The sequence below is a fragment of the Streptosporangium sp. NPDC006930 genome, assembly GCF_040635605.1.
Taxonomy (GTDB): Bacteria; Actinomycetota; Actinomycetes; order Streptosporangiales; family Streptosporangiaceae; genus Streptosporangium.
In genome coordinates, this window is the sequence record NZ_JBEYID010000030.1 from 1 (window position 1) to 56,818 (window position 56,818).

A 56,818-nucleotide genomic window follows, 5' to 3' on the forward strand; every position below is an offset into this window, starting at 1 on the left:
GAAAGTTACCTCGCCGGCCTTCATCTACGCGGAGCCATCTTGTGGATTCGAAGCCTTCAACCCGCCTGAAGATCCGAAGTCCGTACAGGCCCTAGCGCACAGTAAATCCAGGTCTTATGTTAGGCGAGCACAGGAGTCTGCCAATCCACAACTCTTCTCTCTTTGCACTGCAGTTGATTGACCGAAATCAAACGCCTCAAAGGATGTGCATGCGAGCGCCGAGGCGGCGGATCCGTTCCCGGTAGCCGAAGCGCTCCAGGTCCAGCAGGGTTCGTACGGCCTGCCAAGCCATCGGGTGGTTGCGGATGAGTAGGGGAGCCGCCTTCTCGGCGTGTTCCAGTTCGGCCATGGCCGCCTCGCGTCGGCCGCACCAGAGCAGCCCACGGGCGTAGTCGAGATGGTGGCGTCCGACGCGGTTGGCCTGCAGGCCCTTCGGCAACCGGACCGTCTCTCCCCTGCGTACGGCTTGCGCTCCGTCTCCAAGTTCGGCGGCGACCGCGACCCCGTAGATATCGGCGTTGGTCTGGCTGGTACACAGGTCGTAGTAATTGGTGCGCTGGCGAGCCCCCAGCCGGGTGACCGCCTCGGAAGCGAGGCGGTATCGCGACCACGCCTCGTCTGCCTTGTTCTTACGAGCCGCGGCGATCGCGGCCCTCAGTTGGAGCCCACCCCAGACCGCCAGCGCCTCCGGCCGGCCCGCGACGTACTCGTCCTCGATGCCCGCGCAGGCCGAGTCGGTCATGGCGAGTGTGTCGTGCCACGTAGTTCCAACCCATGCGTTCCGGATGCGTCGAGACCTGGCTATCGCCACGTGATACGGGTCTCCCGAGTGCTCGGCGGCCCAGCAGATCCGATCGACGGCAACCATGGAAAGGTCGGCGTACCCCACTCCGCAGACGACCGAGTCCACGGCCCGGTAAACGCCTGGGCCTCGGCTGGGTCGCCGCTTTCTCCGATCCAGCGAACGAGGTGGACGCGGGCGTTCAAGGTGATGGAGTGCTCGGAGCCCAGAGTTCGCTCCAGCACCGGTATCAGCGCCGCGAACCGGTCCCGAGTCTCGGCGGCCGGGGTCCCTGTTTCCCCTGTCCAGAAGGCGAGGTTGGCGTGGGTGTTGAGGGTGACGGAGTGCTCAGGGCCCAGGGACCGCTCCAGTACCGGTATCAGCGCCGCGAACCGGTCCCGGGCCTCGGCGGCGTCCCCCGCTGATCCGACCAGGGAGGCGAGGTTGGTGCGGACGTCCAGCGTGGTGGGATGGTCCGGTCCCAGCAGCCGTTCGGTTATCGGTTCCAGCGCCACCAACTGGTCCCGGGCCTCGGCGATGTTCCCTATCGCTCCGACCAGGGAGGCGAGGTCGGCGCGAGCGGTCAAGGTGTCGGCGTGTTCGGGACCCAGAGTGTCGTGCATGACGGCGTGGCGCCGATGTTGCAGGGGAAGGGCGGTGCGGTACTCCCCTCTGTAGTACAGGTATTCGATGACGGAGCCCATGGCGGGGGAGTCGAGGGCCAGGACGGCGTTGGCGTGCGCCAGCAGGCTCGCGTAGGCCGGCCACGAGGAGGGATGCTCGGGGTCGGAGGGAAGCGCCGCCCGTAGCAGGGCTGCCGCGGTAGCTTCGCAGGCGGCGCGCTCGTCTTCGGCTGGTCCGGCCACGATGACGGCCTGGACCTGGCGGTGCACCCTCACCAGCAGGCCATCCGGCGACCGGTCGATCACACCGTAGGAGACCAGCAGGTCCAGCGCGTCGTCCAGGGTGCTCTCCTCGGCGCCCTCCAGCCCGCCCAGCACCGCGCGCGGCAGGTCCTCGGACGCGTAGCAGGCCAGCACTCGCAGCGCGCGGATCGCCAGAGGGTCGGCGTGCTCGATCCGTGGACACGTCAGCGCCCACACCCGGGCCACCGCCCCGCCAACGTCCGGGACGCTCCCAGGAGTGGTGCGCAGCAGGCACAGGTAGTCGGCCAGGCTCACACCGGGAGTGTGGGCGATATAAGCACCAGCCTGCCGAAGCGTCGGCTGTGATCCTTCCAGCTCCGCAGCCAGCCGTCCGGCCTGTTCTTCGGCCTGAGCGCGGTCGGGACCGGCTGCGGCACCGATTATGGACAGCACCAGTTTCACCGCGTCCGCGGGGGACAAAGAAGTCAGCACCATCCAACCCTGTCGCCCGAAGGCGATAGCCCACAACGATGTCGCATATCCGTTATCTCACTCGCCCCAGTCACAGAGGGTGGCGGCGCGAGGTTGGATGGGCATTGCCGCCTCGTCGAGGATGTCCTTGAGTAACAAGTTGCTCCCCTGACTCCAGTGGGTTCGGCGTGAATGAAGGTCTTCACGATGGAACCCACTGGGTTTCGATAGCTCACGATCAAAATCAGGTTGAGTTCAGCTCAACACGCCCTCGACAGGACGCTCCAGTGGTTCTGTAGGCGAATTGCGACAGCGTTTGTAGGTCAGCCGTGACAGCGGGGGCTCTGAGCGCTGAGGTGCGGTGTCCACAAATCGGCGAGCCGGAGATGCGAGACCGGCCCATCGATCAGCGCGTAGCCGGAGGGCTCGTGTTGCAGGATGTCAGCTTCTCGGCCCTGAAGGGACCGAGCTTGCAGCTCCTCACCGTCGATGGATTCGACGGTTCAGGCCGCATCGTCGGCAGCGTGACACACTGCCCGGCGACCGATGTTGATCGCCGCGAAGTAATCCGCCGGGCCAGCGAGCCCGCACGAAACACAACAGAACTCATCCCGGGTGGGACGGTTCCGTTTGTCGAGGTGGCCGCACCTGGGGCAGGTGCGGGAGGTGTTATGCGGATCCACCAACCGCACCGCCACCCCGGCCAGGGCGGCCTTGTACGTCACGAACGTGCGGAGCTGATGGAAACCCCAGGAGTGCAGGTCGGCACGCTGAGCCTTGTGAACCCTGACCCGCTCCCGGATGCCTTCGAGGTCTTCGAGCGCGATCCCGGAGCGGGTGTCTTTGGCCTTGCCGACCAGCTGTTTGGCGATGACATGATTGACGTTCCGGGCGAACCGCGACTCCTTGCGACGACGCCTCTTCAGCAACCGCTTGGCGGATTTGGTGCCCTTGGCCTGGAGCCTGGCCCGCAGGCGGGCGTTACGCCGCCGCACCGCCCGCACCCCCTTACCGCTGTAGGACTCACCGGTGGAGTCGGTGGCGAGGTTGACGATGCCCAGATCCACCCCCAGCCACTCCTCCGGCTCCTCCTGCCGCGCGGGTTCGGGGACCTCGACGACCACGGCGAGGAAGAACACCCCGTCGCGGTAGACGAGATCGGCCTGCCCCCGCAGCGCCGCTCCCTCACTCTGGAGCCACCGCCCCCGGTAGAGAACGGGCACGACGACCCGCCCGCCCAAGGTGAGGACACTGACCGCCTCCCGCCCCTTCCAGGTCAGGATGCGCTGGTCATAGGCGACCGCACCCAACTCCCGGAAGACCGGCTTGATGTTCTTGTCGCGCTTGTAGGCCTCGCAGTCCTTGGCGATGGAGCGAACAGCCATCTGCGCCGACAGCCCGAACCCCCGGCGCAGCTCGGCGTAGACGAGCCTCTGCAGGGCGATCTTGTTCGCGGCGCGGTGGGCGAAAGCGACCTCGGCGGCCCTGGTCGCGGCGGCGTTGCACGCGCGCATCGCCGCCAGCAGAGCCCGCCCCTGTTCAGGGGAGGGGGCGAGTTTCAGCATTTCCGTCACCAGCACGCACAGAGTCTGTCACTCACCGCTACCGGGCGGCACCGTTTTCCCGCGTTTCCTCCCCGTCGTGAACGACGGGGCCTCCACGCTGCAATTCCGGTGAAGCGTGACAGTAATCCCTCCTGGCCGCCCCTCGCGGCCGCCCGTGCCAGCCATTGTGTGGAAGACATATCTGACAGCTGCGGCGACCTCTTTCGCGGTGGCGATCTACGCGGCGATCATGAAAGAATCCGAGGCCATGACGGCCATGGCCACTGCCTCCGCCGGATGCGCCGTCTTGTTCATCCGGGCCTACGTCCGCCGGAGACTCTGATCTTTTTGAAGAGCCGGAACGTATGCCCCAGGTCGAATCTGCGGAGGAACGCCTGCCACAGCAGGTCGATCCGGGCGGCCGACAGGCCCAGGGCTGAGGACCATAGCCAGACCGGCCGGGGATGGGCGTCGCCTGGCAGCCGTTCCACGGCCAGCCGGATGAGCGTGCCCTCGATGATCGGCAACTCGCCGTCGTGGTCGATCCAGGCGGCCCGGCGGGTGAGCTGATGATGCAGCCGATCCCATGCGGTCGCGATCGCTGTGCCGTAGCACGTCGTCTGGGTCGAGGTGGCCTGGTCAAGGCTGTGCCAGGTCGCCGGATCGGCGTCCAGGCGAGGATGCAGGGTGTCGAGCCAGGACCCGTCGACGGTGCGGCGCTCCTGGAGGCGACGCAGTGATACACATAACAGACCGGCGTGGCGGCGCGAGCCCGGAGAAGCAGCGCCGCCGCGCTCTCAACCAACGGAGCCACGGGCACTGTCGGATATCAGGACTGTCCGGGTGCCTGATCTGTCGGCCTGTTCTGGTAGCGAAGGTGGACGACGTCGCGCCTCCGCTGACCGAGATACCAGTCGGCGGCCTCATCTGTGTCGATAGTTGCTCGCAGTATGCCGGTGCTGTTGGCGGGTAGTTCGGCGAGGCCCTCTCCGCGTGGCGAGATGATCATGCTGGGGCAGTGCTGGTGGGGATCGGCGACGTTGGCGGCGAGGACGAACCGCTGGTTTTCCGCTGCCCGGCTGATCAGGTGGCTTCGCCAGACTCCGGCCGGCTCGGTGAGGTTGGCGGCGTGGGTGAGGTAGATGAAGGCCTGTGCTCCTGCGTCGGCCAGGTACTGCCATTGTTCGGGAAAGCGGATCTCGCGGCAGATCTGGACGCCGACGGTGAGGGGGCCATCGGCCAGGTGGAGTTGGAGCGTGGGGAGCTCGGATCCGGCTTCCAGCAGGCCGCGCTCGTTCATCGCCAAGTTGATCTTCCGATAGGTCCATCTGGTGCCGTGCGGTGAGCTGTACCGGCGCCGTGCCCTTGCCAAGGACGTCGGCGTCTCTCCCGACGGCACCGGATCGCACCGACTCATGATCGGTGGTGACGCCGGGTCCTTCACCGACCCGGACGGGTTCGCCTGGGAGACCACCTCGCCGGCACTCACGCCCTGATGTGTCACTGCTTCCCGCCCTGCCTGGCCGCCGACCATGAGACAGCCGCCGGGCTCGGGACGGTGGCCGTGCTCCCGGTGAACCGACCGATGACCGACAGAGCGAGCCCTCACGAAGTGACTGGAGGAAGCATGACAGGCGCGCCGCCGCGTGGACTCGAGGAGAGGCTGCGGGACACTCGCACGAGACTGGAGAACGACGTCGATCTCTGGGTCGCGACGTCGGGCTCCCCGGGCGGTGTCTACCTCATCCCGCTCTCGTACCTCTGGGACGGGACCGCGTTCCTCGTCTCGACACCGCGCGCCTCGGTCACCGGCCGCAACCTGCTGGCGGACGGCCGGGTGCGGCTCAGCCTCGGGCCGACCCGCGACGTCGTCGTCGTCGACGGCACCGCCGAGCCGGTGGACCTCGCCGACCTCGCCCCCGAGACGGGTGACGCGTTCGCGACCAAGACCGGTTTCGACCCGCGCGAGCTCGACGACCCCTACCAGTACTTCCTGATCCGGCCGCGGCGCATCCAGGCCTGGCGTGAGGCGAACGAGCTGCGCGGACGCGACCTCATGCGCGACGGCCGCTGGCTCGGCTGACCGCCGCACGGGAACACACCCGCCCCACCCGGCGAGCGGTGCGGCTGCGGAGTTCCCGCCGAAGAGGACGGCGCGAGCGACGACTCCGGCAGGGACAGGGCTCACTCTTGCCATGATCGGACGGAGTCATCCACCTCGCGAGTCGGCGCTACCCGTGGTGGGCGGTGATCGTGCGGGACACCTGGTTCTCGGTGCCAGGCTGCACGATCACGAATTGCCCCATCATGCCGGAGTCCTCGTGCCGGAGGATGTGGCAGTGGTACATGTACGGCGTGACCGGGTCGGTGAAGCGGCCGAACTGGACGGCGAGCCGTACCGTGCTCTTCGGCGGCACGTAGACGGTGTCCTTGTGGCCGCTCGCGTACGCGGGCGGTTTCTCCCCGTCCACGTCGAGCACCTGGAAGGCCACCTCATGGATGTGGAAGTTGTGCGCGTAGACGGTGTTCTCGACCTCCCAGATCTCGGTGGCACCGGCGGGAACCACCTCGTCGATGCGTGCCATATCCATTTCCTTGCCGTTGATGGCGTCGTGGCCGTTGAGCCGGAACCGGCGGACCTTGGCGTTCGGCGGGATCACGATCGGAGCGGGGTCGGCCAGGCGGGACGGCAGGCGGGGGGAGGTGGCGAGCCGCGGCTCGGCGACGATCTTCAAAAGGTCGAAGTCGCCCTCGTCGATGTCGTCGGATCCCGAGATCGTGCGCAGCAGGACCTGCTCGCCGGCCGTGAAGGTCACGACGACCTCCACGCGCTCGCCCGGCGTGAGGGAGACCTGGTCCACCTGGACCGGGGCGGGCAGCAGGCCGGCGTCGTTGCCGACGACGTGGAACGTGCGGCGGTCGGCGAACGTGAGGTGGTACATGCGGGCGTTGGATCCGTTGAGGATCCGGAAGCGCACCCGCTCGGTGCGCACGTTCAGGAACGGGGCGTGCGTGCCGTTGACCAGCATGTGGTCGCCCAGGATGCCGAAGGTGCCCTTCAAGGGGTCGCCGGTCGGTGAGCCGTCCTCGGCGAGCCTCTTGTCCTGCAGGATGAGGGGGATGTCGTCGATCCCGTACCTCGCGGGGAGCTCCGTCGTGGTCCCATCGTCGATGATGAACATGCCCGCGAGGCCGCGGTAGACGTGCTTGGCGGTCTGGCCGTGCGTGTGCGGGTGGTACCAGGATGTGGCGGCGGGCTGGTCGATGGTCCAGTGCGGATTCCACGTCGCGCCCGGTTCGATCGTCTGGTGGGGCCCGCCGTCCATCTTCGCGGGCAGCCGCATGCCATGCCAGTGCACGGTGCTCACCTCGTCCAGCCGGTTGGTAACCGCCATCCGGACCCTGTCGCCGCGTGCCGCCCGGATCGTCGGCCCGAGGTGCGGGCCGTTGAACCCCCAGGTCTCGACCGGCTTGCCGGCCAGGATCTGGCTCCGGCCCCGCTGCATCGTCAGCGCGAACCTCCGTGTCCCGTCCTTGTCCACCTTGGGTTCGAGCAGTGGTGGCACCCGCAGCTTGGTGCGGAAGGCGGCCGGATCGCTCTCGGCGCCGGCGCCGCAGGCCGAGGCCAGGCCCGAGAGCGCGGCGAGCGCGAGAAACTGTCGACGATTCATGGTCCCCGTTGGTCTTCGTATCGATGTGGAGGTTCGGATGTGGAGGTTCAACTGTGCGGCACCGGGCGCTCACCTGCACAGTCGCCGGGCTCACCTCGTGGGTGTGAGATCCTCATGATCGACCGGGATACAGGCGAGGAGCTCGAAGCGATCGCCGGTCCGGGTGGTGGTGAGTTCGCCGCCGATGGCGGCCAGGCGGGCGCGCATGCTCCGCAGCCCCGTGCCGGGCTCGTCGGAAGCGGGGGCGGCCCCGTCGTTGGCCACGAGCAGACGTACGCGGCCGTCCTCGACGGCGATCTCGACCACGCACTCCCCCGACGTGCTGTGCCTGAGCACGTTGGTGACCGCCTCGCGCAGCACCACCGCGAGCACGGGTTCGGCCGGCCCCCGCACGGACGCGGCGTCGACCCGTACGGCTGCTCCCGCCGACTCCAGCACGGCCCTGGCGGAGTCGACCTCGGCGGCCAGCGACAGGCGCCGATCCGGTGCGCTCAACCCGTCGACGTCCGCGAGCGCGGCCCGCGCCGCGTCCGTCATCCGCTCGAGTTGCTCCATCGCCCGGCCCGGATCCGTCTCCAGCAGCCGCAGCGTGAGCTCTCCGTGCAGGACGACCGCGGTGAGACCGCGACCGAGCAGGTCGTGCACGTCCCTGCCCACCCTCAGCCGCTCGCGCAGGGCCGCCACCTCGACGAGCTCGGCCCGGGTACGCCTGAGCTCGGTGACGAGAGTGACCAGCCGGGTCAGGCCGTAGACCGCCAGCGCGGTGGCCAGGGCACTGCAGAACTGGTAGCCGGCCAGGAGCGGGCCACCGGTGAACCAGCCCTCCACCGCCGAGATGCCGCAGATCGCCGTGCACAGCGGCCATGACACCCGCGCCCGCGCGTAGAGCAGGAGGACGCCGGCGAAGAACCCCGACACCACGAGCCCGGATGTCTCCCCGTCCACCAGCGGCGCGTAGATGGTCATGCCCTGAGCCACCAGTGTCCAGACCAGGCCCTTGGGCCGCCTGCCCGCACGCAGGGCGGCCAGGTGCCAGAACTGCAGGGCGAAGGTCAGGGGCAGCAGGACCAGATAGCCGACGTCTCCGGAGCCGGAATCGAACGTCTCGTCGGCGGCGAAGTTGAACAGCGACTGCCCGATGAACAACACGTGCGTGACGACGAGAATCGGCGTGGCCTGCCGTACGATCCACCCGTCGCGATCGCGAGGCGGGACCGGGATCGGGCCGTCGGCGGGCGGCAGGGACCGTACGCGGTCCAGCGCCTTCCGTGCGATGGCGACGGCTCGGGAGACCTGTTTCCGCACCACCTCCGCCTCGCCCTGGCACCGTGCCCGCCGCGCCAGCCGCTCGACGGCGGACACGCTGCTCACCACGAGGTGCTGTATGTGCCGCCACAGCCGTAGCCGCTCGACCTCCTCGGCCCTGGCCGCCAGCTCGGATCGCTCCCGGCCGACCCGGTCCAGCAGGTCGGCGAGGCGGCTGAGGCCGTACAGCATCAGACCGACATTGAGGGGGGCGACGACCGCGTAATAGATCTCCATGGGCGTGCGGTCCAGCGCGGACGCCACGGCGCCCTCGACGACCACGATCAACCCCAGGAGCAGCCACGCGGCGGGACCGCTCACCACGAGAAGGGCCGAGGCGGCCACGAACGCCGAGCCGCCCGCCCGCCAGCTGCCGGCCTCGGCCAGCAGGGGCAGGTAGTTCAATACAACCTGCACCGGGAAGAGCGCGGCCGACAGGCGCCGCCGGCCCGGGAGCGAGATCGGCAGCTGGAGCGCGGCGACCCCCATGACGCTCGCCACGGTCAACGGCCCGGCCGATGCCCCGCCGAGGTAGAAGCTCACCCGCAGGACGCACACCACGCAGATGAAGGCGGCGAGCAGGCGGGCCGGGCTCAGAGCCAACCGGCGTCCTGGGCTATCCGGACGGCATGCAGCCGGTTGCGGGCGTGCAGCGTGGCGACGATCCCGGTGAGGTAGTTGCGTACGGTGCCCGCGGACAGGAACAGCGCCTCGGCGATCTGCTCCACATCCTCGCCGCAGGAGAACCTCCGCAGTACCTCCAGCTCGCGCGGCTTGAGCGGGCTCTCGACCACCTCCAGCGCCGCCACGGCGAGCTTGGGATCGATCACCCGCTCACCCGCCGCGACCCTCCTGATCCCATCGGCGAGCTGGTCCGGCGGAGCGTCCTTGACCATGAATCCGGACGCCTGGGCGGCGAAGGCCTTGCGGACGCTCCCCGGGCGGCCGTAGCTCGTCACGATCAGCACCCGGCACTGCGGCACCCGCCTGCGCAGCTCGGCTGCGGCGGTGAGCCCGTCGACGCCGGGCAACTCGACGTCGATCACCGCCACGTCCGGCTTGGACTCCAGCGCCAAGGGCACGATCTCGTCACCGGTCGCCGCCTCCGCGACCACCCTGATGTCGGGTTCGAGGTCGAGCAACGCGACCAGCGCCCCTCGGACCATGTGCATGTCCTCGGCGAGCAGAACCCGGATCATCCATCGCTCCTACCCTCAGGACCCACTTTCGCCCTATTCCTACCATCTCGGGAGATCTTCATTTTGGATCATGAAGAATTCACGTCCTGAGCGACTCGGGCTGGAGTCCAGGATCGACGAGCACTCGCCCGGCTGCGATCTGCCCGGCGGGCCACGCATCCTGTGGTGCTTCGAGTCCGATACCCCGGCGCCCTGCGGTCGGATCGGGGACGGCGGCACCACCAGCTGGAACAGCTCATCGGGAACCAGCCGCCGCATGAACGTCACGCCAACGAGCAATCATCGTCAGGGCACGCTCAACCGGCCGCTAAAGACCCGAGCGGTGGTCGTGCGCGGGACGCGCTACCTGCCGGTCGTGGTCCGGCCCGGCCAGGCGCCGTACCGGATCTCGCCGAGAATCGCGTCGCCGGCCGGCACCAGGGACCCCTCGTCCAGCTCGGTTCCGAAGTAGCGCGCGTGCGGGTCGGTGACCACCTCACGCGGATCGTCCCAGGCGGCCAGGGCCTCGGTGAAGAACTCGTCCATCCGGACCCGCTCGGGACCGGCGGCCTCGACCCTCCCGTTCAGCGGCGACCCCACCGAGACCCTGCCGACCACCTGGCGACCTCGTCGCCCGCGATGGGCTGGAAGAGCACGGGCGCCATCCGGACCGTGCCGCCGTCGGTGGCGTCGTCGGTGGCGTCGTCGGCGATGCTCCGGACGAACTCGAAGAACTGGGTGGCACGCACGATCGAGTACGGGATCGACGAGTTCTCGATCAGCTCCTCCTGAGCGACCTTCGCCCGGAAGAAGCCGTTCCCGGGCAGCCGGTCGATTCCCACCACCGACAGCGCGACGTGGTGGCCGACGCCCGCCGCCACCTCCGCGGCGAGCAGGTTGCGGGTGGAGGTCTCGAAGAACTCCATTGCCACGGTGTCCTCCAAGGACCGGGGCTTCGACACGTCGATCACCACCCGCGCGCCGGCCAGCGCGTCGGCCAGCCCTTCGCCGGTGAGGGTGTTGACGCCGGTGTGCGGTGATGCCGCCACCGCCTCGTGGCCGTGCCCGCCGAGTTCCGTCACGAGCTTCGACCCGATCAGGCCGGTTCCGCCGATCACCACGATCTTCATGACAAGCCTTCCTGTCCACCGGGGCATCCGTCGCCACCCGATCGCCGGCTGGGACGGGGGCGGCCCTCCGGCCTGTGACAGCTCCGGCGAGACTCCTCGGATTGCCGATCCCCGGCGCCCAGGTGTCACAAACCGCGACGCTGTCCCGTCTTTCGGTAAGACGGCTCCAGCAGCACTGGGAGGCCTCCGAACGCGGGGACGTCGACGCTGAGCACGCGATCTACGCTGCGGACGCAATCCTGGACTACGCGCAGTCGGGCGAGCGCTTCAGAGGCCGGTCAAGGATCCAAGCGCAACGCGGCAGGCACCCGGCCGAACGCCACTTCACCATCCGCCGGATCCGGCTGTAGTGGATCGCGGTCCCGCAGACGATCCCCACGTAGGAGCCCGCTCGTAGCCGCTGGGCCTCACAGTGAGCGACCTCCGTCACCACGCTGATCCGCCCGGCCACGATGAGCTGGTAGTCACGCTCGGAGACCGCGATCGACAGGCCGGTAGGTCAGCGCTCGCACCCACTCCGCCAGCGCCCAACTCCACGCCTGCTGGGCCCGGTTCAGGTCCCTGGCCGATCCGTTTCCCGCCGCGATCGCGTAACGCGCCTGACGGTAGTGGTTCGCGCTCCAGTCCAGCTCACGACGCGCTTCCCGAAATGCCGACTGGGCGTCCTCGCGCTGGCCCCACTCCTGTGACGGATGCGTCATCGGGTGAGAATACTGCGGCTGACATCAGCGTGTTTCTTGGTCTGCCGCGCGATTAGCACCAAACCCGCCCCAATCACTGTCTAGCGTTCAGATCATGGCGGCAACGGCCCGGCCGGGGGTGGCGTGGCACGCCGCCACAAGCCGCCGGTTGCGCGCGCCGGCGGAGCAAGGGCAGCGGCTCCGTTCAGCCAGGCGGCGAGTTGCTCGCGGTCGATCAGCAGTAGGCCCGTTCCAACCGCGCACTGGCATGATGCTCACTTGCCGTTCCCTACCGCCGAGGAGTTGACGGTGACGCAGCGCGAGCGACGGCCCGGGTTAACCACAGGTCTGCATTTCCCGGTGTCCGAACCGCTCCGGGAGCATGCCCGACGTGCCGTGAGCCGGGCGCGGCGCCAAGGGGCACCGGATCTACGCCTGGGCGTGGGCGCGGATCGACATCGATCAGTCCACCGTCTGCTGACCGTACTCCTGCTCAGTCGGCCCCGCTGGATAGAGGAGATTCTGCGCTGGTCACAGTGGCGACGCCGCCATCAGGCCATCGCTCGCCGATGCCACTACCAGCGTAGATCCCAACCATGATCTCAAAATGTCACTGGAGTACTAGCCCCAGCGTTCGGGAGGGACGTGGTCCACGGAGCCCATCGGGGGAAGATAACCGTGGGTCCCGTCTATCTCGGCGGTCAGGCCGAAGTCGGCGAGGCGTATCGAACCGTCGGCCATCATGAGCACGTTGTTGGGCTTGAGATCTCCATGCACCTATTTCTCGGCGTGCATGTACGCTATTCCCTCGCAGATCTCGGCGATCAGCCTCGGCGCGTCGGGAACAGGTGCCCCCGCTCGAATCAGATCGGCGAGTGACCGTTCCGCCAGGTCCATCACCAGAACGCACGCACCGTCCAGCTCGGTATTTTCCGGGTCGTCGACGACAAGTGTTTCGCGTAATCGAATCAGCCGGGAATGCTGGAGCCTGCTGTGCGGGCGTATTTCCCGCTGCGTCATTTCCATGAGATTTTTCAACTGCCGTCGGGTGACCGTTCCCGTGGGCAGGAACTTCAACGCCGAGGGCGTCGACTCCTCCCCGTCCCGAACCCCCACGTAGACGCTCGCCCAACTCCCCGTGGCGACGGGCCCGCCGACCCGCCATTCACCGACGCGATATCCTCGGGGAACACCGACCGCCCATCCCTCGGTGTCCACCGGTCTCCGCACTCCGTGTCATCCCTCGATCGGAATCATCAGCGCACAGTCCCTCGAATCGTTCATCGGCTTCACGTCGCGTAAATCGATGTCCTTTGCGAGCATCCTCCGCCGGACTTTCCGCGGTGATCATAACAGGCGACTCGGGGTCGTTCCCCGTCCCGGATGACAGACGACCCGGGATTCCCCCCGCCCCGAATGTCGGGCGGCTCGGAATCACCTCCCGCATCGAACGGCGGGCGAACGGAAATCCCCCTCGCGTCACCGGCGTCGAAAGCCGATGATGAATGGGTGCCCGCCACCTCTCCCTCCGCCCCGCGCACCCCCGGCACGACCGTACCGGCCGCCCCCTTCGCCGGGCGGCCTGTCGCCGCGGTCGCGCTCGCCACGCTCGCCGTGCTGCTGGTCGTGAGCCCGCGCTACGGCTACCACCGAGACGAGCTGTACTTCCGGATGCTGGGCGAGCAACCCGCCCTCGGATACTTCGACACCCCGCCGCTCACCCCGCTGATCGCGCGGGCCTCGGTCGCCGTGTTCGGCGACACCGTGGTCGCCCTGCGCGTCGTTCCCGCCCTGATCGCGTCGCTCACCGTCGTCCTCGTCGCCCTCCTGGCCCGGGAGCTCGGCGGCGACCGCGGGGCGCAGATCGTCGCCGCGGCGGGAATCGCCACCACGAGCCTTCTCCTGATCGGCGGGCACTCCCTGCTCACCCTGGGTGTCGATCTTCCGTTCTGGGTCGCGGCGGCGCTGTTCGCCGTACGGGCGCTGCGTGGCGACGGCCGCTGGTGGCTCGCTGTGGGTGCCGTCGCGGGGGTGGCGACGTACAACCGGCAGCTGATCGTGTTGTTCCTGGTCAGCCTGGGTGTGGGTGTGCTGGTGGCGGGGCCGCGCGACGTGCTGCGGGAGCGTGGGCTCTGGCTCGGCGCGCTGCTCGCGCTCGTGATCGCCGCGCCCAACCTGGTCTACCAGGCGACCCACGGCTGGCCGCAACTGGTGATGGCCGGGGCTCTGGAGGCGGACGAGGGCGCCGACAACCGTCTCGCCTTCCTACCGCTGCAACTCCTGCTGCTCGGCCCGCCCCAGGCGTTCCTCCAGGTGGTCGGCGCCGTGCGGCTGTGGCGGGAACCTCGCCTGCGCTGCCTCGCCCTCGCCTATCCGCTGGCCTGCGCGCTGACGCTCTACTCCGGCGGGCGCCCCGACTACGTGGCGGGCCTGCTTGTGCTGCTCTTCGCGGCGGGGTGCGGCCCGGTCACCCGGTGGATGTCGTCGGGTGGGGGACGGCGCGCGCTGGTCGTCGGCGCGCTCGCGGTCAACGCGGTCACCTCCGTCGTCATCGCGCTGCCGGTGATCCCTCCCCCGGCCCTGGAGGGCACCCCGGTCGCCGGGATCAACGAGGTGGCGCGCGAGTCGATCGGATGGCCGGAGTTCGCCGCGCGGGTCGCGGCGGTGGTCGACGGGCTCACGCCCGAGGAGCGCGCACGGGCCGTACTTCTCACCGACAACTACGGCGAGGCCGGGGCACTGGACCGCTACGCCGACCAGTACGGCCTTCCCGAGGTCCACAGCGGGCACAACGAGCTCTACTGGCGCGGCCCGCCGCCGGCGTCCGCCCGGATCGCCGTGGTGGTGACCGACTCCCCCGGCGGCTACGCCCGCGCGTTCGCCACCTGCGAGGAGCGCGGCAGGATCGACAACGGCGTCGGCCTGTCCAACGAGGAGCAGAACCTGCCCGTCCTCGTCTGCCGCGACCCGCTGCTGCCCTGGCCGCAGCTCTGGCCCGAGATGCGGCACCACAGCTGACCTGCCCGGCGGCGAACCGGTCGCTCTCCCCGGGGCTCGGGTCCTCCGGGTGGGTCTACCGGTTTCCCGGGGCTCGGGTCCCTCCGGGTGGGTCTACCGGTTTCCCGGGGCTCGGGTCCCTCCGGGTGGGCTTACCGGGCGGGCAGGGTGAGCCCGCGTTCGGCGAGGGCTTCGCGCAGGAGGCGGATCGCTCTGGGGCCCACACCGTGCAGCCGCAGGAGATCCTTCTCGGTCGTGGCGGCCACCTGGGCGAGCGTCGTGTAACCGGCCGCGGCGAGAGCCCGGCCCGCGGGCCGTCCGATGTTGGCGGGGATGTCGGTGGGAACGTCGCCCTGGCCTGGGGTCGTCATGGCGTCTCCTCGGGGAACGGACGTCGGTCACCCGGCGACGCGGGAGAACACCGCGTCATGGGGACCCGACATGCCGGGGACCCCGTGCCGTGGAAACCCGCGGCACGGTGGCGCAAGTTTGGCATGCCCCTACGACAAAACCAGCGAGGCGCGTACCGGGCTTCGAGTGATCACAGACGTTGGATGATCGCGGACACCTGGCGACCTTAAGGAAACCGTTTCCGCGGGAACCCGGTGCGTCGGATCTCCTCGGAATCCCGGCGTCGGCGGCGAGGTCCGCGCCGGGATTCCAGGTCAGGCAGTGATCATGAAAGCGAGTCCGAGCAGCACCACGACGGGGATCACCCAGACCACGGCCTCGATCGCGAACTCCTTGTACACGGTGATCTTCTCCCTCTGGACGCTTGGCCCCTTTTGGGCACTTCCTGACATGGAAACGACGATGCGCAGCATATGCGTATCTGAAGATGTCCTCACACTCGGGCCCGCGGGGATGCCTGACGGAGCTCCCCCGATCCCCTCCTGCCCCTCCCCCCTCCCTGCCCCCTCGGGTCCTCTCGTCCGCGGGCTCCCTATCTGCTCGGGTGGTGGAAGCCCGGCCTCGGGTGCATCAGGAAGTCATGGCACATCACGTACCACCCGCGGTAGACGGTGTACGAACCGGCAGGAACGCGAAACACCGGTCAACGATCAATCCGGGGAATGCCGGACGCGGGTGGTCGTGCTGTCGTGGTCAAGAGATCCGCGATCACCATGGGAGCCGTCATGACCGTTCGAGAGCTGCGCCTGGTCGTCACCGCCGCCGACTACGACGAGGCGTTGCGCTTCTACCGTGACGTGCTCGGCCTGCCCGAGCGGGCCGCGTACTCCTCGCCCGACGGCCGGGTGACGATCCTGGAGGCGGGCCGGGCCACCCTGGAGATCGCCGATCCGCCGCAGGCGGAGTTCATCGACCGGGTCGAGGTGGGGCGGAGGGTCGCCGGGCACATCCGGGTGGCGTTCGAGGTGGACGACTCGCCCGCCGTCACCGCGGAGCTGGCCGAGGCCGGGGCCACGGTGATCGCCGAACCCGTCCGGACCCCGTGGAACTCGCTCAACTCCCGCCTTGAGGGCCCGGCCGGGCTCCAGCTCACGCTCTTCACCGAGCTGGGAGAGGCCGCCGACCCCCAGGACCTCCCTTAGCCTCCCGGACTCTCAGGGCGGACGGCCCGCCGGACGGGGCACCGGAGGACGTGGTCCGGGGTGGTCTCCCGGCCGGGTCACTCGCTCTTGACCGAGGTCTCCTCCGGCGCCGCGTCGCGGAGGGAGGTGCGGAGCCAGCGGGTGCCGTACGGCTCCAGGGTGAACTTCACCCGGCCGTCGGCGGGCAGATCGAGGGTGCCGTCCACCAGCATGTCGACCAGCATGTCGCGGTCGCCGAGGCCTTCGAGCACGAGATCCACCTTCGCCTCGCGGTCGGCGAAGTTGTGGACGGCGACCACGGTGCCGCGCTCGGCGTCGGCCCGGTGGGCCAGCACCGCCGTGTCACCGGCGTCCAGGATCTCGTACTTCCCCCAGGCCAGCTCGGGCGACTCCCGGTAGCGCTCGATCAGCAGCATGATCCACTTGAGGAGCGAGTCCGGGTCGCGGCGCTGGTCCTCGACGTTGACGTTGCGCGGGCCGAACTTGCCGGCGGGCGAGGGGACCTTGGTCTTCGGGTTGGGCGAGAAGCCGCCCTTCGCCGACCACTGCATCGGGATCCGGACCGCCATCCGGCCCTCGGCCTTCAGGTTCTCACCGAGGCCGATCTCCTCGCCGTAGAAGAGCACCGGTGTGCCCGGCAGGGAGAACAGCACGCTGTAGGCCAGTTTGATCCGCCGCATGTCGCCGCCGAGCATCGGAGGAAGGCGACGGCGCAGGCCCCGGTCGTACAGCTGCATGTTCTTGTCGGGGCCGAAGGCGTCGAAGACCTCGTGCTTCTGCGCCTCGGTGAGCTTGTCCAGGGTCAGCTCGTCGTGGTTGCGGACGAACATCGCCCACTGGGAGTCGTCGGGCGGGTCCGGCCGGTCGCGCAGGGCGTCGGCGAGGGCTTCGGGGTTCTGGCGGGCCATCGACAGGTAGAAGCGCTGCATGGCGATGAAGTCGAAGCACATGGTGACCTCGTCGCCGTTACTCGCGTCACCGAAGTACTTCAGCAACTCCGGGTAGGGCAGGTTCACCTCGCCCAGCAGGATCGAGGAGCCGTCGCGGCGGTTCATGAAGGCGCGCAGGTCGGCGAGGAACTCGTGCGGGTCACCGCTGATCTCCTCGATCAGGAACGGCACCGCGTCCACCCGGAAGCCCGACAGGCCGAGCTCCATCCAGAAGCCCACGATGCGCGCGATCTCGTCGCGGACCTGCGGGTTCGCCGTGTTCAGGTCGGGCTGGGTCTTGTAGAAGCTGTGGTAGTAGTACTGGCCGGTCTTCTTGTCCAGCTCCCAGAGGCTGTCCTCCTTGTCGGGGAAGACGATCGCCTTGGGGTCGACGGGGTCGGGCTCGTCCTGCCAGATGTACCAGTCGCGCTTGAGGGAGTCGCGGCTGGAGCGGGCCTCCTTGAACCAGGGGTGCTCGTCGGAGGTGTGGTTGACCACCAGGTCGGCGATCACCCGCATCCCCCGGTCCCTGGCGGTGCGCATGAACTCCACGAAGTCGCCAAGGGTGCCCAGACGGGGATCGATCGAGTAGAAGTCGCTGACGTCGTAACCGTCGTCGCGGCTGGGGGTGGTGTAGAACGGCATCAGCCAGATGCAGGTCACCCCGAGCCGGTCCAGATGGTCGATCTCCTGGGTGAGGCCCCGGAAATCACCGATGCCGTCACCGTTCCCGTCCTTGTAGGTCTCCACGTCCAGGCAGTAGACGACGGCGTTCTTCCACCACAGATCAGCTGTATAGGTGAGGCGCATGCGTCCGCACTACCCTCCCTTGACCTTTTTATGGGACAACGTTGACACTGGGTCGACGTCGATGAGATCCCGGGGCCTCCGACACGTTACGGTGGATGGAATGGCCAGGAGGAGATCATGCGACAGCTGAGGCGCGGCGCGCCCTTCGGCTGGCTGCTCGCTCTCCTGCTGCCGATGCTCGTCTCCGGAGGGCTGAGCGGGGGCGGCGCCGCCGCCGTCCTCCTGCGGCACTCCACCGTCGCCCAGGTCTCCGGCGAGCATCAGCGGCCCTCCCGCCCGGTCTCCGACGTCGGGCACAGGAACGCCCTCGTCTCCGGCCTCTCCGTCGCGGGGATCGGCCTGCTGGGTGGCGGGGGCGGCCATCCGCTCGCGACCCCGCCGTCCGACCTCCGGCACCTCTCCCTGGCCACCGGCCTGGGCACGCGCCCGGCCCGCGACGGCGACACCCGTCCGCTCGCGGCCCTGCTCGTCAGGCCGGGGCGCGCACCACCCGCCTCCACCGTCGGCTGAATCGTCCCGGAGCCCTTCCGGGCCTTTCGCCGTACCCGGAGCACGCCTTTCCTTCCCCCAAGGGGCAGAAGGCCGCCTTTTCGAAGGTCGTCCTTCCGGAGGCCGTCGCGCCTGGAAGGTGTCTCTCCCGTACGCGAGACATGCCGACGTCCAGGAAAAGGCACCTCCGGCATTCCCGAGGACAATTTCCCAGCCTGTGGAGGCTTCCATGTCGCGTGCCCCGCTGGTACGCGCGGTGGCGGCGTTCGCCGTCATCGCCACCTCGCTGTTCATCGCTTTAACCATGTCGCCGCGCCTCGGTCTCGACCTGCGCGGCGGCACCCAGCTCGTACTGGAGACCCAGGACTCACCGACCGTCAAGGCCGACGCGGCGGCCACCGACCGCACCCTTGAGGTGCTCCGCCGCCGGGCCGACGGCCTGGGCGTCGCGGACGCGCCGCTGGCCCGTTCCGGCGAGCGGCGCATCATCGTGGAACTGCCCGGCGTGCAGGACCCGACCAAGGCCGCCGAGGTCATCGGCAAGACCGCGCAGCTCACCTTCCACCCCGTCATCGCCGTCCCCAACCCCGCCGACGAGACCAAGCCCAAGGACGGCGAGCTGATCCTGCCCGACGAGGACGGCAACCCGCTGCACGTGGGACCGGCCGCACTCACCGGTGACGGCGTCAGCGACGCCCAGGCGGGGATCGACGCCCAGCAGGGCAGTGGCTGGTTCGTCACCGTCGACTTCCGCGACGGCGGACGTGCGGAGTGGGCCGAGCTGACCGGCCAGGCCGCCTGTAACCAGCCGGGCGACCCCAAGCGCAGGGTCGCCATCGTGCTCGACTCCAAGGTGATCGTCTCACCCCAGGTGAACGAGAGCGTGGGCTGCAACGTCGGCCTGGCCGGCGGCTCCACCCAGATCACCGGCACCTTCACCGCGGAGGAGGCCTCGGACCTCGCCCTGCTGATCAAGGGCGGCTCGCTGCCGGTGCCCGTCGAGATCGTCGAGCAGCGGACCGTCGGCCCGACGCTCGGCGCCGCCGCGATCACCGCCAGCGCCCAGGCCGCGGTCATCGGCATCGTGCTCACCGCGCTGTTCATCATCGTGATCTACCGGCTGGTTGGCCTCATCGCCGCCTTCGCCCTCGCCTGCTACGCGCTGATCTCGTACGCGGCGCTCGTGGGGCTCGGCGCCACACTCACCCTGCCGGGGCTGGCGGGCTTCGTGCTCGCGATCGGCATGGCGGTCGACGCCAACGTGCTGGTCTTCGAGCGGGCCCGGGAGGAGTACGAGGCGGAGCCGGGGCTGCGGGGCTCGCTGGAGAAGGGCTTCCGCAACGCCTGGAGCGCGGTGGCCGACTCCAACATCACCACGCTGCTCGCCGCCGGGCTGCTGTTCTTCCTGGCGTCCGGACCGGTACGCGGTTTCGGCGTCACACTGAGCATCGGCGTGATCGCCTCGCTGATCACCGCGATGGTCATCACCCGCGTCATAGCCCAGTGGGCGGTGTCCCTCCAGGGCGTGGCCTCACGGCCCAGAATGACCGGCCTGTCCAGCATCGGCCGTGTCCGCACCTGGCTGAACACGCACAAGCCGGACTTGATGGGCCGCCGCGCGCTGTATCTCCTGGTCACGTGCGTGCTGGTGGCCGCCTCCGTGGCGGGAGTGGCGGTGCGAGGGATCAACTTCGGCGTGGAGTTCACCGGGGGCAGGCTCGTGGAGTACTCCTCGAGCACCCCGATGACCGCCGACGCCGCCCGCGCGCTCGTCAGCGAGGCCGGGTTCCCCAACGCGGTGGTGCAGACCTCCGGCGACGACATCTCCGTAAGGACCGGACAGATCAGCCCCGCCGAGGTGGTGCGGATCGAGAACGCGCTGGAGAGCCAGGGTGCGCAGGTCACCAAGGAGCGTGACGAACTCATCGGGCCGAGCCTCGGGGACGAGCTGCGCCGCAACGCGCTGATCGCACTGGGGGTCGCGCTCGCCGCGCAGCTCGCCTATCTCGCCTTCCGGTTCCGCTGGACGTTCGGGCTGGCGGCGGTGCTCGCCCTCGCCGCCGACGCGGCGATCGTGATCGGCGCGTTCGCGTGGATGGGCAAGCCGGTGGACGGGGTGTTCCTCGCCTCGATGCTCACCGTGATCGGCTACTCGGTCAACGACAAGGTGGTGGTCTTCGACCGGGTCCGCGAACTGTGGGGAGCACGGCCGAAGGCCTCGTTCGCCGAGGTGACGAACGCCTCGATCCTGCAGACGATCCCCCGTACGGTCAACACCGGCCTGGGCGCGCTGTTCATCCTGGCCGCGCTCGCGGTGCTCGGCGGTGACTCGCTCACCGACTTCGCGGTGGCGCTGCTGATCGGAATCGTCGTCGGCACGCTCTCCTCCGCGCTGGTCGCGGGGCCGCTCGCCATCGAGCTGGAGAAGCGCAGCCCCGGCACTCCGCCCCCGCCCAAGCAGAAGGGGCCGAAACGGGCTCGTGAGGGTTCGGGCGCGGTGGTCTGACAACGGCGATCCGACCGAGGTGATCTGGCCGAGGCCCGGGACGAACCCGGGAACGGAGGCCAGGCGGCGGTCCGAGCACGGTGCTCGGACCGCCGCCCCCTTTTTCCCGTTAACCCTACAAATTAAGGGTGAATTCATACACAAAACTATTTCCATCTGCGGCTAAAGGCGGAACTCCCCGGCGAGCAGAGGTATCCGGCAGGGGCACAACCCTGTTGCGACACCTTTGGCCGTCAAAGCGATGCCGGTCACGAAAACGGGGAGAAAGTATGAGTCACGCGGTGAAGATGAGCCCTCAGATGCAGAAGTGCATCGATGCCTGCATGGAGAGCCACAGCCGTTGCGAGCAGACCATGTCCTACTGCCTGAGGCAGGGGGGTCAGCATGCCGACACGGCGATGATGGCACCGCTCATGGACTGCTCCGACATAACCCGTATGTGCGCGGACATGATGATGCGCCAGTCGCCGATGGCGATGGAGATGGCCGCGATGTGCGCGAAGGTCGCGAGCAAGTGCGCCGAGGCGTGCATGTCCATGGGCAGCGACACGATGATGAAGGAGTGCGCCAACGCCTGCCGCGCATGCGCCGAGGCGTGCCAGGCGATGGCCGGCGCACGGGCCTGACCGTCCACCCGCCCCCGCCCGGCCCTTACCGGGCCGTCCACATCGACATCCGCATCACCCGCACGGCCGGCGTCCATACCGGCATCCACGCCTAAGGTATGACGCCGGCGGAACGCGGGACGACGTGAGGGGACGCGGGACCGAAGGGGGCGCCGCCGATCGAATCGGCGGCGCCCCCTTCCGGGGTGAATACTCCGCTTTCAATCGGAAGATGTGCCTCGAATCCCGCTAGTGTGCTTGGCGTCTGATTTCCCTGCTGCCGAAGGCGGATGCAATCGTGGCGGACGACTACGCGACAACTTTCAAGATCGTTGATGTTGACGGTGACGGCCTCATCTCGATCCCCGAACTGACGAGACTCATGGAGGTGCTCGGCCAGCCGATCACCCCGGAGGCGGCCGCGGCGGCCGTCGCCAGGATCGACCAGGACGGTGACGGCCTCATCTCCCTGGAGGAGTTCGCCGACTACCTCGCCCAGACCCGGCCGAGCTGACCTTCCAGTCCTGATCCGGACACCTCAGGCCGAACCGACCTGAACGCCCGGGCCCGCCCGCGACATCTCAGATCGAGTCGGTCGGCCCACGGACCCGATCCGAACACCTCAGGCCGAACCGACCTGAGCACTCGGACCCGATCCGAACACCTCAGGCCGAGTCGGCCCCGGCACCCCGGAGCCGATCCGGACACCGGGCCCCGGACCGGTCGGCGAACCGGATCCGATCGGGACAGCCCACCCCACCCCACCCCACCCGGGCAGGGGCACCCCGATCGGATCCGGTCCCGCCGTTCCACCCCACCCTCCCGTCTCGCCCCGCCTCTCTCACCCTCGCCCCCCCACCGGCCTTCCCCCCGCCCTCGCCGCCGTTCCCGTCGCCGACCTGGTGGCATGTTGACGCGCCATTGACCGGGCAATAACTTTGGGTAGTCATATGAGCGCAAGGCGTAGCGAAGGCTCGGATTGACGTGTGAACACCGATGTTCCCGAGCGGTTTTCGCACGCCCGTCCCTTTCCAGAAGGTGATCTCGCGTCTCACGCGTGAGGTCGTCCGGTCGCCACGATCCGCGCTTCCGCTCGCTTCCCGTCACATCCCGACCGGAAGGCGATCCGGCGGCTCTCGCCTGACCGCCTCAAGAGCCGGCCCTCCCGGGAAGCCTCACAGAGGAAGAAGGCAGAAACAGTAGATGAGGAGCGCATCCAGCGGCAGCGCCGGGAGTGCGCCGCATGACTCGCGTGGGGCCAGGCATCCGGTGACCATCATGGCCGAGCAGATAACCGATCTCTTCCTCGACCTCGGTTACCACGTCACCGAGGGGCCCGAGGTCGAGGCCGAGTGGTTCGCCTTCGACGCCCTCAACATGGACGACGGCCACCCCGCCCGCGCCCCAGAACGCGCCTTCCACATCGAGAACCCCGCGGGCTCCGGCCGGAGGTCGGGCCTCCTGCTGCGTACGCACACCTCACCGGTGCAGGTGAGGGCGATGCTCGGCACGCCCCCGCCCCTCCGCGTGATCTGCACGGGCCGCGTCTTCCGTCCCGAGGCGGCCGACGTCACCCACAGCCCGGTGTTCAACCAGGTCGAGGGCCTCGCCGTCGACGTGGGCCTCACCATGGTCGACCTGAAGAAGACCCTCGACCACTTCGCCGTCTCCATGTTCGGCAGGGGCACGGCGACCCGGCTCCGCGCCCGCCGGTTCGCCTACGCCGACCCGTCGGCCGAGGTGGACGTGGAGTGCGCGGTCTGCCGTGACCTCCCGAAGGAGGACCCGGCGAGGGCTCTCCGGGAAGGCACCCCTTCGGATCCGTGCGGGACGTGCGGTGGAGAGGGATGGATCGGGTGGGGCGGGTGCGGCATGGTCCATCCCCGGGTGCTGGCCGCCTGCGGTGTCGATCCGCACAGATACGGCGCCTTCGCCTTCGGCATGGGCATCGAGCGCACGTTGATGCTCCGGCACGGGCTGAAGGACATGCGCGACGTCGTCGACGGCGACGTCCGCTTTCCCCTTCAGATGGACGGGTTCGCCCCCGGCAGGTCGCGGCCCATGCTCCTTCCCCTGGACAGGGTCACGAACACGGCGATGACGCGGGCCGTGCCCGCCGCGCGGGCCGTGCCCGACATGGAGATCATCCCGCTGGCGCGCGGCGGCCACCGCGCCGGGAGCACCCGAAGACGGGAGGCCGGTGGAGGGCTGCCCCCGTCACAGGACCTGCGGCGGCGGATCGGGCACGCGCTGGCGAGAGCGGGATACGTCGAGACACCCGGTTTCCCCTTCGTCTGCGACGCCGCCTGGGACGCCTTCGGCCTGGCACCCGACGATCCGCGCCGCGCCACGCTCACGCTCACGAACCCGATCAGCCCGCGCGAGCCGTCGCTGCGCACCACGCTTCTCCCCGGGCTGCTCACGACGCTCGGCCTGAACCTCAAACGGGGAAACCTCGTCCCCGCGCTCTTCGAGCAGGGAGTGGTCTTCGCACCCCTCACGAGCGACGCCCCTCCGCCCCGCCCCAGCGCGGATCGCCGCCCCACCGGCGCCCAGCTCGACGCGCTGGAGGCCGCGATCCCCGCCCAGCCCAGGCACCTCGCCGCCGCCCTCACCGGCGAGTCGTCGTGGGCCCGCGCGGTCGACGCCGCGCGTACGGCGGCGCACGTCATGGGGGCCGGGCTGGTCACGCGGCCCACCGAGTACGTGCCCTGGCTGCCGGGACGCTGCCTGGAGCTCCTCGTCGGCGAGGCCGTGCTGGGCCATGCGGGCCAGCTGCGCCCCGGTACGGTTCAGGCGCTGGGCCTGCCCCCCGGGACGAGCGCGATGGAGATCGACCTCACCGCCATGGAGCATCTCGCCGATCTCGGGGGAACGTGACGCCGGAAAGGGCCGCGACGCGTCAGGCGGTCTTGAGATAGATCTGGCCGAAGACCTCGGAGAGCTTCTTGAGGTCGGCGGTCATGTCCGTCTCGGGGTTGGCCGGGTTGTAGACGGCGGCGAGGCGGCGCTGGATCGGGGCGAGCTTCTTCAGCTGGTCCCAGGCGGTCAGCCTCTTCACTGCGCCCTGGGCGTCCTGGACACTCGTCCACACGTTCACCTGCTGGGCGGCGTTGTCCTTGACGGGCACCGAGAGCCGGGAGACGACCTTCTCCGCGGTCACCTCGCCGACGATCCCGGTCTCCTCGGCGGCGACCTGGGCGAGGACGTCCCACGACCGGGCGCGGACCTGGATCCACTGGTTGAGGTGGGCCTGCTCGGCGTTGATCTTCCAGGTGTCGTAGCCGCCGTACAGCAGGCCGGTGTCCAGGGAGATCTGGTCGACGCGGCCCGCGATCAGGGGAGACTCGATCTTCTCGGGGGTGAGCAGCGGGTACCGCTTGCGCATCTCGGCCTTGCAGGTGTCGTTCGCGCCGCAGGCGAGCTCGGGTACCACCGTGTGGATGCCCAGCCGCTTGCCGGGCGCGGCCTGGCGGAGGGCGTCGGAGGCCGCGGTGACGAACGCGGCGACCTCCTCGTTCGTCGTGAACGTGGTGTTGTAGCCCAGCTGGGAGGTGAACCGGATGCCCGCGACCTCGGGACGCGCGGCCAGCGCGCCGATGCGCTTGACGGCGGCGGTGAAGGTCTCGGTGCCGGCCTTCCAGTCGTCGGCCAGCTCGGTGTCGATCCAGACCCTCAGCTGCAGGGCCTTCGCCGCGGTGATCGCCTGGCCGGCCGGGGTGAGTGCCGCGGCCGCGATCGCGGGATCCTGGACGTTCTTCGCGGTGGAGGTACCGGTCTGCTCGGCTCTGGAGGGCGTGCCGTCGCCGCCCTCACCGTGCCCGTCGACCGAGCACGGCTGGCCTTCCTCGCACTCGGGCACGCCGCCCTCTCCGGCCCCCTCGGGGAAGGGGGAGTTCTCGTCGCCCTCGGAACCACCACCGGGCGGCTCCGGGCAGACCGAGCCGGCGGCCGAGCAGTCGATGAACTTGCCGTCGCTCGGGGTCGCCTCCTTGAGGTTGGCGTTGTCGTCGGCCCCCCAGAACAGCGCGACCCCGAGGGCCTCGTCGGGCTTGGCCAGCCAGTGGCAGACGACGTAGGCCGGGGTGTCGGGTCCCATCGTGTCGTTACAGCTGCGGGGATCGTCCTGCGAGTACGCGGCCGCGGGGGTCATGACACCGACGAGCGCGAGCGTGGCACCCATGGCGAGGGCCCGGCGCAGTGTAAGTCGCATGGTCTGAACTCCCCGGCAAACTGGACAAAACGATCGACCCGCACTTTACCCAGATCACGGTGGACCCGACAGCCCCGGTCAGGGAATCATCAGCATTCCGATATATCCCGTCGAACCCATACCAGCCATCACACCGGGCACCCCCGTCACACCTGCGTGGACCGTCCCCGCGAGAGGACCTGGGCATTACGGCTAGCGGGAATGTCCGGAGCCCGGTGGCATGGGGTGCCGAACGGAGGCTGCCAGCGCAGACGACGGGCAACGGGCCGGGTAATGATGATGACGTGGGTAACTGTCCAGAGCTGGAGGACTCCCCCGGCCGTCAAGCCGTGGGTGAGAGGCTCCACCGCCGTCGACGAAAGAGCACTCCTCGACGCATACCGAAACGGACTCTCATGTCGCCGCGTGCCAAGAATCCGAGCAACGGATTCCACGGCCTTCCAGGGGCAGACGAGATCATGTATCTCGCGCTGGCGACCGGCAATCTGTTGAACCGGCTGGAAAGCGCCAGAAGCAGAATCGATCATTCACTGACCCAGCAGCGCCGCTTCGTGTCCGACGCCTCGCACGAGCTTTTCACGCCGATCGCCGGGCTTCGGACACTCCTGGAAGAAGCACGGCTACACCCCGACGAGACGGAGCTGGACGAGCTTCTGGACGACGCGCTGGAGGGCGTCGGCCGACTCCAGACGATCGTCACCGACCTGCTGGTGCTGGCCAAGGTGGGGGCGAACACGCCTGACTCGTTCGTCAACGTGGATCTGGGGGAAATGGTCCGCGCCGCGGTCTCCCGGCACGGGAAGGGCGTCCCCATAAGACTGCGGGTCGTCCCCGGTGTGCGGGCGAACGTCGTCGACGTGGAGATCACCCGCCTCCTCGCCAATCTCCTGGACAACGCCCAGCGCCACGCCAGGCACGCGGTGCTGGTCGAGGTGCGCAGGAACGGCCAGTACGGCGAACTCGCCGTCGCCGACGACGGCGAGGGCATCGCCGCCGCCGACCGTGAAAGGATCTTCGAGCGGTTCACCCGCCTGGACACGGCACGCTGCCGCACCCAGGGAGGCACCGGGCTCGGCCTCACGATCGCCCGTGACATCGCCACAGCCCATCGGGGAACCATCGACGTGGAGGACTCCGCCATGGGCGGCGCGCGTTTCGTCCTCCGCCTTCCGCTCGCCGATCACCAGGTGTCCGCACACCTCTGATGCCGGGCCCGATCTCCCTTCGCCCGTCACCGGCGAGCCGTGATCGCCCTTCGGCACCGTCACGAAGGCGTCGTCACCACCGGCACCGTCACCACCGGCACCGTCACCGAGAGCGCTGTCCCTTCCCCGTCCTTGCTCACGACCTTCAGTTTGCCGCCGAGCGTCTCGACACGGTCCTTGAGCCCGATGAGCCCCGACCCCTTGCCGTAGTCGGCTCCCCCGCTTCCGTTGTCGCGGACCGAGAGCCGGATGCCCGATCCGTTCATGCCCAGGGTGACGCACACCACGGAGGCGTGCGCGTGCTTCACCACGTTGGTGAGCGCCTCCGCCGCCGTGTAGTAGACGGCCGCTTCGACGCGCTCCGGCAGGCGCGGGACGGAGTCGAGTTCGAGATCGACGGGAACGGCGGAGCGGCGCGCGAGCGTCTTCAGCGCGGGCACGAGCCCGCCCTTCGAGAGAATCGCCGGGTGGATACCGCGTGAGAGCTCCTGCAGATCGTTCACGACCCCGGTCAGCCCGTGGACCGTGTGGGAGATCTGCTTCCTCAGCTCCGTCATCGACGGGGGAACGCATGACTCCATGGCGCGCAGTTCGAGCCCGAGCGAGACCAGGCGCTGCTGGGCTCCGTCGTGCAGGTCGCGCTCGATGCGGCGGCGGGTCGCGTCGGAGGCGGCGACGATCCGGGCGCGGGAGGCGGCGAGATCGGCGCGGGCCTGGGCTTTCATGATGGCCGTACCGACCAGCTCGGCGAAGTCCAGCAGGCGTTCCTCCATCTCCTCGAACTTCGTTTGCGAGGTGCTGGAGAAGATGAGCAGCCCGCCCCACAGGCTCCCGTCGACGATCACGGGAGCGCCCATCCCCGCGACGATCCCTCCCGCCTTCGACCACCTCGCGATCGCCCCGGCGCCTTTCACGTAATCGGTCCTTCGTGCCGGACGCCTCGTCTTCATCATGATGGCCGCGAGGCTCACCTCGTCGAGTGGCCACTCCGAGCCGATCGGCAGCGTCTTCTCCAAGCAGTCCTGCCGGCTCCACGAGCCCACCACCGTCACGTGGTCGGGGTCGTAGCGAGTGATCGCCGCGTGCTCCGCCTCCATGAGGGCCCCGACCTCGAAGGCGACCGCGCTGAACAGCTCCGACGAGGAGATGCCCTGCGCCGCGAGTGTCGCGACGCGCCGCAGCGCCATCTGCTCCTCCGCGATCCGGCGGAGCTTGTCACGGTTCGCCGCCAGGGCGATCCCGGTGTTCTCGCGATCACGGGCCGCCAGCAGCAGCGCCTCCAGGGAGGGCACCATCCGCTCACGCAGGCGCCATCGTATGGCCTCGGGAAGGCGGGCGGGCAGGAGCAGTGTGCCGGTCCTGACGTCGTTCTCCGTGAGCGGTATCGCCTCTCCTCCCTCATCCGCGGGCACCTCCCCGAGCCGGATCTCCGCGTTCGGCGCCTCCATCGTCTCCGCCAGCAGACGCGAGGCCGGTGGCAGCGCCGCCCGCAGATTCTCCGCGCGCAACAGGATGTGGGCCAGTCGTGTGGAAAGGTCCGCCTCGCGACGACGCTGCTCCGCCCGGATGCCCAGTGAGCGCGCCAGTACAGCGATCGCGCTGGTCGTCAGCGCGACGACGATGAAAATCGGGAGCGGGGCCCAGAGCCAGCGTGTCTCAAGCAAGAGGGTCCCCGGGGGCGGAAGGTTGAAGTAGTCGAAGGCGGCGGCGCTGGCGACCACGCTCACCAGCCCCAGCCCCAGCCCCCACTCCAGCGAGATCAGCAGAATGCCGAGAAGATAGACCCCTCCCAGGGAAATGCCCGGAGCCATGCTCTCCAGGAGAAGAGACAGCAGAACTCCCGCCGCGACACTCAGGACGACACAGATGATCCCCAACGAGAGGGGTGGACGCTTTGTGCGCAGCAACAACGACAGCAGCCGTTCCGGCATAGAGACTAAGATACTCGCATGTCAGAGAGGGGTTGACGGCTCCTGTCCGGCCGAATTCCGGTCTGGCGGCGCATAGACGGCCACCCGGAGCGACAAAGGAATAAATCCTTTGATCCAGCATGACCGTTTCTGTAACAAGAATGCGGCGAAAACCAGTGGGAAAGGAGGCGAGAACGGTGAGCGAGGACCGCATAAGAATAGCGCTGGCGGACGACGACGTGCTTTTCCGCGAGGGGATGGCGAGCCTCATGTCGCGGTCGGGCCTGGAGGTCGTCGGCCAGGCCGGGGACGCGGAGGGGGTTCTCGCCCTCGTCCGGCTGCACCGGCCCGATCTCGTCATTCTCGACATCCGAATGCCCCCGACCCACACCAACGAGGGCCTTGACGCGGCGCGGGTGATCCGCGAGGAGTTTCCCGAGACGGGGATCCTCCTGCTGTCGGCGCACATCGAGGTGGAGGAGGCGATGGAGCTTCTCGCGGCGGGGCATCGGGTCGGCTACCTGCTCAAGAGCCGGGTCACCGGCGTGGAGGACTTCGTGGAGACGCTTGAGCGCATCGCCCAGGGCGGCTCGGTCGTCGATCCGAGCCTCGTGAAGGAGCTCATCAGGTCCCATCGCCGGGACGACCCGCTGGGACTTCTCACGACGCGTGAGATGGAGGTCCTGTCCCTGATGGCCGAGGGGCGCTCCAATTCCGGCATCGCGCACAAACTCTGGATCACCGAGGGGACGGTCGAGAAGCACGTGCACAGCATCCTGTCCAGGATGCAGATCCCGGGGACGGAGGACGACCACCGCCGCGTTCTCGCCGTGCTGACCTTCCTCGACTCCCGCTGAGAGACGATCACGAGGACGTCGGCCACGAAAGCACGATGTCACCGGTGAAAATCCCCCTCCTTACCCGGCCTCCTGGAGGATCTCACGGATCGCCGCCCCGGAAAGGGCGGATTTCGAGAGGAACGCGACAGCGGGACTGCTCGCGATCATCTCCTCGAGGTCCCCTTCCTCGTATGTCGAGATCAGGATGACGTGTGGAGGGCGGCGACGACCGTCCACGAGTAGCTGGGCCACCTCGAAGCCGTTCTCCTCACCGAGATCGATGTCGACGAGCGCGACATCCGGCAGGGCGTCGTCGACCTGCCGGAGGGCCTCGTCGCTCGCTGCGGCCATGCCGACCACGGCGATCCCCTCCCCCTCGAGCAGCGCGCGGGCGGCGCAGCGGAAGTGATCGTTGTCGTCGACGATGAGACAGCGTATGGCCACGCCTCAAGGATTTCAGGGAGGCGGCTTCCTGACATTGCAGCTAGCGGGAAAATCGGATGCGGGAGTGCTTCTACGGTTCACCGGCTCCTGCCCCCTACCGGGACGTTCGGCTCCGCAAGACCCCACCTCCTGCCGGGACGCCCCCGCAAGGCCCCACCTTCTGCAGGGACGTCCGCCCTCGCAGGAGCCTCCGGCCCGCACCCGAGCGGGGTTCCCGGCAGGAGGGCATCCCGGATACCGGGCGATAATCGGGACATGCTTCCAGCCCAGCGGGCCTCCTAGATGCCGGCCGAATCCTCGCAGACCCTGGAGCGCGGCCTGCGCCTGCTGCGCCTGCTCGCCGACGGGCGGCGGGGTCACACCCCCACGGAGCTGGCGGCGGAGCTGGAGCTGAGCCGCCCGGCGGTGTACCGGCTGCTCACCAGCCTCCAGAACGAGGGCTTCGTCCGCAGGGACGGTGGCGGGCGGGTCCACCTGGGCTTCGGGGTCCTCGTCCTGGCCCGTGCGGTGCAGCCGCTGCTGCGGGAGGGCGCCCTCCCCGCCCTGCGCGGGCTGGCCGAGGAGGTGGGGGCGACCGCGCACCTCACGGTGGCCGAGGGCGACGACGGCCTCGCCGTGGCGGTGGTCGAACCCTCCTGGACGAACATGCACGTCGCCTACCGCGAGGGCTCCCGCCACCCGCTGAGCCGGGGTGCGGCGGGACTGGCCATCCTCGCCCTGCGCGAGGGCCGCACCGGCTATCTGCTCTCCGAGGGTCAGCTCCAGGAGGGGGCGAGAGGCATCGCCGCCCCGGTGGCCGGTCTCCCCTGGCTGGAGGCGTCGGTGGGCGTGGTCGCCTTCACCCGGCTCGACCCGGACACCGTGGGGCCCCGGGTCGTCGCCGCCGCCGAGGAGCTGTCCGCCTCGCTGACCTGAGGTTTCCTCACCATCGGCCAGCTAAATAATCAAATAAATAGACAAATGCGGACAAGAGCGGCACGGAACCGGCAAGATGGCAAAATAGGATCTTCCTTCCCCTGCATCAGAGAAAGAGCAGGTCGTGTCCGACGAGACCTCCCCGCACAATGCCTCCACGATCAACTCCAGCGTGGCCCACTCCGCCCGCATCTGGAACTACTGGCTCGGCGGCAAGGACAACTACGCCATCGACCGCGAAATCGGCGACCAGTTCGTCGGGATTTTTCCTGACATCGTCGATATTGCTCGCTCGTCCAGGGCATTCCTCTCCCGCGCCGTCGAGTACATGGCCGGCGAGGGCGGGATCCGTCAGTTTCTCGACATCGGCACCGGGTTGCCCACCGCCGACAACACCCACCAGGTCGCCCAGCGGGTCGCCCCGGACGCGCGCATCGTCTACGTCGACAACGACCCCATGGTGCTCACGCACGCCCGCGCCCTGCTGACGGGCACCTCCGAGGGCGCGACCGAGTACATCGACTCCGACCTGCGCGACCCCGACAGGATCCTGGAGGCCGCCGGGAACACCCTGGACTTCGACAGGCCCGTCGGGCTGATGCTGATGAACATCCTGGGTCACATCACCGACATCGAAGAGGGACGGACGATCACACGCCGCCTGCTCGCCGCCCTGCCCTCCGGCAGCTACCTGGCGGTCGCCGACGGCACCAACGTGATCCGAGGTGTGGAGTTCGAGAAGGCCATCGCCATCTGGAACGAGGCCGGCTCGGTCCCGTACACCCTCCGCAGCCCCGAGCAGATCGAGAGCTACTTCGAAGGGCTGGAACCGGTAGAACCCGGCGTGGTCTCGTGCCCGCTCTGGCGTCCGGGACCGTCGATCGTCGGCGGCCTCCGCGAGGTGGACGAGTTCTGCGCCGTGGGCCGCAAGCCCTGAGCAGGCCCTGCCCCTCAGGCCCGCCGGACCGCGTGCGACCGCGTGCGACCGCGCCACGACGGCCCTGAACCTCGGGATCACCGTGGCGCGGGCCCCCTACCGCGGACGACCTCCGGGCACCCGCGCCACAGGCGGCCCTGACACGGGGCACCCTCCACCCGGTTCCGCCGAGCCCACGGGTATGGTGAACGGCGGTGCGCCGGGAAGTCTGGTCGGCAGTGTCCGACCCGACCCCTGAAGCGGAGCTCACATGGGCAACACCTCTCCCGGCACACCTCGCCTGTTCAGCCGCGGCTCGTGGGACGAGGCCCGCCGCATCGCCGACATCCTGCGCGGGGAGACCGTCGGCGGAGCGCTGCTGCTGGTCGGCGCGGTGGCGGCGATGATCTGGGCGAACTCCCCCTGGTCGGGCGCCTACGAGGCGCTGCGCGCCATCAGGATCGGGCCCGCGGCCCTGCACCTGGATCTGACCCTCGCCACCTGGGCCGCCGACGGGCTGTTGGCGATCTTCTTCTTCGTGGCCGGGCTGGAGCTCAAACGTGAGTTCGTCGCCGGTGACCTGCGCCAAGTGCGGCGGGCGGCGGTGCCGGTCGCGGCGGCGTTCGGCGGTGTGATCGTCCCGGCCGGGCTGTATCTGCTCGTCACCCTCTCCAGCGACGCGGCCGACTACGCGGGCAAGGGCTGGGCGATCCCGACGGCCACCGACATCGCCTTCGCGCTGGCCGTGCTCGCGGTCGTCGGCCGGTTCCTGCCCACGGCGCTGCGCACCTTCCTGCTCACCCTGGCCGTGGTCGACGACCTGCTCGCCATCGCCATCATCGCGCTCTTCTACACCGCGCACCTGTCGTTGCTGCCCCTGCTGGGCATGCTGGTGCCGCTGGCGATCTTCGCCCTGCTGGTGCGGCGCCGGGTGCGTGCCTGGTGGCTGCTGCTACCGCTCGCCACCGCGACCTGGGCGCTGATGCACGCCTCGGGTGTGCACGCCACCGTCGCCGGGGTGCTGCTCGCCTTCACCGTGCCGGTCGTCCGCAGCGAGCGGGCCGGTGGCCCCAGCGCCGGCCCCGGCCTGGCCGAGCACTTCGAGCACCGCATGCGACCGATCTCGGCCGGGGTGGCCGTGCCGATTTTCGCGTTCATGTCGGCGGGGGTGGCCATCGGCGGCCTGAGCGGCCTCGCCTCCGCCCTCACCGACCCGATCGCGGTGGGCATCGTCATCGGGCTCGTGGTCGGCAAGCCCATCGGGATCATGGCCGCGACCTGGCTGGTGGCCCGCTTCACCCACGCCGACCTGGACGAGAGCCTGACCTGGGTGGACGTGGCCGGGCTCGCGATACTCGGCGGCATCGGCTTCACCGTCTCCCTCCTCATCGGGGAGCTGGCGTTCGGGGCCGGCAGCGAGAGCGACGCCCACGTCAAGGTGGCGGTCCTCACGGGCTCCCTCGTCGCGGCCCTGCTGGCGACACTCATCCTCCGCATGCGCAATCGCGTCTACCGGCGCATCCACGAGGCCGAGACCGTCGACCGTGACGGCGACGGCATCCCCGACGCCTACCAGCAGCGCCCCTGAGAGGACGCCTGCCGGCGACACCTCGGGCAGGCCGTACTCAAGATCGAACCGGCAAACGGCTTCGGGGCGCATCCGGTGGGGCCATCGGGGCGAAACCGAGATCGATCAGCGCGGCCGCGCCACGGGCGGCGTGGTCGCCGCCGACGAGCACCAGGGTCCGCGCCGACTGATAACGACAGCCGGCGGCGTCAAACGCGTCTGCCGTGGCGAGCAACCGCTCCCGGTCGTTGTCGAGCAGCGCTTGGGCCCGTTCCACAATGGCAGTGGCGACCGGGTTGCCGGCCACGACGGTCCGAGCCTCGGCCAGACGGTCGCAGGCATCGGAACTCCCGGCGAGTACGGCGGCTTCGGCACGCAGCGCCACATACCAGTGAAGCCAGATCCAGGTGACCCATTGCCATACCTCGCCGGGCTCAGGCCCCAGCCGCTCCAGCGCCTGTGGTGCCTGCCCACGGTGGAGCAGGAGCATCGCGTCGAAGACCGCCCCGTAGCCGTAGGTGTTCCCCGGTGAGGAATCGAGCTGATTCAGGACCGTGCTCCATTCGCGCCAGGCGTCCTGGTCGTCGCGTAGGCCGTGGATCATCGCCACCGCGGCCGCCGGCGGGCCGAGGACGGACCTGGCGGGGCTGCCGGCTTGCTGCCACGCGTCGAGGAACCGGACACTGCCCGTGAGTACCTCCTCGACGTTGCCCACCATCGCGTCGGCCACAAGGAGCCAGCTCGTGGCACGATGGCCGACTTCCGCCAGCAGCGGATGATCCGCGAGTCGCCGTGCCCACCGGCGGGCCCCCGGTAGGTCGCCGGTGCCGAGGCCGGCCTCGGTGACCTCACCAAGCGCCTCGATCAGCTCGTGGGTACCGGCCGGGGTATCCGGTGTGGACGAGAGCAGCATGATCCGGCGCCGGGCCGAGTCGGCGGCGGCGAACGGGTCGCCGGCCCAGCTCTGGGCGCAGGTGAGCGTATCGAGCGCGGCGGACTCGGCGAGCGGGTCACCCGTACGGCGAGCGAGTTCGACCGCTCGTTCGGCGCGTGCGATCGCCACGAGAATCGCGTTGTCGTTCATGCCCGGTGCGACACCGATCTCGGTGAGCGCCCGCCCGGCCTCGGCCAGCGCCACCGCGCCCTGGGCGGCCGGGTCGTCGCCGCCCAGCTCTCGCGCCTGGGCGATGAGCGTGATCGCCTCCTCCTGTGGCAGCTTCCGGACGAACTTTCCGGAGAACCGGTAGGCGTTGGCGGCGGCGGTCGCCAGGTCACGGGCGGCGCCGGCGGTGTCACCGGACCGGCCGGCGGCGTCCGCAGCCGCGCGGTGCAGACGGTGCATGTCATCACCGTGCATCCGGCAGCCGGCCACGGCCGCGGCGTGCCTGAGCATCGACGCCCCGGCGGCGGGGTCGTCGGCGAGCGCGGCGGCCTGCTCATAGCGTCCCTGGGACTCGCCGATCAGGTGACGGACGAAGGTCAACTCCGCCATGAACCGAGCGAGGCGGTACGCGTCCGTGCGTTGTTCCGGCCGGTCGGCCGCCCACGCCAGGGCCGCGCGTAGATCGTCCACCACCGCGTCGAACCGAGCCCGCCAGTCGGCTCGCACCACCGCCAGCTCGGCGGCCTTGGTCAGGCACCAGCGAACGTGCCGGGATCGGGCGTCGACCAGCTCACCGGCCTCGGCCAGCTGCTCCACCCCGTACTGACGGATGGTCTCCAACGCCCGGTACTTGGTCCCGCTCGGGGACCCCGTCACCACCAGCAGGCTGTGTTCGGCCAGCCGGGCCAGTCCCTCGGCGACGATGCCTTCCTCGCATCCGGCTGCCTCCGCCGCCGCGGCGGCGGTGAACGGTGCCACGAACACCGACACCTGGCGCAGCAGCGCCCGGTCGGCCGGTTCCAGCAAAGCATGGCTCCAGTCCAGCGCCCCCCGCACCGAACGGTGCCGCTCATCGGCACGGGAGCCGCCGGTCAGCATCCGCAGCGGATGGGACAGGGCCGCGTTGATGCCGTCCAGCCCGAGCGTGGAACACCGGGCGGCGGCCAGTTCGATCGCCAGCGCCATCCCATCCAGCCGCTCACAGATCGAGGCGATCTGATCGCGCAGTGCGGGATCCGGCGACCGGCCCACCGCCGCCGCCCGCTCCCTGAACAGTGCGACCGCGTCGGACTCACCGTCGACGGACAGCGACAGCGGCGGGACCGGATACACCCGTTCGAACGGCACCATCAGCCGTGCCTGGCTGGTCGCCAGCACCGTCACCCGAGGGCACGTCGCCAGCAGCCGCTCGAGAAACAGCGTCACCCCGTCCACCACGTGCTCGCAGTTGTCCAGCACCAGCAGCGCATGGCGGTCGGCCAGCGCGGCGAGCACGGATTCGGTCATGTCGCGGCCGGGCTGCTCACCGAGGCCGAGCGCCCCGGCGACCGCCGTGGCGATCAGATCCGGATCGGTGACCGGAACCAGGTCGACGAACCACACCCCGTCGGCGTACTCGCCGGCTGCTTCCGCGGCCACCGCCAACGCCAGCCGCGTCTTGCCAACTCCGCCGGAACCGACCGCGGTCACCTGACGGTGTGCCTTGATCAGCTCGGCCAGCTCGGCCCGCTCGCTCACCCGGCCGACGAACGAGGTCAGCGGGGCCGGCAGAACCGGTGCAGGGTGAGAGGGGCCGACGCCGATCGGCTCGGACGCGCGGCGGGCGAGCGCCCGCCGATCCGGCACCTCCAGCTTGCGCAGCAGCGAGGAGACGTGACTCTCCACGGTACGCACCGAGATGTGCAGCCGTGCCCCGATCTCGGCGTTGCTGAGATGGGCCCCGACCAGTTCCAACACTTCGGCTTCCCGGGGCGATATGTCCGTTGCCGCAATCACTGTCACATATTGCCGCATCCCCTCCGTGCTCTCATCCGTAGTGGCCACTGGGCGCGATCCGTGCCGTCGGTCCGTGGACGGTTCCGTGGTCGCCACGGATGCCGGCCCGGCAGGCCGGAAGCAAAGCTGTGAACACGCGAACAGCGGGTCGATGAGGCCCACAACCACAGGAGTGACCATGACCGGCTCTTTCGCCCGGGGAATCAAGACCGTGCTGCACCCGGTGTCCGACCTGGCCAAGGCCAAGGCGGTGTATGCGGCCCTGCTCGGTGTCCCGCCTCAGGTTGACTCGTCCTACTACGTCGGCTTCGAGGTTGAGGGCCAGCACATCGGGCTGGTGCCGGGCGGTGGACCGCAGGGCATGACCTCGCCGGTGGCCTACTGGCACGTGCCGGACATCGAAGCGAAGCTGGCCGAGGTGATCGCCGCGGGGGCCACCGTCCAGGAGGCCGCGCACGAGGTCGGCGGCGGACGCCTGGTGGCCACCGTCATCGACCCCGACGGCAATGTCCTGGGGCTTCTGCAGGACCGTTGATCGCCGCCCACCCCTGACGCGTCCGCCGCTCGGCGGCGCCGACGGGTTCGTGTGGGAGATCGCATCCGTCTGAGGCGGGCGGCGAGACGACCTCGACGGCGTCATCACGACAAAGGACCACAAGGTCCCTTCTCAAGATCCCGAAAATCAAGATCCTCAAGGAGAAGATCCGCCATGAGCAGCACCGAAAGCAGCACGTACGAGGGATTCACGGCCGAGGAGCGGGCCGCGATGAAGGACCATGCCCAAGAGCGGAAGAACGCGGCGCGCCGCAGCTCACGCGCGGACAAGGCGGCGCAGGACCAGCGGGACGTGCTCGCGAAGATCGCCGAAATGCAGGAATCGGACCGGATCCTGGCCCAGCGCGTCCATGCCGTCATCACCGCCGACGCCCCGGCCCTCGCGCCGAAGCTCTGGTACGGGATGCCCGCCTACGCGCTGAACGGCAAAATCGTGTGCCACTTCCAGAGCGCGGCCAAGTTCAGGACACGCTACGCGACGCTCGGGTTCAGCGACCAGGCGAACCTGGACGACGGCACGATGTGGGCTGCCGGTTTCGCCCTGACCGAGGTGACGGCCGAGGTGGAGGCGCGGATCAGCGCGCTGGTGAAGCAGGCGGTGAGCTGAGGCGCGCCTGGGAATGTGCGCACCGAATTACGCCAAGTCGGGTCATACGTCACTTCGCTCGAATGGCGTCGCCTCGCGTACGTCACCGGGGCGGCGCCGACGGAGGTGAGATTCCCTCCACGGGACGAACACCCTCGGACGATGTTTGACATCTACCATCCCCCTGACAGATGGTTGTTCGTATAAAGGACGTATGCGTCCTATAAACGGACAGAGCTGGGAGAAGTGGATGCCGTACTACCGGGTCGTAGGGGAGATCCCCCGCAAGCGGCACGTGCAGTTCCGGCGGCCCGACGGCGGGCTGTACGCCGAGGAGCTGATGGGCGAGGAGGGGTTCTCCAGCGACTCGTCGCTGCTCTACCACCGCCACCTCCCCACGGCGATCGTCAAGGCCGAGGCCGTCGAGCCCGACGAGTCGAGAAACCTCACCCCCAACGTGCCGCTCTCCCCCCGCCACCTGCGTACCCAGGACCTCAAGCCCCAGGGCGACCTCGTCTCCGGACGCGGGTTGATCGCCGGGAACGCCGACGTCCGCATGTCGTACGCCGCGAGCGAGGAACCCAGCGGGCTCTACCGCAACTCCATGGGCGACGAGTGCGTCTACATCGCGAGCGGGCAGGTCAGGTTCGAGTCGACGTACGGGGCGATCGAGGCCGGGGAGGGTGACTACGTCGTCGTCCCCACCGGGACGATCCACCGGTGGGTGCCGAGGGGTCGCGTCACGGCGTTCACCATCGAGGCGGCCGGCCACATCCGGCCGCCCAAGCGCTACCTGTCCAAATACGGCCAGTTTCTGGAGCACGCCCCCTACTCCGAGCGCGACCTGCGCACCCCGCAGGAGCCCCTGATCGCCGAGGGTGAGGAGGTGCCGGTGCTCGTCCGCACGCGCGGCGGGCTCACCCGGCTGGTCTACCGCGACCACCCGTTCGACGTGGTCGGCTGGGACGGCTGCCTCTACCCGTACGCGTTCAACATCAACGACTTCGAGCCGATCGTGAAGCGCACCCACGCCCCGCCGCCGGTGCACCAGACCTTCGAGGGTCCCAACTTCGTGATCTGCTCGTTCTGCCCACGGCCGCTCGACTTCCACCCCGACGCGATCCCGATCCCGTACAACCACCACAACGTCGACTCCGACGAGCTGATGTTCTACGCGGGCGGCGACTACACGGCGCGCAGGGGATCGGGCATCGACGTCGGCTCGGTCTCCCTGCACCCGGCGGGATTCACGCACGGCCCGCAGCCGGGCGCCGTCGAAGCCGTCATCGAGGCGGTCCGGCAGGGCCACACGCAGACGAGCGAACTGGCCGTGATGGTCGACACCTTCCGCCCCCTCGACCTTGGTCCCGCCGGGCTCTCCGTGGAGGACCCCGCCTACGCGTGGACGTGGGCCCGTTGACGAACGCGGACCCGGACCCGCCTCCGGACGCGGCCCGAGGCCGGGACACGAACGCGGGCGCGCCCCCGGACGTGACCACGAACACGGATACGGTCTCCGGCCCGAGCGCGACCTCCGACCCGCCACGGGGTAGGGGCAGAACCATGAGCGTAGACGCGAGCACGGGTACGGGAACGGGCGCCGGCGTGGACGGCACGGGCGTGAGCGGTACGGGTGTAGACGGCACGGACGTGAGCGGCACAGATGTGGACGGCGCGGGTGTGAGCGGTGTGGGCATGGGAACGGCGGCGCTCTTCCGGGAGCTCGTCGACGACGCGGGGCTGTTCCCGCCGACCGGGCTGCCGATGGCGGAGGCACTGGAACGCCACAGGAACGACCTGGCGGGCAACGACCCGGTGCTCACCCACCGTTTCCTCTGCCCGACCGGACGCCTGGGGGAGCTCCGCGACCACCTCACCTTTCCCATCCGGCTCGGTCTGATCCTCGACACCCCCGACATACCTCCGTTGGAGGACGTCGCCGTCGAGCTGGTCGAGGTGCGGCAGGCGCCGGGCGAGACCCCCGGGGCGGTGTGGGAGCGACTGGCCGGACGGCTGCCCGGCGACGCCCGGCTGTTCGTCGAGGTGTCCGCCGGCGACCATGCCCTCCTGGCCTCCCTGACCTCCCTGCCGCGCGACGGCGAGGGCCCCGGTCTGAAGTTCCGCTGCGGCGGGCTGACCGCGGGCGCCTTTCCCAGCGCCGCGGACCTGGGCGCCCTCATCGCGCACTGCGCGAGGCACGGCGTGCCGTTCAAGGCGACCGCGGGGTTGCACAACGCGGTCCGCCACTTTGATCCCGCGCTCGGCGTCGACCGGCACGGATTCCTCAACCTGGTCCTCGCGGTCTGCGCGGCCGTGGAGGACCGCGACCCGGTGCCGGTGCTGAAGCTCACCGACGTCGGCGAGCTGGTACGGCTGGCACAGGCCGTGCCCGACGACACCTCGGCGCGCGCCAGGGAGCTGCTGGTGTCGTACGGGTCGTGCGACACGCACACCCCGATCGAGGACCTGGTCGCCCTGGGCCTGATCACCCGGCGCCCGCCCGCCCCCGCCGGCACGGCGCCCCACAACACCACCGCCGGCACCGGCACGGCCGTCCCCGGAACGGCCGTGCCCGATACAGCGAACACCGGCAGAGCGACCCACGATGGGACCGCCTCCGGCACAACAGAGGAGAGCGTGTGATGGCTTGGGGCCTGGAGAACCTGCCCTACGGAGTCTTCTCCCGTCACGAGGGAGAGACCCCTCGCGTCGGCGTCCGGTACGGAGACCACGTGGTCGACCTGGCCGGGGCCCTGCACGACGAGGTGTTCGCCACCGGATCGCTCAACGCCTTCATGTCCAGGGGCCCGGCCGCGTGGCGGGACACCCGGACCCTGATCCAGAACAAGCTGAGCACCGACCACGTGGTGGTGGAGCCGCACCTCATCCCCCTCGACCAGGTCACCCTGCACCTGCCGATCGAGGTGGCCGACTACGTCGACTTCTACTGCTCGCTGGAGCACGCCTCCAACCTGGGCCGGATGTTCCGCCCCGACGAGGAACCGCTCAAGCCGAACTGGCGTCACCTGCCGGTCGGCTACCACGGCAGAGCGGGGACGGTCGTGGTGTCCGGCACCCCGGTCACCCGGCCTTCCGGGCAGCGTGGCGCGGGGGTCTTCGGCCCCTCCGCCAAGCTGGACATCGAGGCGGAGCTGGGATTCGTCGTCGGCACGCCGACCGCCCTCGGCGAGCGGGCGGGGCGGTTCGAGGACCACGTGTTCGGCGTGACCCTGGTCAACGACTGGAGCGCCCGCGACATCCAGGCGTGGGAGTACGTCCCGCTGGGCCCGTTCCTCGGCAAGTCCTTCGCCACCTCGATGTCTCCGTGGATCACCCCGCTCGCGGCCCTGTCGGAGGCGCGTGTCGAGGGCAGGCTGCAGGATCCCGAGCCGCTCGACTACCTGCGCCGCGAGGAGCCGTGGGGACTCGACCTGCGGATGGAGGTCTCCGTGAACGGCGAGGTCGTCTCCCGGCCCCCGTACCGGGACATGTACTGGACGCCCGACCAGATGCTCGCCCACATGACCGTCAACGGCGCCGCCCTGCGCACCGGCGATCTCTACGCGAGCGGTACGGTCTCCGGCTCCGGGCCGGGCGAGCGCGGCTCGCTGATCGAGCTGACCTGGAACGGGACCGAGCCGCTGAAGCTGCCCGACGGCCCCGACGGCTCCGCCAGGACCTTCCTGGAGGACGGGGACACCGTCACGATCACCGCGACCGCTCCGGGACCCGACGGAACCGTCATCGCTCTGGGTGAGGTTTCCGGAAGGATCGAGCCCGCGCGGTAACCCGGCGATTCGGGGGAAGGGATGAGCCGAGGCCCCCGCACTCGGCGCTCGAAATCGGCGGCCGACGGGGAGAACCGGGTCTGTCAGCGACCCGGTGAAAAGCATACGGTGAGCAAAGGAACCTACCTGACGTCCGGAACGTTGTACAAGTAGGACAGGAGGGTCGGAGCATGGAGTATTGGGTCATCTGGTTGATCTTGGCTGTGGCGCTTGGTGTCGCAGAGATACTCACCTTGACCACCGCTCTCGGCCTGCTCGGGGGCGCCGCCCTCATCACCTCCATCGCCGCCGCGCTGGGGCTGCCGATCCCGCTCCAACTCGTGGTGTTCGTCGCCTCCATGGCCGCCGGAGTGACCATGGTCCGCCCCGTCGCCCAGCGCCACATCGCCAAGCTGCAACCCCGGAGCCAGCGGTTCGGGATCCAGGCGATGGTGGGCAAGTCCGCCTACGTCCTGCGCGAGGTGACCGGCAGGGACGGCCTGGTGCGGATCGGCGGCGAGGAGTGGTCCGCCAGGGCCTACGACGAGACTCTGGTGATCCCCACCGGCGCGACCGTCGACGTCATCGAGATCGAAGGCGCGACCGCACTCGTGTATCCACGAGAGTGACGCCACGGCCCCTCTGCCCATCCAGCCAGACCGCGGGAGTGCCGCCATAAATAAATCCACGTCGGGAGTGACGCCATGGATCCTCTACTCGTAGCCGGACTGCTCATCGCTCTGTTGGCGGTGTTCACCGTGATCCGTTCGGTGCGCATCGTCCCCCAGGCGCGAGCCCGCAACGTGGAACGACTCGGCCGCTATCACAGCACGCTGAAGCCAGGCCTGAACTTCGTGATCCCGTACATCGACCGGGTCTATCCGATGATCGACCTGCGTGAGCAGGTCGTCTCCTTCAGGCCCCAGCCGGTGATCACCGAGGACAACCTGGTCGTCGAGATCGACACCGTCCTGTACTTCCAGGTCACCGACCCCCGGGCCGCCGCGTACGAGATCGCCAACTACATCCAGGCCGTGGAGCAGCTCACGGTCACCACGCTGCGTAACGTCGTCGGCTCGCTCGACCTGGAGATGACGCTCACCTCGCGTGACACGATCAACAGCCAGTTGCGCGGAGTGCTCGACGAGGCGACCGGCAAGTGGGGCATCCGGGTCAACCGGGTGGAGATCAAGGCCATCGACCCGCCGAAGAGCATCAAGGAGGCGATGGAGAAGCAGATGCGCGCCGAGCGGGACAAGCGCGCCGCGATCCTCAACGCCGAAGGCCAGCGGCAGTCGCAGATCCTGACCGCCGAGGGTGACAAGCAGAGCGCGATCCTGCGGGCCGAGGGTGACCGGAGCGCCGCGATCCTCAAGGCCGAGGGTCAGTCGCAGGCCATCGACGAGGTCTTCCAGGCCGTGCACCGCAACGACCCCGACCCCAAGCTGCTGGCGTACCAGTATCTGCAGGTCCTGCCCGAGCTGGCCAACGGCCCGAACAACACGTTCTGGGTGATTCCCAGCGAGGTCACCTCCGCCATCCAGGGCGTCTCCAAGGCGTTCACCGAGGCGCTGCCGCAGTCGTCGGCCGTCCGCGAGACCCCCAGGGTGAACGAGGCGGCGGCCGAGGAGAGGAAGCAGGCCGAGCAGGCGGCCGCCGACGCGGTCGCCGAGGCCGCCGAGACCGATCTCGGTCCCCGCCAGCTCAACGCGCCCCCGGCGTCCCCTCCCGGCAACGGCCTCCTCGGAGCGGAGACGGAGTCGCAGCAGGAGCGTCACCTTCAGGGGGAGCACCGCCCCTGACCCCGGAGGGTTTCTCTTCCTGGTCCTCCCGCCCGGCGATCCGGGCGGGAGGACCTTTTTTCATGACCGAAGCTCACAGGACACCGATCACTTGGTGATTCGCCCTGTGTTCATCGGCGCGGGCATCCGCGCCCGGCATCGGGTCGTCGCAGCCGGCGCTCGCCTGATCAAGGGCTGATGGGACCACCTGACCGGTGCTCCAGCCGAGATCTCGCGGTCGGGGTCGTTTGTCCGGCCGGTTCAGGGAGAAATGTCTGGGTATCCCTCCAGGTCCCGGGACCCGGGCGTGAAGCAACGCTGTGGGCGGGGTTAAGAAAACCGCGATGGACACCCCCGAAGGCGACCGGGCACAGTGCGTATGGTCGAAACCGAGGGGGAATCCGCGATGAAGGCACTGGTCAAGGAGAGGGCCGAGCCCGGTCTGTGGCTGATCGACATACCGGAGCCGTCCGTCGGGCCCGGCGAGGTGCTGATCAAGGTGTTGCGCACCGGGATCTGCGGCACGGACCTGCACATCCGGAGTTTCGACGCGTGGGCCCGGCAGACGCTGCGCACGCCGATCGTCGTCGGCCACGAGTTCTGCGGCGAGGTCGTCGAGGTGGCGCCGGGCGTGGAGGACATCATCCGCGGTGACCTGGTGAGCGGCGAGGGGCACCTGGTCTGCGGCAAGTGCCGCAACTGCATGGCCGGTCGGCGGCACCTGTGCCGCAGCACGGTCGGACTGGGGGTGAACCGCGACGGCGCCTTCGCCGAGTACCTCACCCTCCCCGCCTCCAACGTCTGGGTGCACCGGGTCCCGGTCGACCTCGACGTGGCCGCGATCTTCGACCCGTTCGGCAACGCGGTGCACACCGCCCTCACGTTCCCGATGGTCGGCGAGGACGTGCTGGTCTCCGGCGCCGGGCCGATCGGGCTGATGGCCGCCGCGGTCGCCACCCACGTGGGCGCCCGCAACGTGGTCATCACCGACGTCAGCCCCGAGCGGCTGGAGCTGGCCCGCAAACTCGGGGTCACCCTCGCCCTGAACGTCGCCGAGACCTCCGTACGGGAGGGCATGGACGGGCTGGGCATGCGCGAGGGCTTCGACGTGGGCCTGGAGATGTCCGGCAACCCGAAGGCGCTCCGCGACATGATCGCCTCCATGTCGCACGGCGGGAAGATCGCCATGCTCGGCCTGCCCGCCGAGGAGTTCGCCGTCGACTTCGCGACGGTCGTGACCTCGATGCTCACCATCAAGGGCATCTACGGCCGGGAGATGTACGAGACGTGGTACGCCATGTCCGTACTCCTGGAGAAGGGCCTCGACCTCACCCCCGTGATCACCGACCGCTTCTCCTACCGCGACTTCGACGCGGCCTTCGACGCCGCCGCCGGAGGCAGGACCGGAAAGGTCATCCTGGATTGGACGGCCTGATGCCCGGCCCCCTGCCGCGACCCCGGCGAGACCACCTCGGATTGGACACCCTGATGTCCGGCCCTCCCTTCGGCGGAACCGGAAAGATCACCTCGGATTGGACGGCCTGATGTTCGACAACCTGCGCGACGACTTCCGTACGACCCTGAACGAGATCGCAGAAGCCGGGCTGCTCAAGCCCGAACGGGTCATCACCACCCCGCAGCGCGCCGACATCGCCGTGGCCGGCGGCGGTGAGGTGCTGAACTTCTGCGCCAACAACTACCTGGGCCTGGCCGACCATCCCGAGGTGGTCGCCGCCGCCAAGGAGGCCCTCGACCGCTGGGGCTTCGGCATGGCGTCCGTCCGCTTCATCTGCGGCACCCAGGAGGTGCACAAGGAGCTGGAGGCGCGGCTTTCGGACTTCCTCGGCCAGGAGGACACCGTCCTGTACAGCTCGTGCTTCGACGCCAACGGCGGCGTGTTCGAGACCCTGCTCGACGACCGGGACGCGGTGATCTCCGACGCGCTCAACCACGCGAGCGTCATCGACGGCATCCGCCTGTCCAAGGCCCGGCGCCTGCGCTACGCCAACCGTGACATGACCGAGCTGGAGGCGCGGCTCAAGGAGTCCGCCGACGCCCGGCGCAGGCTGATCGTCACCGACGGCGTCTTCTCCATGGACGGCTACGTCGCGCCGCTGGACGAGATCTGCGACCTGGCGGAGCGGTACGGGGCGATGGTGATGGTCGACGACTCGCACGCCGTCGGTTTCGTCGGGGACAGCGGCGGGGGCACCCCCGAGCTGCACGGCGTACGGGACAGGGTCGACATCCTCACCGGCACGCTCGGCAAGGCGCTCGGCGGGGCGAGCGGCGGCTACGTGGCGGCGCGCAGGGAGATCTGCGAGCTGCTCCGCCAGCGCTCGCGCCCCTACCTGTTCTCCAACTCCCTCGCCCCGGTGATCGCCGCCGCCTCGCTGCGCGTCCTCGACCTGATCAGCGGCTCGGACGAGGCACGGACGCGGCTGCGCGCCAACACCGAGCGGTTCCGCATCGGCATGATCGAGGCCGGGTTCGACATCCTGCCCGGTGACCACCCCATCGTCCCGGTGATGATCGGCGACGCCGCCGAGGCCGCCGCGATGGCCGAACGCCTGCTGGAGCTGGGCGTCTACGTGATCGGCTTCTCCTACCCCGTCGTCCCGAAGGGCGAGGCCCGCATCCGGGTCCAGCTCTCGGCGGCCCACTCGTCCGAGGACGTCGACCGCGCGCTGGAGGCCTTCGCCACCGCCCGCGGCTGAACGGCGTTCGCCCACGAACGAACCCTTTTGCGGCCGAACGCCGGCTCAGCCCGCTGGCAGGCACCTCCAAAAGAGCATTTGTCGTAGTCAGCGAGTGACCTCGGCGAGAATAAAGAGGTGATAGACACGCGGCGGCTCAGGACCCTGCGTGCGGTGGCCGACCACCGCACGGTCACCGCGGCCGCCGCCGCGCTGCACCTCACCCCCTCGGCGGTCTCCCAACAGCTCGCCGCCCTGGAGCACGAGGTCGGCCACCGGCTGCTCGACCGCGACGGCCGGGGGGTACGGCTCACCGCCGTCGGGCGCATCCTCCTCGACCACGCCAACGAGATCCTCGCCCAGCTGGAACGGACGGAAGCCGACATCGCCGCCTACACGGCCGGTACGGCGGGTGAGGTGAAGGTGGCCTCCTTCGCCACCGCGATCGGGCTCGTCGTGGCTCCCGCGGTCGGCGCCCTGCGGGACAAGGAGCCCGGCATCCGGGTGCGTGTCCTGGACGCCGAGGGCGACCAGAGCCTCACCATGGTCCTGGACGGCGCAGTGGACGCCGCCGTGGCCGTGGAGTATCGCGGAGCTCCCGCCGAGGACGACCGGCGGCTGTCGCGCATCCCGCTCTACTCCGAGCCGTTCGACCTGGTGCTCCCCCGGGGCCACCGCCTCTCCGGGAGCGAGGTGACGGTCGCGGACCTGTCGGGCGAGACGTGGATCGGCCCCTACCCCGGCAATCCCTGTCACGACGTGATCGCGCTGGCCTGCGAGCACGCGGGTTTCACCCCCGAGTTCGCCCACTCCTCCGACGACTTCAGCGCGGTGGTCGCGCTCGCCGCCGCCGGGGCCGGGGTGGCGATGGTGCCCCGGCTGGCCCTGCGCGGCACCGACCCGTCCGGCGTGGTGATCCGCCCGGTGCCCGGCCCGGAACGCCGCGTCTTCACCGCCGTACGCCGAGGCGCGGAACGACACCCCCTGCTCGTCCCCCTGCTGAACGCCCTCCAGGACGCTGCGACGACACTGCACAGGACTCCATACCAGTGACGCGGACGCTCGTCGCGACCGAGGGCATCTTCGGTATGTACGAGGCAGCGAGGTGACCGTCGTCCTCGCCTTCGGGTTTCGGAGGTTTCGGAGGTTTCGGAGGTGAGGTGAGCTCCTCGTCGTCCGTCCACGATTTCGCCAGGAGGGGCAACCGGTTTCGGCGATGGCGCCAGTGATGGCTCACCGCCCCCATCATCAGAGCGGTCGTGGCGACCAGCCCGGCGACCACTGCCTGGAGCACCGAGTACATATGTCCCCCCCATCCTTAAAGTTCTGTATGGGGCTTTTCGTGAAGCAAGGGATACATGGATGCATCGCGGGTTGCATCTTCTTGAAATGCGATTTACCCACCCCCACCCTCCAATGACCTCTTCCGGCCCACATATCCCGCACGCCCCACACGCCCCGAGTGAACACACCGGGAAAGTGAGCGCACCTCTCGGGTGTTCGACGCTTTGAATGGGGCCGGCCCGCGTTCGTTCCTGCGGAACATCGAGGTGCGCCCGCGTCTTCGCGGCGCGGGTCGGCTGGCTATCATCGCGAAGTGACAGACGACGCTCTTCATGATCACGCCATTGACGCCTTCATCGCGGCGGCCAACACCGGTGACCAGGCCCAGCGGGCCACGCTTCTGAGCCGCGCCCTCACCGCCGACGTCGTCTTCTGGGGGCCGTTGGGCCGAGGTGTCGGACGCAAGGCGGTCGAGGACTTCATCACCGAGGTGGTGCAGGGGCACCCGTCCGGCCCCTGCCGGATGGTCCGTACGACCCGGGTGGACGCACCGGGCGAGTGGGCGCGTTTCGGGTGGCGCTACGAGGACGCCTCGGGCCGGAGCCTGCTGACCGGGATGGACGTGGTGCACGTCACCGTCGAGGGCGACATCGACGAAATAGTGATCTTCGCCGACTCCCCGGAATGACTTCCGGCTCACCCGAATGCCGGACGCACTCCGGCACACCGCGCCGGGCGTCTGCCGTCTTCGCGAGGTCGATATTCGGCTGTACCGAAGCGTCGCGGCGCCCCTCGCCCCTGCGCGGCGGTATCCGCTGATCGTGGCGAGGCCCCCGGCGGAGGCTCCAACGGGGGAGGTGGAGCCGGGGCGGCACAGGTCGCGGGTTCCTGGGGGACGGACCCGCGTGCCACTACCCGCCGGGGGCGGTTCAGGGTCCCGGCCGCTGCCGGGCCTCCGTTCAGACGGAGGCGGGCGGTCCGGGAAGGAGATCATCCGGAGCGGACGGGGCTGCTGGGGCCGATGGGCCTGACGGCTCAGGGAGGTCCTCATCAGGGAGCGGACCCGAGGGAAGCTCGCACCAGACGGTCCGGCCGGGCTGCCGGCCGTGGGAGCGGTAGCCCCAGTTTCCGCCCGAGAGCATGCCGACGATGGCCAGCCCTCGGCCGTTCTCCATCAGCAGGCACACCGGGTCCGCCCGAAGGCGGGGCTCTTCGACGCTCAGGCCCGCGTCCACGACCTCGACCCGCAGCAGGCCACCGTACGCCGGCAACCGCAGGATCAGCGGGTCGTCATCACCGGCCCCGACCTGCCCGCTCACCCCGTGCCGAGCGTGCCGGACGGCGTTGGTCACCAGCTCGGACACGGCCAGCCGCGCGTTCTCGTAGGCCGGATGACTCTCCCCCAGCCATTTACGAACCTTCTCCCGCGCCCTCGAAGCGGCTTCGACATTACCGAGCAGAAGTATTTCGCTAAACGTCTCCGGTTCCATGGGATTGCGCCTTCCGACCGAGATTCCCAGAGCACCGGGGACCGGATGAGCGAGCGGGTCGAAGAGGTAAAAAGGCTAGAATTCAGATATGACCTGATCCGTGCGGATGCCCTACCCCGGAGCGATTCACACGACATGATCAAGGAGGCGATCCAGCGATGGACGACCTGACCCAAGAACTTCACACCGCCCACTGGCGTAAATCCCCCCTCTCCGGCGGAGACGGAAGCAACTGCGTCGAGATCGCCAGCCTCTCCCACGGCCACCGAGGCATCCGCGACAGCAAAAACCCCACCGCCACCGCCCTCGTCCTCACCCCCACCGCATGGAACACCTTCATCACCGGCGTGAAGAACGGCCACTTCGACTGACCACCCAAGGAAACGCCACAGCGGCGAACCTTTTTCATCCCGCTGAGGACCGCTGTCCGATCACAGCGTGATCGAGAGCCCGGCCTTCGCCTGACGAAGCAAGAGAGCTCCCGGTGGACGGGGTGATCACCACGACCGTCACCGTCACAACCGGGAGCTCAGGGTGCTGCCCTACCGCGCCACGGTCGTTTTGTCGCCCATTCACAGGAGGTTTCGTGAAGGTCAGCGTCGTCATTCCCGCCTTCAACGTGCGGAGCAAGTTGCGCCTGTTGCTGTACACCCTCGCGCACAGCGTGCTCGATCCGGAAGACTCCTTCGAGATCGTCGTCGCCGACGACGGCTCCACCGACGGCACCGGCGAGATGGTCGCCGAGCTGGCGGGCCGTGACAATCTGACCTACCTCCACCTTCCGCGCACCGATCGGTCGAGCCGGGCAGCCGCCCGTAACGCGGGCATCGCCAAGGCCACCGGGGAACTCATCGTCATGGTCGACGCCGATACGGTGGTCGGGCCGACCTATCTCGCCGAACACGTCCGTTATCACCGGCTCAGGAATGATCTCGTGGTGATCGGCCCCCGCCCGGACCTCGGAGACGGAGACTTCGACGAGGAGCGCCTCCGCCGCGAATTCACCTTTGACGCCATGCCCGCCGTCGCCTGGGGTGACCCGCGCGAGCAGCTGCTGGCCGAATTCTCGGGCAACATGAACCGGCTCGCCATCTGCTGGCATCTCCTGTTCACCTGCAACGCCTCGGTGCGCGTCGAGCACCTGCGCCGCCTCGGTGGTTTCGACGAGGCGTTTCTCGGCTGGGGACTTGAGGACACCGACCTGGGGTATCGGCTGCGGCAGGCGGGACTGGCCTTCGCCTTCAACGTCTCGGCCGTGGCCTACCACCAGCGGCGCCGGGGGATAGACGCCGGAATGTACGGCGACTGGGTCCGCAATCTCGCCTACATGATGGCCAAGCATCAGGCGCCCGAAGTGGCGATCCAGTCGATCGTCGGCCTGGCCATGAACCCCGCCGGCCGGCGGATCGGCTGGGTGGAGGCGATGCGCTGCTTCGAGCTCGCCGCGCGGGCCCTCGACGGCCGGCTGCCGGTGCCCGGCACCTACCGGCTCGTGGTGGTCGAGGAGGACACGGTCGACGCCGCGACGGCGGAGTTGGCGGCCAGCGGTGCGACGAGCGATCTTCTCGTCATCGACGAGACCCTCGGCGCCGAGCTGGCCGGCCCGGTCCAGTGCGTGGACACCTCCGGCGAGCTGCTCTACTTCCACCGGCCGTCGGCGACGCAGCGAGCCGAGATCTTCAGCCGCTACCCGGTGGCCGGTGCTGGGGCGGCGCGGTGAGCTTCGCGACGTCGGCGGCGTAGACAGCCGTCCAGTGCGGATGCAGCCGGTAGTAGACCACCTCGTTGGTCCAGTCGAAGGCGTCGTCGCCGTAGAAGTCCTTGAAGTACGTGAGCAGGTCCGGCCAGTCCGCGGCGGGCTCACCGTCCTGGGGGTTGAGGATCTCCACGGTGCCGTGGGTGAACACGCCAAGTTCCTCACCGCGCATGTACGCGGCGCTGACGGCGGGCCGGGCGGCGAGGTGGCGGGCCTTGGCGGCGTTGCGCGCCGTACCGAAGTGCCACTTTCCGTGCAGGAAGTGCCCGTCCACCCCGCTGATCCGCGGCTCGCCCTTCGCCGTCACGGTGGAAAGCGCGAGGGGGCACATGCCGGTGAGGATCTGGGTGAGCTGCTGCGCGCTCAGGGTGCGCTCGTCGCTGATGATCGAGCGGAGGTGCGAGGTGGAGCGGGAGAGAGAGTCATCGAGAAGGGCCTGGAGCTCTTTGAGCTCTGCTGGCGTTTCGCGCATTGAAGTCCTTGTCTATCCGTAGGGCCCGGTCCACGCCCAGCATCGACGCCGACCGAGGAGCCCATGTTCGCCCCAAAACCCGACACCTTGTGTCATGTTTCTCCCCCATCTGGCGGACCGTACGTCGCGCAGTGGCTCCGTCTGTCTTTGGTCCATGAAGACTTGTGGAATCACCAGAAAAAAAGGGGGCCACAGGTAGCGATTGACTGCGGCAATGGTGGACAGCCTCGTCACAAGGAGAACGCGAAGGATCTGCGTCGGAGGAATCCAACACGTGCCGAACTCATGGAGGCCCTGGGCTGGGTGCCACAGCCTGATCTCCAGACGGTGCGCGTGCCGCCGGGTTACGCTCATGCCGTGCTGCAGCCATGGTGACTTGGCGTAGTGTCCAGAGGGCCACCGTCTGGGCAAGACTTTCGTGCTGAATGCGATTCGCCAGGCTACGGGAGGGTTCTACGAGGGTTCCTGAGCAACCGGTACCCTGTTCCGCGTCGCGGCGCCGAAGGACAGAGCGCCAGATATCGTTCCCTCCATGCACCGATCAACCGAAACCGGATCTTCCCTCGTGTCGGCGGACGACCTTGACCTGGCCGTTCAGCTCGCCGTCGGTGTCCTTCGCAAGGCGCCTCCGGCGGCCTGGGAGGGCAGGGCCGGCTCGCTGGAGTGGGATTGCTGGGAGACCGCCGAGCACCTCGCCGACGACCTCTTCTCCTACGCCGCCCAGATCGGCCCCCGGACGCCGCCGATGGAGGGTGCCGTGCCCTTCGCATGGGAGCGCAGAAGCCCGCAGGGTCCGGCGAACGCGATCCACATGGACCGGGCGGCGGGGCCGGCCGGGCTGCTGCAGGCGCTGGAGGCGTGCGGCGCGCTGCTGGTCGCCATGGTGCGGACGACGCCGCCGGAGGTTCGCGCCCACCACGGCCACGGGGCGTCCGACCCCGAGGGCTTCGCCGCGATGGGGATCGTGGAGACCCTGGTGCACACCCACGACCTGGCCGAAGGGCTCGGGCTCGACTGGACCCCGCCCGCGGACCTGTGCGCGCGGACGCTCGCCCGGCTGTTCCCGGACGCCCCGACGGACACGGACCCCTGGCCCACCCTGCTGTGGGCCACCGGCCGCGCCGAACTTCCCGGACGCCCGCGCCTGACCGCCTGGCGGTGGTACGGGGCGCCCCGAACGTAGCTCTTCGAGGGTGGAGACGTACGAGGTTCCCGAACGAAACGGCCGGCGCCCTGTCCCGCGGTGTCGAGGGACATCGAGGGACAGGGCGCCGGGTCTCGTACGTCAGACGGAGAAGTCGCGGAGCAGACCCGTGTACCTCTTGGGGCGGGGAGGGGCGAACTCGCCTCGGGTGCTCGTCCGCAGGCCGAGGGAGACGAGCGACTCGACGAGCTTGGTCGCCACGGTGACGCCGTCGATCACCGGGACGCCGACGGCGCGGGAGACGTCCGCGCAGAAGGAGGCCATGCCCGCGCAGCCGAGCACGATCGAGTCGCATCCGTCCCGTTCCACGGCCTCCGCGCACAGGGCGGTCACCACCTTGCGCGCGTCCGAGGAGGGGTCGTCCAGCTCAAGTACGGGGATGTCGCAGGCGTGCACCCCCCGGCACGCGCCCGCGAAGCCGTACCGGGTGGCGAGGTCCCACGCCCGGCCCGTGGTCCTGGCGAGGGTCGTCACGACACTGAAGCTGCGGCCGACCAGGGTGGCGGCGTGCATGGCCGCCTCGGCGATCCCGACCACCGGCCCCGAGGCGAGCTCGCGGGCGGCGTCGAGGCCGGGGTCTCCGAAGCAGGCGATGACGTATCCGTCCGCCCCCGCCGCCTCGCCCGCCGCGATCTCCGTCAGCAGGCCGGGCACGGCGAGGGCCTCGTCGTAGTGGCTCTCGATCGACTCCGGGCCCATCGCCGGGTTCACGGCCGTGACGACGGTGGACGGCGCCGCGACCGCCCGGGCGCACCGGCCGATGTTCTCGGTCATGGCCCGGGCGGTGTTGGGGTTGATCACCCGGAGTTCGACGCGGTTCATCAACCGACCAGGGTCGTGCCGTCCGACACCCGGTCGGTGTCACGGTCGAGACCGCCGATCCTCGGCGACATCCGCTCCAGCACGGTGAACGCCACGAACCCGAGCCCGCAGCCGACGAACCAGCTGTAGTCGGCGATCCAGGTCACGTCGATCGTGGTGAGCTCCAGGTCGAGCAGCATCTTCGGCACGAGCACCGACACGATCGCGGGGACCCCGCTGAGGACCGTCGCCCAGACCGCGTTGGGGTTGTAGCCGCCCTGGAAGAAGTAGCGGCCGGTCGGTTCGAGGGTGAACATGTCGTCCACCCAGATCCGCTGGCGGCTCACGATGTAGTAGCCGGAGATCAGGATCCCGAACAGCGGCCCGATCAGGGCGCCGAGGATGCCGAGCGTGTAGTGGATGGCGTCGGGATTGCTGTACCAGTTCCACGGCGTGAGCAGCACGGAGCCGACCGCCGCGATCATGCCGCCGGTCCGCCAGCTGATCTTCTGCGGGTTCACGTTGGAGAAGTCGAACGCCGGGGAGATGAAGTTCGCGACGATGTTGATGCCGATCGTCGCGATGACGAAGGTGAGCCCGCCCAGCAGGATCGCGAACGGTGTGTCGATGCGCTCGACCGTGTGGATGGGGTCGGTGATGAGCTCGCCGAACACGGGCACGGTCGCCGACGCGGTGATCACCGTGAGCAGCGAGAAGAACAGGAAGTTGATCGGCAGCCCGAGGAAGTTGCCCTTCTTCACCGCCGCGAACGACTTCCCGTACCGGGAGAAGTCACCGAAGTTCAGCATCGGCCCCGAGAAGTACGAGACGACGAGGGCGATCGCGCTGAGCATGACCGGGATGGACGCGCCGAAGTCGAGGTTCTCGCCCGCGGAGAGGTCGAGGCTGATGTTCTCCCAGCCTGCCTGGCTGACCAGGTAGACGGCGAGCACGACCATGACGACGTACACGGCGGGCCCCGCCCAGTCGATGAACCGCCTGATCGCCTCCATGCCCCTCCAGAACACGGCCGCCTGTGCCACCCAGAGGATGGCGTAGCAGATGTAGCCGAGCGCGGACAGGCCGAGGAAGCCGCCCTCGTTCAGCGACGCCGACGCGGGCCAGAACTTGAGGAAGATGATGATGAGCGACTGGGAGGCGAGGTAGGTCTGCACCCCGTACCAGGCGATCGCGATGAGCCCGCGGATGATGGCGGGGATGTTCGCGCCGCGCACCCCGAAGATCGCCCGGTTGATGACCGGGTACGGCACGCCGGTGACCTGGCTCGGCTTGGCGACCAGGTTGCAGAACACGTTCACGATGACGATGCCCACGATCAGGGCGAGGAGGACCTGCCAGCTCGCCAGCCCGAGGGCGAACAGGCTGCCCGCGGTGACGTAGCCGCCGACGCTGTGCACGTCGGACATCCAGAAGGCGAAGATGTTGTAGGAGGACCATCTCTGCTCGCGGAGCGGGGCGAGGTCCTCGTTCGCGAGCCGGGGGTCGTAGTCGGGCTTGACGAGGCCGTCGCCGACGGGCATGCCCGCGGCCTCTACGACGTCGTGTAGTTTCGGCTGGGACGGTGCGCTGTGTTCGGTCATGTCGGCTTCCGTGGGGGGTACGGTGCGGGAGACCGGTGTGTCCCGCGCGCGGGTGTGCCAGGGCGGAAGGTGCTCGGGATTGACGCAGTCGCCCCCGCAGGGGCTGTGGCGTGGGCTGTTAAGTGGTCACTTAACAGCTGCCGTCAATGTATGCCTTGACACCCGACCCCTAATTTCGGCCGCGTAAAGGCCTTGTGACAATTGGTGTGGAGGCCGTGACAGCCATGACCCCGGAACCCGGCGCGGAGATCGAGGCGATCACGAACGAGCACCTCGGCCGCAGGCTCCGCGAACTGCGGCTCCGATCGGGTATGTCGCTGCGCGCCCTGGCGCGCGAGCTCGGCATCTCGCCCAGCGCCGTCTCCCAGATCGAGCTCGGCACGATGCGGCCGTCCGTCAGCAGGCTCATCGCCTTCGTCTCCGCGATCGGCGTGCCCCTCGCGGCCGTGTTCGACACCGCGGAGGCGCCCGACGCCGACCCGGCGGGGCCGAGCGCACCCCCCGGGTTCGCCATCCGGCGCTCGTGGGAGGTCGCCCCCATCCGGCTCAGCGGCGGCATCACCTTCCGCAGGCTCTCGCCCGCCCCCTCACCCGACGTCGAGTTCTTCGAGTCGACCTATCCGCCGAACTCGATCTCCAACGCGCACGGCCACTTCCTCAAGCACGAGGGCTACGAGGTCGGGACCGTGACCAGGGGCGAGCTCACCATCGACTTCGAGTCCGAGGTCGTCACCCTCGCCGAGGGCGACTCCATCACCTTCCCGTGCAGCCGCCCCCACATCATCGGCAACCGCTCGGAGACCGTCACCGCCGTCGCGACCTGGCTCATCGTCCATCACTGATCGTCGGAGACTCCTTACGGCGATAGGAGAGGACCACGCCCGTCGTGTAGAGGGCCACCCCCAGCAGGACCATGAACACGATCGTGGGCCACTGCAGCCACGGAGGCAGGTAGAGGGCGAGAAACCACGAGCGCGTCGGGCTCTCCGAGACTTTGAGATAGCCGGCCAGCAGTCCCTGCGGGAACAGCGGGATCGCACCGACCGTGAAGCAGAACCCGATGATGATCTGTTCGTGGCGCGGCAGGGAGTCGAAGGGGAGCCGTCCGTGCGCGCCCGGCTTCGGGGCGGGCCTGCGGCCGGTGCGCATCGTGTCGAGCAGTTCGGGTCCCCGCTCGAACAGCCGCCGCTCGGCGAGCAGCCCGAACCCCCAGTAACACAGAGCCCCCGTCAGGACGCCGACGGCCACGCCCGCCCAGCCGAGGAACCCGGCCGCGATCGCCGCGGGAGCCGCGGTGAAGGCCGTCAGCGCCAGCACCGCGTACACCATGCCGGTGACCGCGCCGTCCTCCTCCGTGGAGCGCAACGGGTTGCCGCCGCGCCGGTGCGGGTCGGTGCCCGGGATGAGCCCGTACACCGAGACCAGGGGGACCAGTCCGGCGCCGCCGCCCAGCAGGGCGAGGAGGACGGCGAGCAGCATGGGCCACGGCCCGCCGGTGACCGCGGCGAGGGAGACCGTCAGCGCGACGGCGACGGGCGCGACGGTGAGCAGCCACGCGTGCTGCCGCCCGCGGACGTCGCTCGCGCCGGGCGTCATGAGCGTGAGCCACAGCGCGGTGCCGTCGGTGCCGTAGAGGTTCGCCGACATCGCCGCGGCCATCACGACGAACAGCGGGCCCGCCCAGGGCAGCATCCCCGTCCAGCCCATCAGCAGCGGGGCCGCGGCGAAGGACACACCGTAGGCGAAGGCGAAGGTCAGCTGGTGCGTACGCACCAGGTCACGCGACCAGGTGCGCAACTCCTTGGCGAGTACGGCACCCGAAGCGGTGGTGGCCCGGATCGGCCGGCGCCCCCTCGTCGCCGCCCTGGACGCCCCGGCCCTGCGGGCGAGCAGCGCCGCCCACGCGGCCAGCAGCAGGACCACGAGCAGCGCCATCCCGCCGAGGGCGGCCGAGGCCCGCACCCATTCTGCGGACGCGGCCGCCTCGACCGCGACCGTCCCCCAGCCGGAGGGCAGGTAGCGAGTCACCGTCGTCACCACCGGCGGAATGCCGTTCGTCTCGCCGAGCGCCACGAAGACGACCCAGATCTGACCCAGGAAGGCCAGGATCAGGCCGTTGGTCAGGCCGGCGCCGATCGCACCCACGCGGGAGCGCAGGGCCAGGCCGAGCAGGGCGACCGCGACCCGGGAGAGCAGGACGAACATCGCGAGTTGGAGCAGCAGCGCGGGGACCGAGACGAGCGCGGCCGCGACACCCTGGCGTACGCCGAAGACGGTGAGCCCGGTCAGGGCGAGCAGGCTGATCACGGGCGCCACCCCGACGAAGGCCGCCAGGAGCAGTCCCGAGGCCAGGCGGCGCGGTCGCAGGCCGAGCAGCGTGAAGTACTCCGGGCGGAGCGTCTCGTCACCACCACCGGCGAAGA

At 69.3% G+C, this 56,818-nt stretch carries 54 protein-coding genes (1 of these 54 cut by a window edge); 28 read left to right on the top strand and 26 right to left on the bottom strand.

Annotated features, from left to right (window positions below; all coding sequences use genetic code 11):
• Positions 1-196: 196 nt before the first annotated feature.
• From ABZ664_RS35480 to ABZ664_RS35500, 5 genes are all read right to left on the bottom strand, one after another.
• Positions 197-742: a hypothetical protein gene (locus tag ABZ664_RS35480; protein ID WP_362520364.1), complete on the bottom strand. Its 546-nt coding sequence runs from the start codon at positions 740-742 to the stop codon at positions 197-199.
• 59 nt (positions 743-801) lie between these two features.
• Entirely contained in the window at positions 802-2,139 is a 1,338-nt protein-coding gene (locus ABZ664_RS35485) for a tetratricopeptide repeat protein (protein WP_362520367.1), read from the bottom strand.
• 482 nt (positions 2,140-2,621) lie between these two features.
• Positions 2,622-3,698 (bottom strand): transposase, encoded by a 1,077-nt coding sequence (locus ABZ664_RS35490; RefSeq protein ID WP_362520370.1) that lies wholly within the window; start codon positions 3,696-3,698, stop codon positions 2,622-2,624.
• Positions 3,699-3,973: 275 nt separating this feature from the next.
• On the bottom strand, positions 3,974-4,189 hold the full coding sequence (locus tag ABZ664_RS35495) for a hypothetical protein (RefSeq protein ID WP_362520375.1): 216 nt from the start codon (positions 4,187-4,189) through the stop codon (positions 3,974-3,976).
• A 302-nt stretch (positions 4,190-4,491) separates the two neighbouring features.
• On the bottom strand, positions 4,492-4,962 hold the full coding sequence (locus tag ABZ664_RS35500; RefSeq protein WP_362520379.1) for a nitrilase-related carbon-nitrogen hydrolase: 471 nt from the start codon (positions 4,960-4,962) through the stop codon (positions 4,492-4,494).
• A 31-nt stretch (positions 4,963-4,993) separates the two neighbouring features.
• On the opposite strand from ABZ664_RS35500, the gene ABZ664_RS35505 reads away from it, so the two are divergent.
• Both ABZ664_RS35505 and ABZ664_RS35510 read left to right on the top strand, forming a co-directional pair.
• A complete protein-coding gene (locus tag ABZ664_RS35505) occupies positions 4,994-5,158 on the top strand; it encodes a hypothetical protein (RefSeq protein WP_362520382.1) in 165 nt (54 codons plus the stop codon).
• Positions 5,159-5,289: 131 nt separating this feature from the next.
• The gene (locus ABZ664_RS35510) at positions 5,290-5,745 is read left to right on the top strand and encodes a pyridoxamine 5'-phosphate oxidase family protein (RefSeq protein ID WP_362520393.1); all 456 of its coding nucleotides are present in this window, start codon (positions 5,290-5,292) and stop codon (positions 5,743-5,745) included.
• A 148-nt stretch (positions 5,746-5,893) separates the two neighbouring features.
• Here ABZ664_RS35510 and ABZ664_RS35515 read toward each other — a convergent pair whose 3' ends face one another.
• The 8 genes from ABZ664_RS35515 to ABZ664_RS35550 all read right to left on the bottom strand — a co-directional run bounded on the left by ABZ664_RS35515 (position 5,894) and on the right by ABZ664_RS35550 (position 12,844).
• A complete protein-coding gene (locus ABZ664_RS35515) occupies positions 5,894-7,333 on the bottom strand; it encodes a multicopper oxidase domain-containing protein (RefSeq protein ID WP_362520396.1) in 1,440 nt (479 codons plus the stop codon).
• 90 nt (positions 7,334-7,423) lie between these two features.
• Entirely contained in the window at positions 7,424-9,241 is a 1,818-nt protein-coding gene (locus ABZ664_RS35520) for a histidine kinase (RefSeq protein ID WP_362520399.1), read from the bottom strand.
• Complete coding sequence (locus tag ABZ664_RS35525; protein WP_362520403.1) at positions 9,232-9,837, bottom strand: response regulator transcription factor; 606 nt, start codon at positions 9,835-9,837, stop codon at positions 9,232-9,234. The genes ABZ664_RS35520 and ABZ664_RS35525 overlap by 10 nt, the downstream gene beginning before the upstream one ends.
• Before the next feature lie 342 nt (positions 9,838-10,179).
• Positions 10,180-10,434 (bottom strand): hypothetical protein, encoded by a 255-nt coding sequence (locus ABZ664_RS35530; RefSeq protein WP_362520408.1) that lies wholly within the window; start codon positions 10,432-10,434, stop codon positions 10,180-10,182.
• On the bottom strand, positions 10,401-10,946 hold the full coding sequence (locus ABZ664_RS35535; protein WP_362520412.1) for an SDR family oxidoreductase: 546 nt from the start codon (positions 10,944-10,946) through the stop codon (positions 10,401-10,403). The genes ABZ664_RS35530 and ABZ664_RS35535 overlap by 34 nt, the downstream gene beginning before the upstream one ends.
• A 464-nt stretch (positions 10,947-11,410) precedes the next feature.
• Positions 11,411-11,647: a hypothetical protein gene (locus ABZ664_RS35540; RefSeq protein WP_362520415.1), complete on the bottom strand. Its 237-nt coding sequence runs from the start codon at positions 11,645-11,647 to the stop codon at positions 11,411-11,413.
• Between the two features lie 600 nt (positions 11,648-12,247).
• The gene (locus ABZ664_RS35545; protein WP_362520419.1) at positions 12,248-12,403 is read right to left on the bottom strand and encodes a hypothetical protein; all 156 of its coding nucleotides are present in this window, start codon (positions 12,401-12,403) and stop codon (positions 12,248-12,250) included.
• Positions 12,404-12,844 carry a hypothetical protein gene (locus tag ABZ664_RS35550; RefSeq protein ID WP_362520424.1) on the bottom strand — a complete coding sequence of 147 codons (441 nt, stop codon included), beginning with the start codon at positions 12,842-12,844 and terminating at the stop codon, positions 12,404-12,406. It abuts the gene before it with no gap.
• 291 nt (positions 12,845-13,135) lie between these two features.
• Between ABZ664_RS35550 and ABZ664_RS35555 the strand changes: the two genes are divergently transcribed.
• A complete protein-coding gene (locus ABZ664_RS35555) occupies positions 13,136-14,644 on the top strand; it encodes a glycosyltransferase family 39 protein (RefSeq protein ID WP_362520427.1) in 1,509 nt (502 codons plus the stop codon).
• A 131-nt stretch (positions 14,645-14,775) separates the two neighbouring features.
• On the opposite strand, the gene ABZ664_RS35560 is transcribed toward ABZ664_RS35555, so the two are convergent.
• Positions 14,776-14,994, bottom strand: a complete 219-nt coding sequence (locus ABZ664_RS35560) for a helix-hairpin-helix domain-containing protein (protein WP_362520430.1) — start codon at positions 14,992-14,994, stop codon at positions 14,776-14,778.
• Between the two features lie 294 nt (positions 14,995-15,288).
• The gene (locus tag ABZ664_RS35565; protein WP_362520433.1) at positions 15,289-15,447 is read right to left on the bottom strand and encodes a hypothetical protein; all 159 of its coding nucleotides are present in this window, start codon (positions 15,445-15,447) and stop codon (positions 15,289-15,291) included.
• A gap of 312 nt (positions 15,448-15,759) precedes the next feature.
• Between ABZ664_RS35565 and ABZ664_RS35570 the strand changes: the two genes are divergently transcribed.
• Positions 15,760-16,176: a VOC family protein gene (locus ABZ664_RS35570; RefSeq protein ID WP_362520437.1), complete on the top strand. Its 417-nt coding sequence runs from the start codon at positions 15,760-15,762 to the stop codon at positions 16,174-16,176.
• A 77-nt stretch (positions 16,177-16,253) separates the two neighbouring features.
• On the opposite strand, the gene ABZ664_RS35575 is transcribed toward ABZ664_RS35570, so the two are convergent.
• Positions 16,254-17,915, bottom strand: a complete 1,662-nt coding sequence (locus ABZ664_RS35575) for an alpha-amylase family protein (RefSeq protein WP_362520440.1) — start codon at positions 17,913-17,915, stop codon at positions 16,254-16,256.
• A 117-nt stretch (positions 17,916-18,032) separates the two neighbouring features.
• Between ABZ664_RS35575 and ABZ664_RS35580 the strand changes: the two genes are divergently transcribed.
• Together ABZ664_RS35580 and secD are read left to right on the top strand one after the other, a co-directional pair.
• On the top strand, positions 18,033-18,425 hold the full coding sequence (locus ABZ664_RS35580) for a hypothetical protein (protein ID WP_362520443.1): 393 nt from the start codon (positions 18,033-18,035) through the stop codon (positions 18,423-18,425).
• Between the two features lie 208 nt (positions 18,426-18,633).
• On the top strand, positions 18,634-20,910 hold the full coding sequence (gene secD, locus ABZ664_RS35585; RefSeq protein WP_362520446.1) for a protein translocase subunit SecD: 2,277 nt from the start codon (positions 18,634-18,636) through the stop codon (positions 20,908-20,910).
• A gap of 379 nt (positions 20,911-21,289) precedes the next feature.
• Here secD and ABZ664_RS35590 read toward each other — a convergent pair whose 3' ends face one another.
• Positions 21,290-21,613, bottom strand: coding sequence for a hypothetical protein (locus ABZ664_RS35590; protein ID WP_362520449.1), 324 nt, complete (start codon positions 21,611-21,613; stop codon positions 21,290-21,292).
• A 200-nt stretch (positions 21,614-21,813) separates the two neighbouring features.
• Between ABZ664_RS35590 and ABZ664_RS35595 the strand changes: the two genes are divergently transcribed.
• Both ABZ664_RS35595 and ABZ664_RS35600 read left to right on the top strand, forming a co-directional pair.
• Entirely contained in the window at positions 21,814-22,029 is a 216-nt protein-coding gene (locus ABZ664_RS35595; RefSeq protein ID WP_350945705.1) for an EF-hand domain-containing protein, read from the top strand.
• A gap of 689 nt (positions 22,030-22,718) precedes the next feature.
• A complete protein-coding gene (locus tag ABZ664_RS35600) occupies positions 22,719-24,395 on the top strand; it encodes a hypothetical protein (protein ID WP_362520453.1) in 1,677 nt (558 codons plus the stop codon).
• Between the two features lie 22 nt (positions 24,396-24,417).
• Here ABZ664_RS35600 and ABZ664_RS35605 read toward each other — a convergent pair whose 3' ends face one another.
• Complete coding sequence (locus ABZ664_RS35605) at positions 24,418-25,728, bottom strand: hypothetical protein (RefSeq protein ID WP_362520456.1); 1,311 nt, start codon at positions 25,726-25,728, stop codon at positions 24,418-24,420.
• A 458-nt stretch (positions 25,729-26,186) separates the two neighbouring features.
• Here ABZ664_RS35605 and ABZ664_RS35610 point away from each other — a divergent pair, with 458 nt between their 5' ends.
• Positions 26,187-26,933: a HAMP domain-containing sensor histidine kinase gene (locus tag ABZ664_RS35610; RefSeq protein WP_362520459.1), complete on the top strand. Its 747-nt coding sequence runs from the start codon at positions 26,187-26,189 to the stop codon at positions 26,931-26,933.
• A gap of 59 nt (positions 26,934-26,992) precedes the next feature.
• Here ABZ664_RS35610 and ABZ664_RS35615 read toward each other — a convergent pair whose 3' ends face one another.
• The gene (locus tag ABZ664_RS35615) at positions 26,993-28,864 is read right to left on the bottom strand and encodes a DUF4118 domain-containing protein (RefSeq protein ID WP_362520462.1); all 1,872 of its coding nucleotides are present in this window, start codon (positions 28,862-28,864) and stop codon (positions 26,993-26,995) included.
• A 176-nt stretch (positions 28,865-29,040) separates the two neighbouring features.
• Between ABZ664_RS35615 and ABZ664_RS35620 the strand changes: the two genes are divergently transcribed.
• Positions 29,041-29,700, top strand: a complete 660-nt coding sequence (locus ABZ664_RS35620) for a response regulator transcription factor (protein ID WP_362520466.1) — start codon at positions 29,041-29,043, stop codon at positions 29,698-29,700.
• A gap of 60 nt (positions 29,701-29,760) precedes the next feature.
• Here ABZ664_RS35620 and ABZ664_RS35625 read toward each other — a convergent pair whose 3' ends face one another.
• Positions 29,761-30,126 carry a response regulator gene (locus ABZ664_RS35625; RefSeq protein ID WP_362520469.1) on the bottom strand — a complete coding sequence of 122 codons (366 nt, stop codon included), beginning with the start codon at positions 30,124-30,126 and terminating at the stop codon, positions 29,761-29,763.
• 282 nt (positions 30,127-30,408) lie between these two features.
• Between ABZ664_RS35625 and ABZ664_RS35630 the strand changes: the two genes are divergently transcribed.
• The 3 genes from ABZ664_RS35630 (at position 30,409) to nhaA (ending at position 33,545) form a co-directional block, all read left to right on the top strand.
• Complete coding sequence (locus ABZ664_RS35630) at positions 30,409-31,041, top strand: helix-turn-helix domain-containing protein (RefSeq protein WP_362520472.1); 633 nt, start codon at positions 30,409-30,411, stop codon at positions 31,039-31,041.
• A gap of 124 nt (positions 31,042-31,165) precedes the next feature.
• Positions 31,166-31,978 (top strand): SAM-dependent methyltransferase, encoded by an 813-nt coding sequence (locus ABZ664_RS35635; RefSeq protein ID WP_362520475.1) that lies wholly within the window; start codon positions 31,166-31,168, stop codon positions 31,976-31,978.
• Positions 31,979-32,228: 250 nt separating this feature from the next.
• Positions 32,229-33,545: a Na+/H+ antiporter NhaA gene (nhaA, locus tag ABZ664_RS35640; protein ID WP_362520478.1), complete on the top strand. Its 1,317-nt coding sequence runs from the start codon at positions 32,229-32,231 to the stop codon at positions 33,543-33,545.
• 37 nt (positions 33,546-33,582) lie between these two features.
• On the opposite strand, the gene ABZ664_RS35645 is transcribed toward nhaA, so the two are convergent.
• On the bottom strand, positions 33,583-36,420 hold the full coding sequence (locus ABZ664_RS35645; protein ID WP_362520481.1) for a LuxR C-terminal-related transcriptional regulator: 2,838 nt from the start codon (positions 36,418-36,420) through the stop codon (positions 33,583-33,585).
• 160 nt (positions 36,421-36,580) lie between these two features.
• Between ABZ664_RS35645 and ABZ664_RS35650 the strand changes: the two genes are divergently transcribed.
• From ABZ664_RS35650 to ABZ664_RS35700, 11 genes are all read left to right on the top strand, one after another.
• Positions 36,581-36,937: a VOC family protein gene (locus ABZ664_RS35650; RefSeq protein ID WP_362520484.1), complete on the top strand. Its 357-nt coding sequence runs from the start codon at positions 36,581-36,583 to the stop codon at positions 36,935-36,937.
• A 174-nt stretch (positions 36,938-37,111) separates the two neighbouring features.
• The gene (locus ABZ664_RS35655; protein WP_362520487.1) at positions 37,112-37,564 is read left to right on the top strand and encodes a DUF1801 domain-containing protein; all 453 of its coding nucleotides are present in this window, start codon (positions 37,112-37,114) and stop codon (positions 37,562-37,564) included.
• A 229-nt stretch (positions 37,565-37,793) separates the two neighbouring features.
• Complete coding sequence (locus ABZ664_RS35660; RefSeq protein ID WP_362520662.1) at positions 37,794-38,963, top strand: homogentisate 1,2-dioxygenase domain-containing protein; 1,170 nt, start codon at positions 37,794-37,796, stop codon at positions 38,961-38,963.
• 143 nt (positions 38,964-39,106) lie between these two features.
• The gene (locus tag ABZ664_RS35665) at positions 39,107-40,186 is read left to right on the top strand and encodes a hypothetical protein (protein ID WP_362520490.1); all 1,080 of its coding nucleotides are present in this window, start codon (positions 39,107-39,109) and stop codon (positions 40,184-40,186) included.
• Positions 40,186-41,331 (top strand): fumarylacetoacetase, encoded by a 1,146-nt coding sequence (gene fahA, locus ABZ664_RS35670; protein WP_362520493.1) that lies wholly within the window; start codon positions 40,186-40,188, stop codon positions 41,329-41,331. Before ABZ664_RS35665 ends, fahA begins: the two co-directional genes overlap by 1 nt.
• Before the next feature lie 170 nt (positions 41,332-41,501).
• Entirely contained in the window at positions 41,502-41,939 is a 438-nt protein-coding gene (locus ABZ664_RS35675; RefSeq protein WP_362520496.1) for an NfeD family protein, read from the top strand.
• 75 nt (positions 41,940-42,014) lie between these two features.
• Positions 42,015-43,112 carry an SPFH domain-containing protein gene (locus tag ABZ664_RS35680; protein WP_362520501.1) on the top strand — a complete coding sequence of 366 codons (1,098 nt, stop codon included), beginning with the start codon at positions 42,015-42,017 and terminating at the stop codon, positions 43,110-43,112.
• Positions 43,113-43,497: 385 nt separating this feature from the next.
• A complete protein-coding gene (tdh, locus tag ABZ664_RS35685) occupies positions 43,498-44,526 on the top strand; it encodes an L-threonine 3-dehydrogenase (protein ID WP_362520504.1) in 1,029 nt (342 codons plus the stop codon).
• 109 nt (positions 44,527-44,635) lie between these two features.
• Entirely contained in the window at positions 44,636-45,808 is a 1,173-nt protein-coding gene (locus ABZ664_RS35690; RefSeq protein ID WP_362520509.1) for a glycine C-acetyltransferase, read from the top strand.
• 117 nt (positions 45,809-45,925) lie between these two features.
• Complete coding sequence (locus tag ABZ664_RS35695; RefSeq protein WP_362520513.1) at positions 45,926-46,840, top strand: LysR family transcriptional regulator; 915 nt, start codon at positions 45,926-45,928, stop codon at positions 46,838-46,840.
• 544 nt (positions 46,841-47,384) lie between these two features.
• Complete coding sequence (locus ABZ664_RS35700; RefSeq protein ID WP_362520516.1) at positions 47,385-47,759, top strand: nuclear transport factor 2 family protein; 375 nt, start codon at positions 47,385-47,387, stop codon at positions 47,757-47,759.
• A 271-nt stretch (positions 47,760-48,030) separates the two neighbouring features.
• Here ABZ664_RS35700 and ABZ664_RS35705 read toward each other — a convergent pair whose 3' ends face one another.
• Positions 48,031-48,561 (bottom strand): ATP-binding protein, encoded by a 531-nt coding sequence (locus tag ABZ664_RS35705; RefSeq protein WP_362520519.1) that lies wholly within the window; start codon positions 48,559-48,561, stop codon positions 48,031-48,033.
• A 158-nt stretch (positions 48,562-48,719) separates the two neighbouring features.
• Between ABZ664_RS35705 and ABZ664_RS35710 the strand changes: the two genes are divergently transcribed.
• Both ABZ664_RS35710 and ABZ664_RS35715 read left to right on the top strand, forming a co-directional pair.
• Positions 48,720-48,932: a DUF397 domain-containing protein gene (locus ABZ664_RS35710; protein ID WP_362520522.1), complete on the top strand. Its 213-nt coding sequence runs from the start codon at positions 48,720-48,722 to the stop codon at positions 48,930-48,932.
• A 215-nt stretch (positions 48,933-49,147) separates the two neighbouring features.
• Complete coding sequence (locus tag ABZ664_RS35715; RefSeq protein WP_362520525.1) at positions 49,148-50,281, top strand: glycosyltransferase; 1,134 nt, start codon at positions 49,148-49,150, stop codon at positions 50,279-50,281.
• On the opposite strand, the gene ABZ664_RS35720 is transcribed toward ABZ664_RS35715, so the two are convergent.
• The gene (locus ABZ664_RS35720; protein ID WP_362520528.1) at positions 50,241-50,789 is read right to left on the bottom strand and encodes a pyridoxamine 5'-phosphate oxidase family protein; all 549 of its coding nucleotides are present in this window, start codon (positions 50,787-50,789) and stop codon (positions 50,241-50,243) included. The genes ABZ664_RS35715 and ABZ664_RS35720 overlap by 41 nt on opposite strands.
• 532 nt (positions 50,790-51,321) lie before the next feature.
• Between ABZ664_RS35720 and ABZ664_RS35725 the strand changes: the two genes are divergently transcribed.
• A complete protein-coding gene (locus tag ABZ664_RS35725) occupies positions 51,322-51,972 on the top strand; it encodes a hypothetical protein (protein ID WP_362520531.1) in 651 nt (216 codons plus the stop codon).
• A 102-nt stretch (positions 51,973-52,074) separates the two neighbouring features.
• On the opposite strand, the gene ABZ664_RS35730 is transcribed toward ABZ664_RS35725, so the two are convergent.
• Positions 52,075-52,815 (bottom strand): aspartate/glutamate racemase family protein, encoded by a 741-nt coding sequence (locus ABZ664_RS35730; RefSeq protein ID WP_362520533.1) that lies wholly within the window; start codon positions 52,813-52,815, stop codon positions 52,075-52,077.
• A complete protein-coding gene (locus ABZ664_RS35735) occupies positions 52,815-54,395 on the bottom strand; it encodes an NCS1 family nucleobase:cation symporter-1 (protein ID WP_362520538.1) in 1,581 nt (526 codons plus the stop codon). Before ABZ664_RS35735 ends, ABZ664_RS35730 begins: the two co-directional genes overlap by 1 nt.
• 224 nt (positions 54,396-54,619) lie before the next feature.
• On the opposite strand from ABZ664_RS35735, the gene ABZ664_RS35740 reads away from it, so the two are divergent.
• Complete coding sequence (locus ABZ664_RS35740; protein WP_362520665.1) at positions 54,620-55,237, top strand: helix-turn-helix domain-containing protein; 618 nt, start codon at positions 54,620-54,622, stop codon at positions 55,235-55,237.
• Here ABZ664_RS35740 and ABZ664_RS35745 read toward each other — a convergent pair.
• A protein-coding gene (locus tag ABZ664_RS35745; RefSeq protein WP_362520541.1) for a hypothetical protein crosses the window boundary here: on the bottom strand, positions 55,221-56,818 show its 3' portion. Its footprint extends 202 nt past the window's final position; the window shows 1,598 of its 1,800 coding nt (coding positions 203-1,800); its start codon lies off the right edge, out of view; it ends in the stop codon at positions 55,221-55,223. The genes ABZ664_RS35740 and ABZ664_RS35745 overlap by 17 nt on opposite strands.

Bases quoted from the DNA above. Each gene is read 5' to 3' on its own strand.
- ABZ664_RS35480 (WP_362520364.1), bottom strand. From the start codon at position 742: ATGACCGACTCGGCCTGCGCGGGCATCGAGGACGAGTACGTCGCGGGC.
- ABZ664_RS35500 (WP_362520379.1), bottom strand. From the start codon at position 4,962: ATGAACGAGCGCGGCCTGCTGGAAGCCGGATCCGAGCTCCCCACGCTC.
- ABZ664_RS35510 (WP_362520393.1), top strand. From the start codon at position 5,290: ATGACAGGCGCGCCGCCGCGTGGACTCGAGGAGAGGCTGCGGGACACT.
- ABZ664_RS35515 (WP_362520396.1), bottom strand. From the start codon at position 7,333: ATGAATCGTCGACAGTTTCTCGCGCTCGCCGCGCTCTCGGGCCTGGCC.
- ABZ664_RS35525 (WP_362520403.1), bottom strand. From the start codon at position 9,837: ATGATCCGGGTTCTGCTCGCCGAGGACATGCACATGGTCCGAGGGGCG.
- ABZ664_RS35535 (WP_362520412.1), bottom strand. From the start codon at position 10,946: ATGAAGATCGTGGTGATCGGCGGAACCGGCCTGATCGGGTCGAAGCTC.
- ABZ664_RS35540 (WP_362520415.1), bottom strand. From the start codon at position 11,647: ATGACGCATCCGTCACAGGAGTGGGGCCAGCGCGAGGACGCCCAGTCG.
- ABZ664_RS35560 (WP_362520430.1), bottom strand. From the start codon at position 14,994: ATGACGACCCCAGGCCAGGGCGACGTTCCCACCGACATCCCCGCCAAC.
- ABZ664_RS35565 (WP_362520433.1), bottom strand. From the start codon at position 15,447: ATGCTGCGCATCGTCGTTTCCATGTCAGGAAGTGCCCAAAAGGGGCCA.
- ABZ664_RS35570 (WP_362520437.1), top strand. From the start codon at position 15,760: ATGACCGTTCGAGAGCTGCGCCTGGTCGTCACCGCCGCCGACTACGAC.
- ABZ664_RS35575 (WP_362520440.1), bottom strand. From the start codon at position 17,915: ATGCGCCTCACCTATACAGCTGATCTGTGGTGGAAGAACGCCGTCGTC.
- ABZ664_RS35580 (WP_362520443.1), top strand. From the start codon at position 18,033: ATGCGACAGCTGAGGCGCGGCGCGCCCTTCGGCTGGCTGCTCGCTCTC.
- secD (WP_362520446.1), top strand. From the start codon at position 18,634: ATGTCGCGTGCCCCGCTGGTACGCGCGGTGGCGGCGTTCGCCGTCATC.
- ABZ664_RS35590 (WP_362520449.1), bottom strand. From the start codon at position 21,613: ATGGACGCCGGCCGTGCGGGTGATGCGGATGTCGATGTGGACGGCCCG.
- ABZ664_RS35600 (WP_362520453.1), top strand. From the start codon at position 22,719: ATGAGGAGCGCATCCAGCGGCAGCGCCGGGAGTGCGCCGCATGACTCG.
- ABZ664_RS35605 (WP_362520456.1), bottom strand. From the start codon at position 25,728: ATGCGACTTACACTGCGCCGGGCCCTCGCCATGGGTGCCACGCTCGCG.
- ABZ664_RS35610 (WP_362520459.1), top strand. From the start codon at position 26,187: ATGTATCTCGCGCTGGCGACCGGCAATCTGTTGAACCGGCTGGAAAGC.
- ABZ664_RS35615 (WP_362520462.1), bottom strand. From the start codon at position 28,864: ATGCCGGAACGGCTGCTGTCGTTGTTGCTGCGCACAAAGCGTCCACCC.
- ABZ664_RS35630 (WP_362520472.1), top strand. From the start codon at position 30,409: ATGCCGGCCGAATCCTCGCAGACCCTGGAGCGCGGCCTGCGCCTGCTG.
- nhaA (WP_362520478.1), top strand. From the start codon at position 32,229: ATGGGCAACACCTCTCCCGGCACACCTCGCCTGTTCAGCCGCGGCTCG.
- ABZ664_RS35645 (WP_362520481.1), bottom strand. From the start codon at position 36,420: ATGCGGCAATATGTGACAGTGATTGCGGCAACGGACATATCGCCCCGG.
- ABZ664_RS35650 (WP_362520484.1), top strand. From the start codon at position 36,581: ATGACCGGCTCTTTCGCCCGGGGAATCAAGACCGTGCTGCACCCGGTG.
- ABZ664_RS35655 (WP_362520487.1), top strand. From the start codon at position 37,112: ATGAGCAGCACCGAAAGCAGCACGTACGAGGGATTCACGGCCGAGGAG.
- ABZ664_RS35660 (WP_362520662.1), top strand. From the start codon at position 37,794: ATGCCGTACTACCGGGTCGTAGGGGAGATCCCCCGCAAGCGGCACGTG.
- ABZ664_RS35665 (WP_362520490.1), top strand. From the start codon at position 39,107: ATGAGCGTAGACGCGAGCACGGGTACGGGAACGGGCGCCGGCGTGGAC.
- fahA (WP_362520493.1), top strand. From the start codon at position 40,186: ATGGCTTGGGGCCTGGAGAACCTGCCCTACGGAGTCTTCTCCCGTCAC.
- ABZ664_RS35675 (WP_362520496.1), top strand. From the start codon at position 41,502: ATGGAGTATTGGGTCATCTGGTTGATCTTGGCTGTGGCGCTTGGTGTC.
- ABZ664_RS35680 (WP_362520501.1), top strand. From the start codon at position 42,015: ATGGATCCTCTACTCGTAGCCGGACTGCTCATCGCTCTGTTGGCGGTG.
- tdh (WP_362520504.1), top strand. From the start codon at position 43,498: ATGAAGGCACTGGTCAAGGAGAGGGCCGAGCCCGGTCTGTGGCTGATC.
- ABZ664_RS35690 (WP_362520509.1), top strand. From the start codon at position 44,636: ATGTTCGACAACCTGCGCGACGACTTCCGTACGACCCTGAACGAGATC.
- ABZ664_RS35705 (WP_362520519.1), bottom strand. From the start codon at position 48,561: ATGGAACCGGAGACGTTTAGCGAAATACTTCTGCTCGGTAATGTCGAA.
- ABZ664_RS35710 (WP_362520522.1), top strand. From the start codon at position 48,720: ATGGACGACCTGACCCAAGAACTTCACACCGCCCACTGGCGTAAATCC.
- ABZ664_RS35720 (WP_362520528.1), bottom strand. From the start codon at position 50,789: ATGCGCGAAACGCCAGCAGAGCTCAAAGAGCTCCAGGCCCTTCTCGAT.
- ABZ664_RS35725 (WP_362520531.1), top strand. From the start codon at position 51,322: ATGCACCGATCAACCGAAACCGGATCTTCCCTCGTGTCGGCGGACGAC.
- ABZ664_RS35730 (WP_362520533.1), bottom strand. From the start codon at position 52,815: ATGAACCGCGTCGAACTCCGGGTGATCAACCCCAACACCGCCCGGGCC.
- ABZ664_RS35735 (WP_362520538.1), bottom strand. From the start codon at position 54,395: ATGACCGAACACAGCGCACCGTCCCAGCCGAAACTACACGACGTCGTA.
- ABZ664_RS35740 (WP_362520665.1), top strand. From the start codon at position 54,620: ATGACCCCGGAACCCGGCGCGGAGATCGAGGCGATCACGAACGAGCAC.